This is a genomic window from Enterobacter sp. H2G27 (genome assembly GCF_054403075.1).
In genome coordinates, this window is sequence record NZ_JBSVSI010000001.1 from 4,470,492 (window position 1) to 4,528,162 (window position 57,671).

The following is a 57,671-nucleotide window of genomic DNA, read 5'->3' on the forward strand; positions in this document are numbered from 1 at the left end:
GTGACCAGGCGCGGATCACCTGTCCTGCGGTGTAGCCGGTGCGGGCCAGCGTTTGATCGACCTGCGAGGCGCCCATGTCGGCGAAGCGGAAAATACGGACCGGCTGCCAGCGTTTCAGGAACAGCGTCAGGCAGACCAGAGAAACCAGCGAAGAGATGATGTCCGGCAGCTCCGGGCCAAGGAAGTTCGAGCTGAGGTACTGGGCGATAGCGAACGAACCGCCCGCCACCATCACCGCAGGCCAGGTCTCCTTCACGCCGCGCCAGCCGTCCATAATCGCCATGATCCAGAACAGGACGATAATGGTCAGGAACGGCAGCTGGCGGCCAACCATCTGGCCGATCTCGAAGCTGTCCAGCCCGGTGACCTGGCCGGCCACCAGAATCGGAATACCCATCGCGCCAAACGCCACCGGCGCGGTGTTCACAATCAGGCACAGGCCCGCGGCATAGAGCGGGTTAAAGCCCAGACCCACCAGCAGCGCAGCGGTGATCGCCACCGGTGCGCCAAAGCCTGCCGCGCCTTCCAGAAACGCCCCGAAGGAGAAGCCAACAATCAGCATCTGCAGGCGCTGGTCAGGCGTGATGGAGAGAATCGACGAGCGGATAATGTCGAACTGCCCGGTTTTCACCGAGATTTTATAGACAAAGACCGCCGCGATGATGATCCACGCAATCGGCCACAGGCCGTAGAAGAAACCGTAGACGACGGAGGCCAGCGCGCGATCGACCGGCATTTTGTAGAAGAACAACGCCACCATCAGGGCGATGGCAACGGTATACGTCGCGGCGAGGTAGCCCTTCAGCTTTAGCTTAATCAGCGCAAAGAAGAAGAACAGAATCGGAAGCGATGCGATCAGGCTCGACAGCCAGATATTTCCAGCCGGGTCGTAGTTTTGTTGCCAGAGGCTCATGCAGGTCTCCTGGGGACCAGACAGCCTGCGCTGCGGGTGAGTCTCCGCTCAACTCTGCGTCACAGGTTGTGTAAAAGTGGTCCTGCCAATGTTGTGTTGTAGGGTTAATGACAATGAATGGTTAACCAGATGTTATGAGCTAGCAATGGTTTTGTGAGCGGAAATAATGGAATTGTGAACCGGGGAAGGATTGATTGCGCTATTGGTTGGACCAATTCACGCGAAGGGGAAAAGAGTAGGCCGGGTAAGCGCAGCGCCACCCGGCATGAAATCAGAACGCGGTCTTACAAAAGCCCGTCATCTCTTTCAGGCCCATTTCGCGGCCAAGCTCGGTCATCGGGTGTACCACCACCAGACCGCGGACGCTTTTCTTCAGCTTGCCCATGTCGGCCTGTTCTTTTTTGGTGATCGCGCGGCGGTGCGGCATGTTCATCAGCTTCTGCGCTTCTTTGCTCAGCTTCTGGCCTTTGACTTCGCGCAGGCGCTCGATTTCCGCTTCCAGCTTCGCGGTCTCTTTCTCAAGCTCGGCGTATTTCTCGGCGGAATCGACCAGCGACAGGCCAGCCATCTGGTGGCGGATGAGATCCAGGCGGTCGCTCAGGCGTTTAATTTCGTTCTTTTCGACTTCTTTCATAACAAATGACTCTGAAAACGGGGAATTTACAGGGAAGGATACACCAATGTGAGCAGGCTTACTTCTGAAACGCTTTTTTTAAGCTGATTCGGGAAATCAGCTCAGTCAGGGAGAGAACCATCGTGGAACGGACAACCTGTTGATAACGCAGCTTTTGCATCGCGTAAAGCTCAGGGTCGCTGTTATCAAAATGGGGAGCAGGGGGCAGCGCGGTAACGCAGTGCAGCTCGCCGAAGGGCCCCAGAATCTCATCGTCGGTAAAGTTATACTCGTTACCGTCATGATTGAGCTCTTCGCGCAGCGCCATTAGCAGCTCCGCATCTTCATACTCTTGTCGGTTGAGCACGCCAAGACCATAAATCAGCTTCAGACGCACGGATAAATCGCCCAGCGGTCCGTCTCCGTCCAGTAACGGTTCTACAGCATATTTTACCGCGTAGTCGTCTTTGCGAAACACCTGAAGCACCAGGATATTCACCGCCTCGGTTAACAGCTCGACGGCGGCAATCAGGAAACTTCGTACGGTTTTGCCAGCATTCAGACGCTCAAGCACACGATTTTCAAAGGCCTGGGTTTGTTCCATTATTGCCTGCATATCTGACAATCTGTAATCAGGGCGCAGGATTACCTGCGCCGCATTCTGCATCATTTGGTTGCGTTGTATGCGTTAACCGCCTCCGCAACCACGTCGCTGTTGGCGTCCAGACCGGAAATCTGCGCCAGCGCAGCCTGCGCGCCTTTATCATCAATCAGCTGAGCCAGCTCAATCGCCTGTGGGTCCTGCTCGCTGCGGTAGTGCATCGCTGCAGCAATCCCTTTCACCAGGTTGGCATGCGGCAGGCCGTATTCCAGCGTGCCCAGCAGCGGCTTAATCAGGCGATCGCCCGCGCTCAGCTTGCGCAGCGGCTGGCGGCCCACGCGCTCAACGTCATCTTTCAGATACGGGTTTTCAAAGCGACCGAGGATTTTCTGGATGTATGCTGCGTGTTTCTCAGCATCAAAACCGTAGCGTTTGATCAGCACCGCGCCGCTCTCTTCCATTGCCCCTTTTACCACCGCGCGGATCTTCTCATCGAGGATCGCGTCACGAATGGTCTGATGACCGGCCAATTTTCCGAGGTACGCGGTTATAGCATGCCCGGTGTTCAGCGTGAAGAGCTTGCGTTCGACAAATGCCATCAGGTTATCGGTTAATTCCATTCCCGGAATGGTCGGCAGCGCGCCTTTAAACTGGGTTTTATCGACGATCCACTCGCTGAAGGTTTCTACGGTCACTTCCAGCGGGTCGTTGGTCGCGGATTCGGAAGGCGGAACGATGCGATCCACGGCGGAATCCACAAAACCCACGTGCGCTTCAACCCAGGCTTTGTCTTCGTCTGCCACCGCGTTAAGAACGTGGCCTTTCAGCTGCGTAGTGCCGCGCACCATGTTTTCACAGGCGATGATGTTCAGCGGGGTGTCGATACCCTGCGCTTTACGTTTTGCCAGGCCTTTCGCGACAGCGGGTGCGATGCGCTCAAGCACAACCGGACCCACGGCGGTGGTGACCAGATCGACGCTGGCGATCAGGTCAATAACGTCTTCACCGATGCTGCTGACCGCGTTGACGCCAGATACTGTCTCAACCTGCTCGTTTTCGCCCACCACATGGACCTGATAGCTATGACGGGCATTCAGGGCATCCAGGACAACCTGATTCACATCGGCGAATGTCAGGGTAATGCCCGCGTCTGCCAGTAGTTTACCGATAAAACCACGACCGATATTACCTGCGCCAAAATGTAATGCTTTCATAGTGTTAACCTTCATCAATGTTTTTACCCGAGAGGGCTGGGGTGAGGAACGTTTTCCCCTCACCCTAGCCCTCTCCCCGGGGGGAGAGGGAAGAGAACTTATTTGTTCAGCAGAGCCAGCACTTCTTCCACGCTGGTGGTATTGGCCAGACGCTCAATGACGGACTCATCGTCCAGCGCGTTGGTCAGGCTGGTAATCACCTGAATGTGCTCGTTGTTGCGAGCGGCGATACCAATTACCAGACGGGCGATGTCGTCTTCTTCTTCACCGAAGCGCACGCCCTGCGGATACTGACAGAATACGACGCCGGTTTTCAGGACGCGATCTTTCGCTTCAACCGTTCCGTGCGGCACCGCGATGGATTCGCCCAGGTAGGTTGGCGTCAGTTTTTCGCGTTCCAGCATCGCGTCGACATATTCAGGCTGAACGTAGCCGCCTTTCACCAGCTGCTCACCGGCAAAGCGAATCGCTTCTTCTTTGGTGGCCGCGGTACGACCGAGGAAAATATTCTCCGCACCCAGCTTAAACAGGTGTGCATTGCTCTCATCAAAGCTGTCCTGCAGGCTGGAGCGCACTTTCACTTCGTTGTCTTCGTGACGCTGCGCGGCCACCAGACGTTCGGTCAGGCTGGTGTACAGGCCGCTGTCGAGGAAGTTGGTCAGCGAAATGTGCTGTGCCTGTGGTACCTGACGCATGGCGCGTTCGGTCAGATCGCGGTGCGTGATGACCAGGTCAACATCCGGCGGCAGGCTGTTAATGGCGCTGTTGGTCACGGAGATGTTGGTCAGGCCCGCATCCTGCACTTTCTTACGCAGCACGCCTGCACCCATCGCGCTGGAACCCATACCAGCGTCGCAGGCAACGATGATTTTACGCACGTGGCTCAGGTCGTTAGAGACATCACCGGCTGCCAGTGGCGTCGCGCCTTTGGATTCGGCTTTCATATCGTGCATACGACGGGTTGCGGCTTCGATGTCATCATCTTCTTTCACTTTGCTGGTTTTCAGCAGGATAGAAGAGACCACGAAGGAGACGGCCATTGCCGCAAAGATAGCTGCGAGGTTCGCGAAATAAGCGCCTTTTGGCGTCATCGCCAGTACCGCCAGGATAGAACCCGGAGAAGCTGGAGAAACCAGACCGCCGCCCAGCACGCTCAGGGTGAACACGCCGGTCATACCGCCGAGGATAACGGCCAGGATCAGACGTGGGTTCATCAGCACGTACGGGAAGTAAATTTCGTGGATACCGCCCAGGAAGTGGATGATCGCCGCACCGCCAGCAGACTGTTTTGCGCTACCGCGGCCGAAGAAGATGTACGCCAGCAGAACGCCCATACCCGGACCCGGATTGGCTTCAATCAGGAAGAAGATAGACTTGCCGAGATCGTGAGACTGCTGAATACCCAGCGGCGAGAAGATACCGTGGTTGATGGCGTTGTTAAGGAACAGGATTTTCGCCGGTTCAACGAAGATAGACGCCAGCGGCAGCATTTCGTGCGCCACCATGAAGTTAACGCCTGCCGCAAGAATTTTAGACAGCACTTCAACCGCAGGGCCAATGCCGAGGAACGCCAGAATGGCGAGGATCATCCCGATGATGCCCGCAGAGAAGTTGTTCACCAGCATTTCGAAGCCGGATTTGATCTTACCATCAACCCAGACGTCGAATTTCTTAATCGCCCAGCCGCCCAGAGGGCCGGCAATCATCGCACCGAGGAACATCGGCATATCCGCACCGACGATAACACCCATGGTTGTGATGGCACCCACTACGCCACCACGGTCACCGCCCACCAGACGACCCCCGGTGAAACCGATGAGCAGCGGCAGGAGATAGGTAATCATTGGGCCAACAAGTTTCGCCAGCGTTTCGTTAGGCAACCACCCTGTCGGAATGAACAATGCGGTGATGATACCCCACGCGATAAACGCGCCGATATTTGGCATCACCATGTTGCTGAGGAAACGACCAAAGCTTTGAACTTTGATCTTGAAATCGGATGACATAAAACACCCCTTCTTCTGTTTACGCTAAGGCTTATGGCCCGAGGTTTATTGTTAATGAGGCGGCAGAGGTAGCCGGGCCCTGATCTGATGCTGTGAAATCTGGCACTGAATCGTTCAACTGTCCAGACAGCGAAAATTTATGTGATTCATGTCACGTAAATGTAGGGGGTGAGGATATCTGTGAGGTGATCTGAATCACAAAAACGATGGGCAAAAAAAATACGATGGCGAGAAAAAAAGCAAAATACACCCTTTTGTGTGACTGTTGTCACGTTTTGTTCTGGCGTGTTTGTTTCTGGATTGTGACTGATTTCACAAAATATTTTTATGCAGATTTCTCCGGCTGTGATCGACGGCAAACTCTGCTTCGCGTTTCAGCGCCAGGATGATATGGCACGACACGATAAGCCAAAAAACCACTTTTGATGTGTGGTATGGCGAAAAGTTAAAAGGTGGATTACGCTCATATTGTAAGGTTAAGTCTATTATTATTCAGGATATATTTTGACACGCTTATAAACTTGCATGGAGATATTATAAAAACCCATACTCCCCGGCTCGGAAATAATAAGCACAACCCCGTGTTTATAAAAAATTAATTAGGTTGCGTACCGTTTTATTAATTTAATGAGTTGACGTTGTTTAAGTGAGGAGAATATGTTTCTCAACTATTTTGCGCTGGGCGTATTGATTTTTGTATTTCTGGTTCTCTTTTATGGAATCATCGCCATCCATGATATTCCTTATAATATGGCTAAAAAGCGTAACCATCCGCATGCCGATGCCATTCATACGGCTGGCTGGATTAGCCTGTTTACGCTTCATGCCATCTGGCCATTCCTGTGGATTTGGGCCACGCTGTACCGCGAGGATCGCGGCTGGGGCATGCAAAACCACATCACAAAGCCTGATGAGGTCCCGGGCATGGATGCGCTCGCCAAACGCGTGGCGGAACTCGAACAAAAGCTGGCCGCGGTAAAGCCCGCTGCTGATAAGAACACGCTGGAGCGCTAATCATGGATCTGTTGATTATTTTGACCTACGTGGCATTTGCTTGGGCCATCTTTAAAATATTCCGAATTCCGGTCAACCAGTGGACGCTTGCCACCGCAACATTAGGCGGCGTATTTATTGTTGCCGGACTTATTCTGCTAATGAACTATAACCACCCGTATACGTTTACGGCGCAAAAAGCGGTTATTTCTATTCCAATCACGCCGCAGGTGACCGGTGTGGTCAGCGAAGTGACCGATAAAAATAACCAGCTAATTAAAAAAGGCGAAGTGTTATTTAAACTGGATCCAGGCCGCTATCAGGCGCGGGTCGACAGGCTTCAGGCCGACCTGGTGACCGCGACGCACAATATCGATAATCTGAAGGCGCAGCTGGCGGAAGCCGTTGCCAATACTACGCGCGTCTCCGCTGAACGCGATCGCCTCTATAAAGATTATCAGCGCTACCTGAAAGGCAGCCAGGCGAAGGTGAATCCGTTCTCTGAAAGCGATATCGACAACGCGCGGCAGAACTATCTGGCGCAGGATGCGCTGGTGAAAGGCTCCGTGGCTGAACAGGTGCAGATCCAAAGCCAGTTAGACAGCATGGTGAACGGCGAGCAGTCGCAGATTGCGTCGTTACGCGCCCAGCTTGCCGAAGCCAAATACAACCTGGATCAGACCGTGGTGCGTGCGCCGAGCGATGGTTACATCACCCAGGTGCTGATACGTCCGGGGACCTATGCCGCCGCGCTGCCTCTGCGTCCGGTGATGGTCTTTATCCCTGAACAGAAGCGTCAGATTGTGGCCCAGTTCCGCCAGAACTCGCTGCTGCGTCTGAAGCCGGGCGATGAAGCGGAAGTAGTGTTTAACGCGCTGCCGGGCCAGGTGTTCTCCGGGAAGCTCACCAGTATTCTGCCGGTGGTGCCGGGGGGAACCTATCAGGCGCAGGGCGCGCTGCAGTCGCTGACGGTGGTGCCGGGAACGGACGGTGTTCAGGCACTTATTGAGCTGGAACCCAACGCCGAAGTCGATGCCCTGCCGGACGGTATCTATGCCCAGGTGGCGGTCTATTCGGACCACTTCGCCCACGTCTCGGTCATGCGTAAAGTACTGCTGCGTATGACCAGCTGGATGCACTACCTCTACCTCGATCACTAATCCTTCCAGGGCAGGAATGCGACATGCAGACCTGCCCTTTTTTCATCGCTTGATCCATACTGACTTTTTTCCGGCATCAAGGATCAGGCAATGAAACTCATCGGCAGCTATACCAGTCCCTTCGTGCGAAAAATCTCGATTCTCCTGCTGGAGAAGGGGATTGAATTTGAATTCGTGAATGAACAGCCCTACAACGCGGAAAACGGCGTCGCGCAGTACAACCCGCTGGGAAAAGTGCCAGCGCTGGTCACGGACGAGGGCGAATACTGGTTTGATTCCCCGATTATTGCGGAGTATATCGAGCTGCTGGGCGTTGCCCCGGCAATGCTGCCGGCTGACCCAAAAGCGGCGCTGGCGGTGAAGCAAATTGAAGCCCTGGCCGACGGCATTATGGATGCGGCGTTAACCTCCGTGCGTGAACAGGCCAGGCCCGTTGCCCAGCAGTCGGAAACGGAACTGTTACGCCAGCGGGAAAAAATCAGCCGCAGCCTGGACAGGTGCGAACAGCTTATCCGGGAGGGCAAGATCCATATCGACAGCCTGAACCTGGCAACTATCGCCATCGCCTGCGCCATCGGCTATCTCAACTTCCGCCGGGTTTCCCCTGGCTGGTGCGTCGACCGTCCGCTGCTGGTGAAGCTTGCAGACACGCTTTTTAGCCGCGAGAGCTTTGCCCGTACCGAACCGCCAAAGGCTTGACGCGGGTTATAACACTTCGGCGTCGGAGGCGGTACAATCCCTCTACATGTTAACTCCCTCTCCCGTCGGGAGGGGGGAAGATATTTACTCGCCAGGCGCTTTCATGACTACTCATCGTTCGCTGTACAGCCAGATCCCCGCTACCGACCGTCTCCTTCGCGAGCCCCGCATTTATGCTGTTGTTGAGCGCTTCGGCCATACCGCGACGGTGGAAATGTTACGCCTGCTTCAGGACGAAGCCCGCTGCGCGATTCAGGCAGAAAACGCCTTGCCCGACTGGTGCAGTGCGTGGGAGCAGGAAGTTGAACAGCGGCTGGATGAGAAGGCGCAAAGCGCGTTACGCCCGGTGATTAACCTGACCGGTACCGTACTGCATACCAACCTCGGGCGAGCCCAGCAGGCGGAAGAGGCCGTTGCCGCCGTCGTGCAGGCCATGCAAGCGCCTGTAACGCTGGAGTACGATCTGGACGGCGCCGGACGCGGGCATCGCGACCACGCGCTGGCGGAGCTGCTGTGCCAGCTGACCGGCGCGGAAGATGCCTGCATTGTGAATAACAACGCCGCAGCGGTGCTGCTGATGCTGGCGTCCACCGCCAGCGGCAAAGAGGTAGTGGTGTCCCGCGGCGAGCTGGTGGAGATTGGCGGGGCATTTCGTATTCCGGACGTGATGCGCCAGGCGGGCTGTACGCTGCATGAAGTGGGCACCACCAACCGTACCCATGCGAAAGACTATCGCGCGGCAGTGAATGAAAATACTGCCCTGCTGATGAAGGTCCGCACCAGCAATTATCATATTGAAGGCTTCACCAAAACGGTTGAAGAGGCGGAGCTGGCGGCGATTGGGCGCGAACTGAACATACCGGTGATTGCCGATCTCGGCAGCGGCTCGCTGGTGGATCTGAGCCTGTACGGGCTGCCAAAAGAGCCGATGCCGCAGGAGATGATTGCGGCGGGCGTTAGCCTGGTCAGCTTTTCCGGCGACAAACTGCTGGGCGGGCCGCAGGCCGGGATTATCGTCGGCAAGCGCGAGCTGATTGCGCAGCTGCAGCAGCATCCGCTCAAGCGCGCCCTGCGCGCCGATAAAATGACGCTTGCCGCCCTGGACGCTACGCTGCGGCTCTATCTCCACCCGGAGAAACTGGCCGACCGCCTGCCCACGCTGCGACTGTTAAGCCGCGATGCCGCCTCGATTCGCGCCCAGGCTGAACTTCTGCTGCCGCGCGTCGCCGCGCACTACCCCGATTTTGACGTTCGCATTGAGCCCTGCCAGTCGCAGATTGGCAGCGGTTCGCTGCCGGTGGACAGGCTGCCGAGTGAAGCGCTGACGTTCACGCCGCGTGACGGGCGCGGCGGCCATCTGGAAGCCCTGTCGTCGCGCTGGCGCGGTCTCTCGACGCCGGTTATCGGGCGGATTTACGATGGCCGAATGTGGCTGGATTTGCGCTGCCTTGAAGATGAAGAGCGATTTCTGGAGATGTTGTTGAAATGATTATTGCCACCGCCGGTCACGTTGACCACGGAAAAACCACGTTACTGCAGGCCATTACCGGCGTAAACGCCGACCGCCTGCCGGAAGAGAAAAAGCGCGGCATGACCATCGATCTGGGCTATGCCTACTGGCCCCAGCCTGATGGCCGCGTGCTGGGCTTTATTGATGTGCCGGGGCATGAAAAGTTTCTGTCCAACATGCTGGCGGGCGTGGGCGGCATCGATCATGCCCTGCTGGTGGTGGCCTGCGATGACGGCGTGATGGCGCAAACCCGCGAGCACCTGGCGATCCTCCAGCTGACCGGTAACCCGCAGCTGACCGTGGCGCTGACCAAAGCCGATCGCGTGGATGACGCACGCGTCAGCGAGGTGCGCGAAACGGTACAGGCGACCTTGCGGGAGTATGGTTTTGCCGACGCGTCGCTATTTGTCACCGTGGCGACGGAAGGGCGCGGTATCGACGAACTTCGCCACCACTTACAGCAGCTTTCATCACGCGACCACGCCAGCCATCATCGTTTCCGCCTGGCCATTGATCGGGCGTTTACCGTAAAAGGTGCGGGGCTTGTGGTGACTGGTACGGCGCTGAGCGGCGAAGTGAACGTCGGTGATACGCTCTGGCTGACGGGCGTGAACAAACCGATGCGCGTGCGCGGGCTGCACGCACAAAACCAGCCCGCAGACCTCGCCCACGCCGGGCAGCGGATCGCGCTGAACATTGCCGGGGATGCGGAAAAAGAGCAGCTTAATCGCGGCGACTGGCTGCTGGCCGATGCCCCACCTGAACCGTCTGAACGCGTCATCGTCTCCCTGCAGGCAAACGTGCCCCTGACCCAATGGCAGCCGCTGCATATTCACCACGCGGCCAGCCATATCACCGGGCGCGTGTCGCTGCTGGAAAACGATCTCGCCGAGCTGGTATTCGATTCACCGCTCTGGCTGGCAGACAACGATCGTCTGGTTCTGCGTGACATTTCTGCAAGGGAAACGCTGGCCGGGGCGCGCGTGGTGGCGCTTAACCCACCCCGACGCGGCAAGCGTAAACCTGAATATCTGCAGTGGCTGGCCGCGCTGGCGCAGGCCAGAGAGGATAACGCCGCGCTGCGGGTACACCTCGATCGCGGTGCGGTGAGCCTGCGTGATTTTGCATGGGCACGCCAGCTGAGCGGGGAAGGCTTACGGCAGCTGACCCAGGAGCCGGGCTTCATTCAGGCTGGCGACAGCCTGCTCAATGCCCCGGTTGCTGCGCAATGGCAGCGTAAGATACTGAACACGCTTGCGACTTACCACGAACAGCATCAGGACGAGCCTGGCCCGGGCCGTGAGCGTCTGCGGCGCATGGCGCTGCCGATGGAAGACGATGCGCTGGTGCTGCTGCTGATTGAAAACATGCGCGAAAGCGGGGCGATCAAAAGCCACCACGGCTGGCTGCATCTGCCGGATCACAAGGCCGGTTTCACCGCAGAGCAGGAGGCGATATGGCAAAAAGCGGCCCCGCTGTTCGGCGATGAGCCGTGGTGGGTGCGCGATCTGGCTCGCGAAACCAACACAGACGAGCAGCTAATGCGTCAGGTATTGCGCCATGCGGCGCAGCAGGGGCTAATAGTCGCGATCGTAAAAGATCGTTATTACCGTAACGATCGTATTGTGGCGTTTGCCAGCCTGATCCGCGAGCTGGATCAGGCGCGCGGCTCGACCTGCGCAGCGGATTTCCGCGATCGGCTGAACGTGGGGCGCAAGCTGGCGATCCAGATCCTGGAGTATTTCAACCGCATCGGCTTTACCCGCCGTCGCGGTAACGATCATCTGTTGCGCGATTCGTTATTATTTCCTGAAACTCCGTGACCTCCGTCGTAAACACCGTTACCGGTTGGCGAGAAAATCGCCAGCCGGAACTACCCTTGTTGTACACCAACAGCAAGGAGACGGACATGACAAACAATCCTCCCTCATCGCGTATCCAGCCCGGCGAGTATGGTTTTCCCCTCAAGCTGAAGCCTCGTTATGACAACTTTATTGGCGGCGACTGGGTAGCTCCCGTCGACGGCGAATACTATTCCAACCTGACTCCCGTTACCGGCCAGCCGCTGTGCGAAATTGCCAGCTCCGGCAAGCGTGATATAGACCTGGCGCTGGATGCGGCGCACAAAGCGAAAGAAAAATGGGCTCACACCTCCGTGCAGGACCGGGCGGCGATCCTGTTCAAAATCGCCGACCGGATGGAGCAGAATCTGGAGCTGCTGGCGACGGCGGAAACCTGGGATAACGGCAAGCCGATACGGGAAACGATGGCGGCAGACGTGCCGCTGGCCATTGACCACTTCCGCTATTTTGCTTCCTGCATTCGCGCTCAGGAGGGAGGAATAAGCGAGGTAGACAGCGATACCGTGGCGTATCACTTCCACGAACCGCTGGGCGTCGTCGGGCAAATCATTCCGTGGAACTTCCCGCTGCTGATGGCGAGCTGGAAAATGGCGCCCGCGCTGGCGGCGGGAAACTGCATTGTGCTCAAACCGGCGCGTCTGACTCCGCTCTCAGTGCTGCTGCTGATGGAAATCGTTGGCGATCTTCTGCCGCCGGGCGTGATTAACGTGGTCAACGGTGCGGGCGGTGAGATAGGGGAATATCTGGCCACCTCAAAACGGATCGCCAAAGTGGCGTTTACCGGGTCGACGGAGGTGGGCCAGCAGATCATGCAGTACGCCACGCAGAACATTATCCCGGTGACCCTCGAGCTGGGCGGGAAATCCCCGAACATCTTCTTCGCAGACGTAATGGAGGAAGAGGATGCCTTCTTCGATAAAGTACTGGAAGGGTTTGCGCTGTTTGCGTTTAACCAGGGCGAAGTCTGCACTTGCCCAAGCCGCGCGCTGGTGCAGGAGTCCATCTATGAGCGCTTTATGGAGCGGGCCATTCGCCGCGTCGAGTCTATCCGCAGCGGTAACCCGCTCGATAACGCCACGCAGATGGGGGCGCAGGTCTCGCATGGACAGCTGGAAACTATCCTCAACTACATCGACATCGGCAAGAAAGAGGGGGCGGATATTCTCACCGGCGGGCGTCGTAAGGTACTCGGTGGGGATCTGCAGGACGGGTATTATCTGGAGCCGACGATCCTGTTCGGTCAAAACAACATGCGCGTCTTCCAGGAAGAAATTTTCGGACCGGTACTGGCCGTGACCACCTTCAAAACGATGGAGGAGGCGCTGGAGATTGCCAACGACACGCCGTATGGTCTGGGAGCAGGCGTCTGGAGCCGCAACGGTAATCTGGCCTATAAAATGGGAAGAGGCATTCAGGCCGGGCGCGTCTGGACCAACTGCTACCACGCCTATCCGGCGCACGCGGCATTTGGCGGTTATAAGCAATCGGGCATCGGGCGTGAAACCCACAAGATGATGCTGGAGCATTATCAGCAGACGAAATGTTTGCTGGTCAGCTACTCCGATAAGCCGCTGGGGCTGTTTTAATCACCCAGCTCAGGCCGTCCATGCACGGCCTGAGCAATTTGCTGGCGCAGGCAGTTCAGAACGCCATCCAGTACGTATTGCACGCGCCAGGGCTGGTATTCGCGTTTGCGGAAGATGGCCGTCAGATCGAGCCACCACTCTTCCTGATGCGGGAAGCAGGGGACCAGCATCCCTTGCGTTAATTCTTTTTTCAGACTTTCTTTTGGTGCAAAAACAATCCCAAGATTATTTCTTGCCAGCTCCAGAGCCGTCTGCGTATTGTCGCAAATATAATTACCGGTCACCCGGTAGTCATGCACGTCATCACTGCCATGCACTCGGAAACGCCAGATGTTGGCATCATCAACCAGCATAGAGTCAATGAGAATACAGGAGTGATTAATTAAATCTTCCGGCCCCGTTAAGGGGTGTTTATTTAAATACTCCACGGTTGCGAAGGCCGTAACGGAATATTGTGTCAGAACGCTGGCAACCAGACTTTCGTCTTTAGGCTGCGCATAAGTAATTAAAATGTCGCAGTCATCCGGAAAGGAAACGCCTTCTGAAAATTCATTCCGGTCCAGATTGTAGGTTTTCAAAGAGATGCGAATGTCACCGATGTCTTCTATCTGATGGATCACGTGTCGCGCGAGGTAGGTCACGATGCCGGTTGGGGCATAGATCGTCACTTTTCCGCGCTTTTCGTGCTTATAATCCGCAATGAAATTCACAAGCTGGCTGTTCTTATCCAGTGTTGCATTAACGTAAGGGAGCAACGCTTCACCAAACTGGGTCAGGGCAAGCTGGCGCGTGGTGCGCTCAAAAACCTTGAGTCCAACCCGCGTTTCAAAATCAGACAGATATTTACTGACGTTGGCCTGCGCCATGCCCAGCAGGGCGGCGGCATCACCAATGCTGTGGGTGGCTGCAATGACGGAGATAATTTTTAATTCGCGTGGTTTTAGCTGTAATGTACTCATCATGCACACCCATCTATATGATTTTATATATAATATTATATAAACCGCAGCGTTGCATTGGCAATTTTGTAACCATTATTATGCGCCTCGCTTGTTTGGCATTTAAATGGATTACATAGAATGACTATTAAATACAATTTACTCATCGCGGCCACGTTATTTGCATCAACGTCTGCCATGGCTGGTGATTTTTCACTTGGAGCGGGGGCTGTATTTAATGAGTCTCCTTACAAAGGCTATAACGAAAATACTACCGCAGTACCGTTAATTAGCTACGAAGGCGATCGCTTTTATGTTCGCCAGACCACGGGTGGATGGATCCTGTGGAAAGACGCAAAAAATGAACTCAGCCTGACCGCAACGTGGATGCCGCTGCATTTCGATCCTGATGACAACGACGATCATCAGATGAAGCAGCTTGATGAGCGTAAAGCATCTGCGTTCCTCGGTGGGGCGTACTACCGTCACGAAAGCTGGGGGTCGCTGAAAGTGGCCGTTTCTGGCGATGCGATGGATGAAAGCGGCGGCGTGGTGGGCGAGGTATCGTACTTCCGTCCGATCAAAATGGAGCGCCTGACCCTGACACCTTCTGTTGGTGTTTTCTACAGCGACGAAAGCTATAACGACTATTACTACGGCGTATCCGGCAGCGAGTCTCGCCGCTCCGGACTGGATAAATACACCGCTGGCGACAGTTGGACGCCATACGTTGGCCTGGCGGCTAAATATCAGTTAACCCAGAATCTGTACCTCAACGCCAGCGCGGTTTACACCGTGTTGCCTGACGACGTGAAGAACAGCCCGATGATCGACCGCGATGACAGCTTCGCGCTGATGACCGGCCTGACCTGGCGTTTCTGATGCGGTAAAGCCGGGGGGCAGGTTCGCCTTACCCGGCCTACGATCTTGCCTGTCGCGCAGTTCCTGCTGCATATCCGGGATCTGAATCGGCCAGCATATGCCTCTCTACTGCTCCGCAATGGGCAAGATCTACATGGCGTTGAGATCCAACCTTTGACGCGGAACACCATCACTGAACTGAGCGCCATGTATGATGAGCTGGTGTTTGATATCCACGGCCGCGTTCCGTATGCGATTTCAAAAGAGCTGGGTTTTAACGTGCGAGAGGCGTAACAGATGAACCGATTTATCATGGCTGATGCGGAAAAATGCATCGGGTGCCGCACCTGTGAAGCGGCCTGTGCGGTCGCGCATCAGGATGACTTCACCGCAGAGGCTTTTACCTCTCGCCTGCGGGTGGTGAAGGGGGACGCCTACACTACGGCTGTGGGTTGCCATCAGTGCGAGGACGCCCCTTGTGCCAATATCTGCCCAACCCATGCCATCAGACGTACGGCAGTCGCCTGGCTTGTTGAGCAGACGCGCTGTATTGGCTGCAAGAGCTGTATGGTTGCCTGTCCGTTTGGGGCGATGCAGGTGCGTCTGGATGGGGGTAAGGCACAAGCGCTGAAATGTGATTTGTGCCTGCATCGCGAAGGCGGACCGGCCTGCGTGGAGGCCTGTCCAACCCACGCGCTGCGCTGTGTTGATCCTGCCAGTCTTCGGGCTGAAAAGCTTACTGCATTTTATTGAAATTCCAGGTAAACGTCAGGCTGTAGCGCCAGTCTCTGTTGCGACTGTCTGTCGGAACATCCCCGACGGGTCTTGCCGCCTCAAGCGTGATGCTATAGTGGCGCGTATCGCCTACCATCACGCCGGTAGCTACTGACCCGAGCCGTTGGTGGGGCAAACCGGGCGTGTTAAACCAGGTTTGCGCGATATCGGCCAGGATATAGGGCTGGATGGTGGCAAGCCAGGTGCTCTCTTTTCGCATCTGGATATAGCGCAGTTCTACCTGCCCGCCGTAGCCGTAGTCACCGCTTGCTTCACTGTCCTGATATCCTCGGCCAAAGCGCTGGGCACCGAAGCTAACGCGTTCGGGCTCGGGCAACGTGTTATTTGACCAGTCTCCCTCCCAGGAGGTTGATAGCCGCCATTTATCGGCAAACAGCCAGGCTGCGTCCAGATAGCTTTTCGTGAGCGTAAAATTAATATCGGGCCTGGGGGCCGAGACGATATCGGCACCCATCGCATCAATACCCTGACGAACGTTGAGTCGGCCGCTGATGCTGGCGGTTGTGAATTGATGTGCACCGTTGATGCCGACTTCCAGGGCGGGATAACGCGCGTGCTGATTGACGGAGTCAAGGCTATAGGTTTTGCCCTGCAGTCTGGCCTGCAGAGCATAATCATCCTGGCGGTCGGTGTAATCAAAACCGCTGGTCAGATTAATTTGTGATTTTTGCGTCAGCAGCAGGGGATAGCCAAACGTCACGCCGCCGTTGTATTGCGTTGTTTTTTGCTTCGAATCGACGCTGATATTATTCGGCAAAGAGAGCAGGGGAGAAAAATCTCGCGGCTCTTCATGGTAATAGCTGCCTTTGAGCTGCATCGTCAGCCCTTCATCGTTTAAAAACTGCTGCCAGTTGAGCCCGACATAGTTTTTTCGCGTGTGGCTATCTAACGGCACAAGCGTGGCAACGCCAAGCTGATCGCCATAGCTTGTCATGTTGCTGAGCGTGCCGTTCAGCATCATTAAATCTTGCCCTTTACGGGTATCGATCGTCGAGGCGATATTCCAGCTCCGCTCCTGGTTGCCGGTTATTTGCATCGCCGCCGCGCCATAGATATTGGTTGGCAGCTGCGCGTTAGCCGTAACCGGAACGTTCGGGGTGCGCGTCATCAGCTGGCTGTAGCGGTCGAACGTATCCTGTGAAAGCGGTTTTTCCGCCATGATTTTTTCGGACAGACGTTTAAGACGTTCAGCGATGTGGGGGTTATTACTGGTGATGTCGCTATGAGCGACATAGCCTTCAACCAGAACAATTTTAATATTGCCCTGCTGGAAATTATTATCGGGCAGCCAGGCATAGGAGAGCGGAAAACCGTCAGCCTTGTAGCGCGCCGTAATATCGTTTACCAGCCCCGTGAGCGTTTTTAGCGGCACGGTTTTTCCGGCGTAAGGCCTGAAGGGCTGAAGTAATTCCTTCAAGGGATAACGCGTGCCGCCAATAAACTGAATGTGATTAATGGTAATGGGCGTTTCAGGCGTCAGCGTTGACTTCGGTTTTTCTATTTTGACGGTCGGCTGTTGAACGGCTTCAGTCTGTTCGGGGGCAACGTTACGAGAAACTTGCGCCGGGTTATCGGGGTTAATAATAGAGGGCAGAGTATCGGCGCGGGCCATGCTCAGCACAACCAGCCCCGTCAGCGAAAAAAGGAAGTGGTGTTTCATCGCGCAATCCCTGTTCGTCATCCCCGGTTGGGGTAAGTGTCGCTGAATAAAGCGCCCCTGAACCAGGGGCGCAGACAGGCAATAAAAGGATTACTGTTTTGACGTCAGTAGACTCGTGGTTAACGTGTTGAGCCCATTAATCGGGTTTGTCGTAGATGTATTTTGGGTTGTGCCTGCATTGGCCGTTACACCCGCAGTCAGCGTATTGAGGGTGGTATTGACCGTTGTGCTCAGGCTATTGTTTGTGGCTGTCACATTGGCATCGGCCGTCAGAGATCCTGTGCCGCTGCCTCCGGTGGTTGATGTGGGTTTCACTAGCGTACCGCTATCCGTGACCGTCTGGCCGACATTTTGAACGACCTGACCGACACCGCTAAGCCCGCTATTGCTGCTGCTAATGTTGGTCCCTACGCCGCTGACGGTACCACCCACCTGGGTTAGCAGACCGTTGACCGGTGTGCCGAGACCCGTTGTGGTGCCTACGGTTTGCGTCACGCCTTGTACTCCGCCCAGCGTCTTGTTAGCCAGGGTCGTGGTATCGGTTGTTACCTGAGTGACTGCAGGGCTGCTTACCGTGTTGGTGAGACCCGTGCCGGTGTTACTGACCAGTTGCCCGGTACTGTTTACCACGCTACCCGTCAGGCCCGTTACGCCGCTGACCGATGTTCCGGAAGTGGAACTCGCCAGACCCGTACCTACCGTTGAAACGGTATTGCCGAGGGAGGTGACCGACGTGGTCACGCCTTTAACCGTTGTACCCACACCGTTCGGGTTGTTTGGATCGCCAACGCCAGTCGTGACGCCTGTCCCCACGGTGGACACGGCACTGCCAACACCGCTGACGGTGGTTGAAACGGTTGATGTGACGGGATTATTTGTTGGAAGCTGGCTTCCGAGGCCATCCACAGTGGATCCGACGCTGGTCACGGTTTTACCTGCATCACCCAGTATCGTATTTACGCCTGAGGTAGTTGTTCCTCCACTGCCCCCTGATCCTGATCCTGAGCCTGAGCCAGAACCAGAACCCGTTCCGCCACCAGCGCCTGTCCCGGTACCCGAACCCGTTCCGTTGCTGCTCGAACCGCCATTACTCGCGGTTGTGCCACTTCCATCATCTGAGCCGCTGCTGCTTCCCGTTGCAGGGTTATTTTTGGCCGTTGAGTGAGATCCGCCACCACTTCCACTACAGGCAGAAAGAGAGAACGCGAGCAGTACCGCAACAGCAATAGCGCTGATGCGACTAACATTATTAGGTAGCATATGAATACTCCACGCAAAAGAACGCCGAGCGGCGTATTAGTGAGTATATGCAGTATTTTTAAATATGCATGAAAGTGGCTGAGGAAGATATTTTTCTTCGGTGTAGGTGGTTATTCAAAATAACAATAAGTTAGGCTATTTAATCGATGCTTAATTATTGAGTGAGTAGTTAGTGGGCGTAAATTAAAGGAATATTCCTAAGAAAACTCAATGGGGATGATAAATGAAACGCTACAGGATATATCCTTATTGTAAGATTCAGATCACGGAAAAATAAGGCTCTTCATTTGAAGAGCCTTATTTTTTAACAATTGCCTTCGAGCCAGGCTTTATCGATTTCTTCGGCGAGAATTTTAACCCCCGCTTCGATTTTTTCCGGGTCGGGGACGTAGTTCATGCGCATGCACTGATGGGTATGCGGCCATGGCTTATCCAGTCCCGGGAAGAAATAATCGCCCGGAACCATCAGCACCCCGCGCTTTTTAAGGCGCTGGTAGAGCAGTTCGGTAGTGATAGGCAAATCCTTAAACCACAGCCACAGGAAAATCGCTCCTTCAGGCTTGTGGATCAGGCAGCGTTCTTCCGGCAAATAGCGGCGAATTGTCGCGATTGTTTCCTGAACGCGCTGATAATAGAAAGGCTTAATCACGTCATTCGACAGACGCAGCAGGTCCTTGCGTTTGATCATCTCGCACATCATCGCCGGGCCAATGCCGCCCGGTGAAAGGCTGATAATACCGTTCATATTGGTAATGGCGGTGATGATTTTCTCATTGGCGATGATGATGCCGCAGCGGCTGCCCGGCAGGCCCAGCTTAGAGAGGCTCATGCACAGGACAATGTTCGGGTTCCACAGCGGACGTGCTTCGCTGAAGATAATGCCCGGGAACGGAACGCCGTAGGCGTTATCGATTACCAGCGGAATGCCGTGCTGATTTGCCAGTGCATCCAGCTTCATCAGTTCGTCATCGGTGATCACATTGCCCGTTGGGTTAGTCGGGCGCGATACGCAGATCATGCCCGTCTCTTCACCAATATGCAGGTGTTCAAAATCGACGTGATATTTGAACTGGCCTTCCGGCAGCAGTTCGATGTTCGGGCGCGCGGAGACGAACAGATCCTCTTCCAGGCCGGAATCGGCATAGCCGATATACTCCGGCGCCAGCGGGAACAGCACTTTTTTGGTGGTGCCGTCGGCGCGACGCCCTGCGAACAGGTTAAACAAGTAGAAAAATGCGCTCTGGCTGCCGTTTGTCAGTGCAATATTCTGTGGTTCGATATCCCAGCCCAGCTCGTCACGCAGCATTTCGGCGAGGAGTGCCAGCAGTTCGGTTTTACCCTGCGGGCCGTCGTAATTGCAAAGCGCATCGGTTGCTTTGCCGCTTTCCAGCATCTGAGCGAGCAGCGTCTGGAAATAGGTCGTCATCTCCGGAATTTGAGCCGGGTTTCCGCCACCGAGCATGATTGCGCCCGGTGTGCGCAGCCCGTCGTTGAGGTCCTCCATCAGGCGAGTAATGCCTGAATGGCGGGTAAATTTGTCGCCGAAAAGTGAAAACGTCATAGCAGGTGATCTGTCGAGCTTATTTTGAAAGTGGGTAACCATAACGCTAGCACCGTGTTGGTGCAAATCGGGTGGTGTGGTCGGATTTGTTGTTTTATAGGGCGGGAGTGGGTTTGTGTAGTGAATAATTCTGGAGCTCCTCCCCTCTCCCCATGGGGAGAGGGTTAGGGTGAGGGGTATGATCTACTGATTCCCCGCCCAGACGACCATCACCTTATCGCCATCATGTTCACGTACGAAGCCATACCCCTCTTTCAGCGACAGCGTGGTTTGTTTGCCTTCACCAATCGCCGGGTGGCGGGCGCGGAACTGACCCAGCGTTTGCCAGTGGGCGACGGTTAAGGCCTGCTTGCCCGTAACGTCCTGCCAGTTCATATCCGAACGGGTGCCCTGCAGCGGGTCGGAGCCTGTTGGCCCGAATGGACGCTCAGACTCATCCCCGTAATAGATTTGCACGCTGCCCGGCGCCAGCAGGAGCAGCTCCGCCGCGCGCTGGCCCCCTTCGCGGAACAGACGCGTATCGTGTGATGAGAGATAGCTCAGCACGTTGAAGTTTTGCAGCTTCTCCGCCATCTGCTGCCAGGTGAGATCCATATCGGCCAGACAATCCACCGCTTTTGCCGCCTGTTCCTGATAATCAAAGTTGATCATCGCATCGAAGCCGTGGCGGTAATAATCGCTCTGCATGACGCCGTGGCCCCAGGATTCCCCGGTCATCCAGAACGGTGCGTTGTCGAGCTTTTTATCCGGGTGAGCGCCTTTCCAGGCAGCCAGCGCCTGGCTTGCCTGGTCTTTCAGCTGTTTCCAGGCCGCAAGCTCAACGTGTTTCGCCGTATCCACCCGGAAACCGTCGATGCCGTAGTCACGTACCCACTGGCTGAGCCAGTGGGTCAGGTAGTCGCGCGGGGTATAGCCCGGAATCGCTTTCGCGTGGGTATCGGGCTTGTGTTGATAGAAATTGGGCAACCCGGAAGGGACGGTGGATTCCGTTTTCAGATCGGGTAAAAACGCCAGCGACATTGTTAAATCATCAAAACCGGGGTTGTCGTAATCGCCAATGTCGGTGCGGATCCACTTTTTACCCCACCATTTTTCCCATGCGGCTTTATCGCCGAAGTTGATGTAGTCGTTAAAGCTGTGCCAGCTTTGTCCCGCGCCCGGCTTCCAGTCCGTCCAGCGTTCTCCCAGCGTCTTTTTAAGTTCATCACCCTGCAGGTACAGGGCTCCAAACTGATACTCCTGCATGTCTGCAAGCGTGGCATAGCCAGCGTGGTTCATAACGATATCGAACAGAATGCGGATCCCGCGCTTGTGCGCTTCGTCGACAAGATGGCGTAAATCATCTTCGGTGCCCATGTTGGCGTCGAGTTTTGTCCAGTCCTGGGTGTAGTAGCCGTGATAGGCGTAGTGAGGAAAATCTCCTTTGGTGCCACCGCCGACCCAGCCGTGGATCTGCTCAAGCGGGGAGCTTATCCAGAGCGCGTTCACTCCCAGCTGCTGTAAATAATCGAGCTTGCCGGCGAGCCCCTTGAGGTCGCCACCGTGGAAAGTGCCAATCTCCTGCATGCCGTCTTTATGGCGACCGTAGCTGTTGTCGTTACCCGGGTCACCATTAGCATAGCGGTCGGTCAGCACAAAATAGACGGTGGCATTTTGCCAGCTAAACGGCGCAGGCCTGTCGGTTTCGGCGCGCTCAAGCAGCAGCAGGCCGTTACTGTTGACGGCTGGCTGCAGAGTGATGTTTCCATTCTGCACCGTCGTCGTCTGTTTACTGTAGTAGTCGCGCACGACGGAGCCTTCCGGGAAGGTATGGCTGACGTCCAGCGTCAGCGGCTTACCGTCCCACTTCGGACACTGACGGATGACGTTTGCAACCGGCTGTTCTGCGGCGCTCTGAATCGTCAGCAGCAGGGTGGGCGTGCCGGAGCGGGTATCAATCCGCATCTGGTATTCACCGTCGCGGAAAAGGCGCCACTGCGGCGGCGTGCCGTCACAGGGCTTGAGCGACAGCATCTCATTGAGTTTTATCGCACCTGTAGGCTGCCAGCACGTCTTGTCAAAACTCAGCGTAAGAGGACGCGTACCCTTCGCAAGCTTTGCCTGGCTGGTGAAGACCCCGGTGCCTTCGGCGCTAAATGCGCTAAACCCTGGCGATGACCAGTCGGCATGCGCCAGTGCGGGTAACATCAGAAAGGCTAATGCGGTACGTTTCATTCCTTTTTCCTGTCGCGGCATTTTTGACCAGTGTGCCATCAGGCGAGGGGCAAAAACTCATCCCCTGTCGGTTTCTGTCAGGAGGATGCGTGAGGATGAGTGATCTCGCGCAAAATTAGGTAGTTATCTGCGATAGCGCACACAGTTTTTGTGGAATGATGTTTTTATGAGCAAGTTTCAGGTGACATAGTTTCGGAATTGGACTATTTCTATACGTGCTCTTGAAGTCTATTTTTGATATGATTTGAGATTCCGCTCTCAAATTTGTGAAAAAAATAAGGTGTTAGGATGATTACATCCGACCAGGAGACCTAATGATATCGACTCCCATTCGACGATATGGGGCTGCGATACTCATGTTACTCACCACGGCATTTTCGGGTGAGGTGCTTGCGAAGACGCACACGGATACAACGAGTAAGAAAGCCCACGTAATAAAGACGACAAGTAGTAAGGTTAGCAGTAAACAAGAGTATTCTCGCAATAGTGCAAAGAGTAGTTCACTTCCTGATTTGCGAAAATACCCTTCCGGAACACCAAGGAAAAAAGCGTTTCTCCGGACGGTAATGCCTTACATCACGAGTCAAAATGCCGCGATTACTGCGGATCGTAACTGGCTGATTTCCAAACAGTACGATAGCCGCTGGTCGCCATCCGAGCGCGCGCGTCTGAAGGATATCACGAAGCGCTACAAGCTGAGCTGGAACGGTAACACGCGTCGTGTGCCGTGGAACGCTCTCCTTGAGCGTGTGGATATCATCCCAGGCAGTATGGTTGCGACCATGGCTGCAGCCGAAAGCGGCTGGGGGACTTCTAAGCTTGCGCGTAGCAACAACAACCTTTTCGGCATGAAATGCGTGAAAGGCCGTTGTACTAATGCGCCGGGCAAAGTGAAAGGCTATTCGCAGTTTGAATCCGTGAAAGATTCCGTTAGCGCCTATGTGGTGAATCTGAACACGCACCCGGCCTACTCATCGTTCCGTAAATCACGCGCTCAGCTGCGTAAAGCGGACCAGGAAGTGACGGCCAGTACGATGATCCACAAGCTGAAAGGGTATTCGACGAAGGGACAGAGCTATAACAACTATCTGTTTGCTATGTACCAGGATAACCAGCGCTTAATCGCCGCCCATATGTAATCTCAAAAAAACGCCTTCCACCGGAAGGCGTTTTCTTTTCTAGATCAGCACCTCGCTGTGGCGATCCCGATACTCTTTCGGCGTGGTGTCATACTCTTTGCGAAACACCGAATAAAAATATTGCAGCGACGGGTAACCGCACATCTGCGAGATTTCGTTGATCGACAGCGATGTGGAGATGAGCAGGCTGCGTGCTTTCTCCAGCTTTTCAGCATGGATGACGGCATGAATAGTTTCGCCCACCTCTTCTTTAAAACGCTTCTCCAGATTCGAACGCGAAATACCCACCGAATCCAGCACCTGATCGACCTTAATCCCTTTGCAGGCGTGGTTGCGAATATAGTGCATGGCCTGAATGACGGCCGGGTCGCTTAAGGAGCGATAATCGGTTGAACGACGTTCTACGACGCGAACAGGAGGCACCAGCAGGCGCTGAAGCGGCAGAGATTCTTTATCGAGCAGGCGATGCAGCAGCTTCGCCGCCTGATAGCCCATCTGACGAGTGCCCTGGGCAACGGAGGAAAGCGCCACGCGGGACAGATAGCGGGTCAGTTCTTCATTATCAATGCCAATCACGCACAGCTTTTCGGGCACCGGAATATGTAAGTGTTCGCAGACCTGCAGCACGTGGCGCGCACGCGCGTCCGTTACGGCAATGATACCGGTTTGCGGCGGCAGCGTTTGCAGCCAGTCAGCGAGGCGGTTTTGCGCGTGCTGCCAGTTTTCCGGCGCGGTTTCCAGCCCCTGATAGACCACGCCGCGATACTTCTCCTGCGCGACCAGCTGGCAAAACGCGTGTTCACGCTCAACGGCCCAGCGCTTGCCGCTGGTGGCGGGTAGGCCGTAAAACGCAAAGCGGTGGACGCCTTTCTCTTTTAAATGGAGAAACGCGGCCTCGACAAGGGCATGGTTATCGGTGGCAATATAGTGAACTGGAGGATAGTGTTCGGGCGAATGGTAGGAGCCGCCGACGCCCACAATCGGAACGTCGACGTCGGTCAGCAACTGTTCGATGACGGGGTCGTCATAGTCGGCGATAACGCCATCGCCCAGCCAGTCTTTGATGTTCTCCAGACGGGTGCGGAAATCTTCTTCAATAAAAATATCCCATTCGGATTGCGACGCCTGCAAATATTCACCCACACCTTCCACCACCTGACGGTCGTAGGCTTTGTTGGCATTGAATAACAACGTAATGCGGTGACGCTTTTCAAACATGGCTCACTTCCTAATTAAGTCACAATACCGTTATCAGGCCCGTCGCTTGGTGGCCGAATCCATCCAGACTGCCAGTAAAAGAATTGCCCCCTTGACGATATACTGCCAAAACGTCGGGACGTCCATCATACTCATCCCGTTATCCAGCGACGCCATAATAAATGCCCCCATGACCGCGCCCGCCACGCTACCGATACCCCCTGCGAGGCTGGTACCGCCAATGACGCAGGCGGCGATAGCATCCAGCTCGGCGATGTTACCGGCGGAGGGAGAGCCGGCGCCCAGTCTTGAGCTGAGGATCAGCCCGGCGATAGCGACCATCAAGCCGTTAATGGCGAAGACCGCGAGTTTGGTGCGTTCGACGTTAATACCCGAAAGCCGAGCAGCCTCAAGGTTGCCGCCAATGGCATAAATACGGCGGCCAAACGCGGTGCGCGTCGCCATAAACATACCGCCCAACAGTAAAAGTGCCAGCAGCAGGACGGGTGTCGGGACACCGCGGTAGTCGTTTAAAAGCCAGATGGCGCCCAGCACAATGACCGCCGTGAGCGCCTGACGCCCCACCACCGACGTTGACGCCGGAGAAGCGAGCCCCAACGCCTGACGGCGCATGCGTCCACGCCACTGCCATGCGACAAACGCCAGCAATCCCACCACGCCGATGGAAAAGCCCACGCTATCTGAGAGGTAACTCTGGCCAATCTGCGACATGGCTGCACTGGTCGGGGAGACGGTGGTGCCGTTAGTGATGCCGATTAAGATCCCGCGGAAGGCCAGCATCCCCGCCAGGGTGACAATGAACGACGGCACTTTACGATAGGCTACCCACCAGCCGTTCCAGGCCCCCAGAACCAGACCCAGCACCAGCGTGACCGCTACGGTCAGCGGCAGAGGCCAGCCGAGCCATACGTCAAAAATCGCCGCCACGCCGCCGAGAAGTCCCATCATCGACCCGACCGACAGATCGATCTCCGCGGAGATAATCACGAACACCATGCCCACGGCCAGGATGCCGGTGATGGCGGTCTGGCGGAGCAGGTTGGAGACGTTTCGCGCGCTTAAGTACGAGCCATCGGTCATCCAGGTAAAGAACAGCATGATGACGATAATGGCCGCGATCATCACGAAGACCTGCAGGTTCAGCGCTTTTAGCCCTGCGAACGCACCGGGCGTTGGAACGGCGACTTTGATCTCAGACGGATTGCTTTTCGACATGACGTTCGCTCCTTAAAGCGGCTTCCATCACCTGCTCCTGCGTCAGGTTCTGGTTAATCAGGTTGGCTTTCAGTTTCCCCTCATGCATGACCAGCACGCGGTCGCTCAGGCCGAGCACTTCGGGTAACTCAGACGAAATGACAATGACGGCAATCCCTTGCTGTACAAGCTGATTAATCAGTTTGTAGATTTCATATTTGGCACCGATATCAATCCCGCGCGTCGGTTCATCAAGGATTAATATGCGTGGATTAAGCAGCAGGCAGCGCGCCAGAATGGCTTTTTGCTGGTTGCCGCCGCTCAGGCGACCAATCGCCAGTTCCGGAGAGGAGGTTTTGACCTTCAGACGGGCGAGTGACTGGAGGATGCACTGTTGCTCTGCGGCATCGTCCAGGCTGCTCAGCGCGCCGGAGAAGCGATCGAGCGCCGCCAGCGTAATGTTTTTCCCCACCGCCATGACCGGCACGATGCCGTCTTTTTTGCGATCTTCCGGCACCATGGCAATGCCGCGGGCGATCGCCTGCTGGCAGTTGTCGATTTTCACCGGCTGGCCGTCGATATAAATCGTGCCCTCCCAGCGCCCCGGCCACACGCCAAAAAGACACTGTACGGCCTCCGTGCGCCCGGCGCCGACTAACCCGGCAATACCGAGAATTTCGCCGCTGTGCAGAGAAAACGAGACGTTATTGACGCGCCTGATATGGCGGTTAACGGGGTGCCACGCGGTCAGGTTTTCCACGCGCAGCACTTCATCACCTTTGGTGTGAGGCTCATTCGGGTAGAGCGCCGTCAGCTCGCGCCCTACCATCATGGTGATGATGTCATCTTCGCTCATCCCGGCGGCTTCACGCGTGCCGATGTGCTGCCCGTCGCGGATCACGCAGATGGTATCCGAAATGGCTTTAACCTCGTTCAGCTTGTGTGAAATGTAGATGCAGGCGATGCCGTGGTTTTGCAGATCGCGGATGATATTGAGCAGAACCGCGGTTTCCTGTTCGGTGAGCGAGGCTGTAGGCTCATCGAGGATCAGCAGCCTGACCTGTTTATTGAGCGCTTTCGCTATTTCGACCAGCTGCTGTTGCCCAAGGCCCAGGTCGCCCACGCGGGTATCCGGTGAAATGCTGAGGCTCACCTGCGCCAGCAGCTTTTCACAGCGGAGCGTCATGGTGTCGTAATCCAGCACGCCGTGGCGGGAAATTTCGGCCCCGAGGAAAATGTTCTCCAGCACGGTGAGATGCTTCACCAGCGCCAGTTCCTGATGGATGATGGCGATGCCTTTACGTTCGGTATCACGAATGTGAGTCGCCTGGATAACTTCACCGGCAAAGACGATTTCGCCTTCGTAGCTGCCGTGCGGGTAGATCCCGCACAGCACTTTCATCAGCGTCGACTTGCCCGAGCCGTTCTCGCCACACAGCGAAACCACTTCGCCGGGGTTCAACCGGAGGCTGACGTTATCGACGGCTTTCACCGTGCCGAAGCGCTTGGTGATGCTTTTCATTTCAAGTAAATAAGGCATAACTGCTCCACATAACCCGAGGGAAGAACAGTACAACGTGATGCGCCCCCGCAAAGCAGGGGACGCGCCGGATTACAGTTCGCTCTTCTTGTGGAAGCCGTCTTTAATGACGGTGGCGTCAATGTTCTCTTTATTGACTTCAATAGGGGTGAGCAGGCGAGCCGGAACGTCTTTCAGTCCGTTATTTAGCGTTGCGTCTGCTTTAGGCTGCTTGCCATTGCCCAGTTCCACGGCGATTTCCGCCGCCGTATTGGCAAGCTCGGTAATCGGTTTGTAGACCGTCATGGTTTGGGTGCCTGCGATGATGCGTTTTACGCCAGCCAGATCGGCATCCTGTCCTGAAATGGCGACTTTACCGGCCAGCCCCTGTGCACTCAGGGCCTGGATAGCACCGCCTGCGGTGGCATCGTTGGAAGCCACAACCGCATCAATTTTGTTGTTGTTGGCCGTCAGCGCGTTTTCCATAATCTTCAGCGCGTTTTCTGGCAGCCAGCCGTCGGCCCACTGATCGCCGACCACCTTAATTTCCCCGTTGTCGATGTACGGCTTAAGGACTTTCATTTGCCCTTCGCGGAACAGCTTGGCGTTGTTATCCACCGGAGAGCCGCCCATCAGGAAATAATTGCCCTGAGGCACTTTGTCGATCAGGCTTTGCGCCTGTAATTCCCCGACTTTTTCATTGTCGAACGAAATATAATAATCAATGTCCGCATTATTAATCATGCGGTCATAGGCCAGGACTTTAATGCCTTCCTGTTTGGCTTCTTTCACCACGTTACTTAATACCTGGCCGTTATAGGGGATAATGACCAGCACATCGACGCCACGGTTGATCATATTCTCAATCTGCGACATTTGTGTTTCTTCGTTGCCGTTAGCCGACTGAACAAACACGCTGGCGCCGAGGGATTCTGCTTTTTTAACAAAAATATCGCGATCTTTTTGCCAGCGCTCCAGGCGCAGGTCGTCAATCGCCATGCCAATTTTGACCTCTTTGGCATGTCCTGCAAAGCTTGCAAGGAGGAGCGTAGTGCAGAGCGTTAGAGTCAGGTTCTTTATCTTCATAATTATTTGGCCTTTTTGTAGGGGTATATGTTGCTGAGATAAAAGAAACATTCACTGCTGGGACGCAGCAAATTTTTAACGCGGAAAGGCGGGCTGGCAATTACAGATTTTTATCTTCGCATTATGATATTTGGTTTATTTCTGAATTTATGACCACGATCGGATTTTAAAATACGTAACGTCTTAATTACATTTGATTCTGGAATATGCGCCGAAAATAGTTTGTCTGCGCATTATTTTGCGAGCCAGCGCACAGTTGTGCATTCTCTCAATAGCAGTGTGAAATAACGTAATTGAGCAACCCAAAATGTCTATTCACTATTACTCCTGTATCAACGACTCGCCGCATACCCTGATTATGGAGCTCAATATGCAAGCTTATTTCGACCAACTCGATCGTGTTCGTTACGAAGGCCCGAAAACGACCAATCCTTTAGCATTTCGTCACTACAACCCGGATGAGCTGGTGCTGGGTAAGCGCATGGAAGATCATCTGCGCTTTGCCGCCTGTTACTGGCATACCTTCTGCTGGAATGGCGCCGATATGTTCGGCGTGGGCTCCTTTGATCGCCCATGGCAGCAGCCGGGTGAGGCCATCGAACTGGCAAAGCGCAAAGCCGACGTTGCGTTTGAGTTCTTCCACAAACTGAACGTGCCGTACTACTGCTTCCATGACGTCGACGTGTCGCCGGAAGGCGCATCGCTGAAAGAGTATCTGAACAACTTTGCACAGATGGTGGATGTACTGGCAGCAAAACAGCAGCAAAGCGGCGTAAAGCTGCTCTGGGGCACGGCAAACTGCTTCACTAACCCACGCTACGGCGCGGGTGCGGCAACCAACCCGGACCCGGAAGTGTTTAGCTGGGCGGCCACGCAGGTTGTGACGGCAATGAACGCCACGCATCAGCTGGGTGGCGAGAACTATGTCCTGTGGGGTGGCCGTGAAGGCTATGAAACCCTGCTCAACACCGATCTGCGTCAGGAGCGCGAGCAGATTGGCCGCTTTATGCAGATGGTTGTCGACCACAAGCACAAAATTGGCTTCCGCGGCACGCTGTTGATCGAGCCGAAGCCGCAGGAACCAACGAAGCATCAGTATGACTACGACGTGGCGACGGTGTATGGCTTCCTGAAGCAGTTCGGTCTGGAAAAAGAGATCAAAGTGAACATTGAGGCCAACCACGCCACGCTGGCGGGCCACTCTTTCCACCACGAGATCGCGTCTGCGATTGCGCTGGGCATCTTCGGCTCGGTCGATGCGAACCGCGGCGACCCGCAGTTGGGCTGGGACACCGATCAGTTCCCGAACAGCGTGGAAGAGAATGCGCTGGTGATGTACGAGATCGTCAAAGCGGGCGGTTTCACCACCGGTGGCCTGAACTTTGACGCCAAAGTGCGTCGCCAGAGCACCGACAAATACGATCTGTTCTACGGCCACATTGGCGCGATGGACACCATGGCGCTGGCGCTGAAAGTGGCGGCACGTATGATTGAAGACGGCGAGCTGGATAAACGCGTGGCGAAGCGCTACAGCGGCTGGAACAGTGAGCTGGGCCAGCAAATTTTGAAAGGGCAGTTATCGCTTGCGGACATCGCGAAGTACGCTGAACAACATCAGCTGGCGCCGCAGCACCAGAGCGGGCACCAGGAACTGCTGGAAAATCTGGTTAATCACTACCTGTTCGATAAATAACAGCATCCAGGCCCGGTACGCGGAAGCGCCACCGGGCATTTCTGTCAAAGGAGTCACCGCAATGTATATCGGGATTGATCTGGGCACATCGGGTGTGAAAGCCATCCTGTTAAGCGAGCAGGGCGAGGTGTTAGCAACGCAGACAGAAAAGCTGCATGTTTCACGTCCGCATCCGCTGTGGTCGGAACAGGACCCGGAGCAGTGGTGGCAGGCAACGGATCGTGCATTCAAAGCTTTAGGTGAGCAGCATAGCCTGCGCGACGTTAAAGCGCTGGGGATTGCCGGGCAAATGCACGGTGCAACCTTGCTGGATAGCGAGCATCGCGTGTTGCGACCCGCCATTCTCTGGAACGATGGCCGCTGTGCGGAAGAGTGCGCGCTTCTTGAGGCGCATGTACCCACGTCTCGTGAAATTACCGGCAACCTGATGATGCCCGGCTTTACTGCGCCCAAACTGCTGTGGGTGCAGCGACACGAGCCTGAGATTTTCCGTCAGGTGGCGAAAGTTCTGCTGCCGAAAGACTATCTGCGCTTTCGTATGACGGGCGATTTTGCTTCCGACATGTCCGATGCCGCAGGCACGATGTGGCTCGACGTGGCGAAACGCGACTGGAGCGAGGCGATGCTGGATGCTTGCCATCTAACCCGGGAACACATGCCCGGGCTGTTCGAAGGTAGCGAGGTAACAGGCACGTTGCTGCCGGACGTTGCGGAACGCTGGAATATGCCTGCCGTACCGGTGGTTGCCGGGGGCGGTGACAATGCCGCGGGTGCCGTGGGCGTCGGCATGGTTGAGGCGGGTCAGGCGATGCTGTCGCTGGGAACGTCTGGCGTCTATTTTGCCGTCAGTGACGGCTATCGCAGCAATCCCGAAAGCGCGGTGCACAGTTTCTGTCATGCACTTCCTGGGAAATGGCATTTGATGTCGGTGATGCTGAGCGCTGCGTCCTGCCTGGACTGGGCGGCGAAGTTGACCGGGATGGCCGATGTTCCTGCGTTGATTGCCGCAGCACAGCAGGCGGATGAAAATGCCGGTACCGTCTGGTTTTTACCGTATCTTTCTGGCGAACGTACGCCGCACAACAACCCGGAAGCGAAAGGGGTGTTTTTTGGCTTAACCCATCAGCATGGTCCGGCAGAACTGGCGCGTGCAGTTCTGGAAGGGGTGGGCTATGCGCTGGCCGACGGGATGGACGTGGTGCACGACTGCGGCCTGAAACCGACGAGCGTCACTCTGATTGGCGGAGGTGCGCGAAGCCCTTACTGGCGACAAATGCTTTCGGATATCAGCGGGTTGCAGCTGGATTTCCGCACGGGAGGGGATGTTGGCCCCGCGCTCGGCGCCGCGCGTCTGGCGCAGATTGCTGTGAACCCGGAAAAACCGCTTTCACAACTGCTGCCGCAGCTTACCCTTGAGCAGGCGCATTTCCCGAACGCGGTAAACCATGCGCGGTACGCGGAAAGGCGCGCGGTATTCCGTAAAATCTACCAGCAGCTGCTGCCGCTGATGTCGTAAATACGCTTGTCCGGGAGAGGCACGAGGATGTCCTTTTTTGGTCTGTGCGTGCCTTCCTTTCCTTGCCAGTATGGTGTCACACCCACCGGCGAGGAGATTCATCATGTCACGTATTGCACTCATCAATATTGATACTCAGCAGTCCTTCCATCACCGCAATTACTGGCAGGAAAGCGAGATCCCTGCCTTTCAGCAGGCGATGCTGGGGCTGATTGATGGCTGCCAGGCACGTAATATCCCGGTCGTTGATATTTTTCACGTGGATGAAGACGGTTCTTTCACCCTGGAAAGCGGCTATGTCAAACCGATGGCCTTTTTGCGTCATCAGCCGGATGTGGTTTTTCAGAAACACGTCCATAATGCCTTCACGGATACCGGGCTTGACCGCTGGCTGCGCGAGCGTGATATCAACCAGCTGATTATCTGCGGCATTCGCACTGAACAATGCTGTGAAACCACCGCCCGGGTGGCATCCGATCTGGGTTATGCTGTGACCTTTGTAAGCGAGGCGACGCTGACGTTTCCCATGACGTACAAAGGGATAACCCTTAGCGCAGCGGAAATTCGCCACCGTACCGAAACGGTACTGTCCGGGCGTTTTGCCGAAATTAAAACGGTAGCGGAGACGCTGGAGTCACTGTAATGAGCATCGACGTCTGGTTCGTCATGTTGCCCGGGGTGCTGTCATTAGATATGACGGGCCCGGCAGAGACCTTTGTGCTGGCTGGCGACGCGTTTCGTCTGCATTACATTGGCCCGCAACCTGACGTTCCGACATCGATAGGTCTGACGATGAGCGGCATTCAGCCGCTGCCGGAACGTCTTCCAGAGGGGAGCCTGCTGGTATTGCCCGGCGTGAGTGACTCCCGCGCTCAGTTTTCGACGCCGCAGGCGTTACGGATACAGCACTGGCTGATGCGCCTGCAGCCGGCCATTCAGCGCCGGGATATCACGGTGATGTGCGTCTGTTCTGGCGCGCTGCTGGCGGCGAAATCGGGCCTGCTGAACAACCGGCAGTGTACAACCCACCATGACGTTATCAGCCGTTTACGCACCGCAGCCCCCTCGGCGACGATTAAAGAAAACCGCATCTTTGTGCAGGACGAGAACATCTGGACCAGCGCGGGGATCACGTCGGGCATCGATCTGGCGCTGCATATGATTAACCGCCTGTGCGGTCCCGAAAAGGCGCTGAGTGTGGCGCGCGAGATGGTGGTCTGGTTCCGCCGTTCCGGTGACGATCCCCAGCTATCCCCGTGGCTGCGCTACCGCAATCATCTTCATCCGGCGATCCATCGGGCGCAGGATGCGCTCACGGCCGAGCCGCAAAAAGCGTGGAGCTTGCCTGACATCGCCGCGCTGGCGCACGTCAGCCCGCGCCATCTCACCCGGCTTTTCCAGACTCATTTAGGCATTAGCGTTCGCGATTATCTGGAACAGCTGCGTCTGGCGGTGGCGGAGCAGTGGCTATTGCACGGGCGCGGCGTGGAGCAGGCTTCCCTGGCGGCAGGGTTTTCCTCCCCGCGCCAGTACCATCGCGCCCGGCAGCGCAGCGTTAGCTGACGAAGCGGCGAACGTCTATTTTTTGCAGCAGCATCGACAGCAGCAGGCTGATCGCCAGGGTCGCGGCAAAAATCCAGATGATATCCAGCACCGGCCAGGTTTTAAGCTCGACGCCTCGTGTCCGAAGCGCGTGGATCACCAGCGCGTGAAAACCGTAAATCCCGAGAGAGTGTCGTGAAATGACGCTCAGTACGGGAAGGGGACGCGCATTCAGGGTGTTTTTGGCGAGCGTGAGCAGCGATACGGCACAGATAAAGACCATCGGCCCGCAGTAGAGATACCAGGTATCGGCAAAATTACCACGCCACTGCAGCTCGTACAGCGTCCCACGTGAAATCACCGCCACGCCAGCGATAAACAGCGCCCCGCAGAGCCAGTTCAGCCCGCGTTTTTGCGTGTCCATCATCCCGATGGCGCGCCCCAGCATGCTGTAAAGCACGTAGTAAAAGGTATCGCCATTGATATAAAGATTCACCGGCAACCACTCAAATCCGTCGATTTTCTGCGAAACCGTATTCGGGTTGGCGATGATGCCAATCACCACCATCAGGGCCAGGAGCATTTTCCCGCTGACGTTTTTCACCTGAATGAGCGGGGAGACCAGATAGATAACGATAATGGCGAAGAAGAACCACAGGTGGTAGAACACCGGTTTTTGCAGCACGTATTTCAGCGATAGTCCGGCGTTTATTGAGGTAAACAGGGTGATATAGAGCAGGGCAACGGAGCTGTAAAACCCCAGGCAGGCCGCGATGCGGATGAAGTGCCTTGGCTGCGCGCTGCGCTCGCCAAAAAAGAGAAAGCCGGAAATCATAAAGAACAGCGGCACGCTGACGCGTGACGCAGAGTTGAGAATATTGGCGATATCCCAGTTAACGGGGCTGATGCTGTGGGCATTCGTGACGTACCAGGTCGTTGTGTGGATCATGACCACCATCAGACACGCTATTCCTCGCAGGTTATCAATCCAGTTAATTTTTGACGGCATCAGTTCCTCGTATTCCCTGTAAATTGAGTGTGACTCCCATTGTCCAAAAGTCTTCGTTTGGAAAATTCTGAGTTTTATGCGCAGGCTTGCCGGGAGACCGCGAGATTCGCAGAATGGCAGTCCTTAATCTATAAAAGTGTTGATACTAAAAATAACAGCCGCTGACCAGGACGGTAATAAAAATGATGATGAAGCGTGTGGCGTCACTCTTTCTGCTGTTGATCCTGGCGGGATGCAGTGCGCCGCAAGAAGCACCCGTGCAAAAAGCGCAGCAGGGTAAAATGAGCCCGGAACGTTCGCTGAATATGGAAGCGCTCTGTAAAGATCGGGCCGCTCGGCGCTATAACTCGGACGTTCAAAAAATTGATGTCACCGGGTTCGAGCGTTTTCAGGGAAGCTACGAGCTACGGGGCCATACGTCGCGCAAAGAGGGCTTTGTCTGCTCGTTTGATGCGGACGGTCAGTTTTTACACCTCTCCATGCGCTAGCCTGCTCGTATAATCAGCAGCCAGACGCCGTCAGCGTTCTGGCCGGAAGGCTTATTTCCCAATTTTCCCTAAACAACCCCGTTTCGTACTGTATATCTTGCAGCCAGCGGGTATACTGGTCCCTTCCATTTAAAACCACACGTATCCAGCACGAAATACTATGCAAAAGTTTGATACCAAGACCTTCCAGGGCCTGATCCTGACCTTACAGGATTACTGGGCTCGTCAGGGCTGTACCATTGTTCAACCTTTGGACATGGAAGTCGGCGCCGGCACTTCACACCCGATGACCAGTCTGCGTGCGTTGGGGCCAGAGCCAATGGCGACCGCGTATGTGCAGCCTTCCCGTCGTCCGACCGATGGTCGTTACGGTGAGAACCCGAACCGTCTGCAGCATTACTATCAGTTCCAGGTGGTGATTAAGCCATCACCCGACAACATTCAGGAACTGTACCTCGGGTCGCTGAAAGAGCTGGGTATGGATCCAACCATCCACGACATCCGTTTCGTGGAAGATAACTGGGAGAACCCAACGCTGGGTGCCTGGGGTCTGGGTTGGGAAGTGTGGCTTAACGGTATGGAAGTGACCCAGTTCACTTACTTCCAGCAGGTGGGTGGTCTGGAATGTAAGCCGATCACCGGTGAAATCACCTACGGTCTGGAACGTCTGGCGATGTACATTCAGGGCGTAGACAGCGTTTACGACCTGGTCTGGAGCGACGGCCCGCTGGGTAAAACCACCTACGGCGACGTGTTCCATCAGAACGAAGTGGAGCAATCCACCTATAACTTCGAATACGCAGACGTGGACTTCCTGTTCACCTGCTTCGAGCAGTACGAGAAAGAGGCGCAGCAGCTGCTGGCGCTGGAGACTCCACTGCCGCTGCCTGCTTACGAGCGTATTCTGAAGGCCGCCCACAGTTTCAACCTGCTGGATGCCCGCAAAGCCATCTCCGTGACTGAACGTCAGCGCTACATTCTGCGTATTCGTACCCTGACCAAAGCCGTTGCAGAAGCTTACTATGCGTCCCGTGAAGCTCTTGGCTTCCCGATGTGCAACCGAAACAAATAAGAGGCGGCCATGTCTGAGAAAACTTTCCTGGTGGAAATCGGCACCGAAGAGCTGCCACCAAAAGCCCTGCGCAGCCTGGCTGAATCTTTTGCTGCGAACGTGACCGCCGAGCTGGATAACGCTGGCCTGGCGCACGGTAAAATTGAGTGGTTTGCTGCACCGCGCCGTCTGGCGCTGAAAGTGGCAAATCTGGCGGCGTCCCAGCCAGATCGCGAAGTCGAAAAACGTGGCCCGGCGATTGCCCAGGCGTTTGACGCTGAAGGCAAGCCGAGCAAAGCGGCGGAAGGCTGGGCGCGCGGCTGCGGCATCACCGTCGATCAGGCCGAGCGTCTGACCACGGATAAAGGCGAGTGGCTGCTGTACCGTGCGCACGTGAAGGGCGAAAGCGCGGAAGCGCTGCTGCCGGACATGATTGCCACGTCTCTGGCGAAGCTGCCTATTCCTAAGCTGATGCGCTGGGGCGCGTCTGATGTGCACTTTGTGCGTCCGGTTCACACCGTGACCCTGCTGCTGGGCGACACCGTTATTCCGGCTACCATTCTGGGCGTGGCGTCCGATCGCGTGATCCGCGGCCACCGCTTTATGGGCGAGCCAGAGTTCACCATCGACAATGCCGACCAGTACCCGCAGATCCTGCTGGAGCGCGGCAAGGTCATTGCTGACTACGAACAGCGTAAAGCCAAAATCAAAGCGGACGCGGAAGACGCGGCGCGCAAGATTGGCGGTAAAGCCGATCTGAGCGACAGCCTGCTGGAAGAAGTGACCTCGCTGGTGGAATGGCCGGTTGTGCTGACCGCGAAGTTTGAAGAGAAATTCCTGGCCGTTCCGGCTGAAGCGCTGGTTTACACCATGAAGGGTGACCAGAAGTACTTCCCGGTCTATGCCAACGACGGCAAACTGCTGCCAAACTTCATCTTCGTGGCAAACATCGAATCGAAAGATCCGATCCAGATTATCTCTGGTAACGAGAAGGTCGTGCGTCCACGTCTGGCCGATGCCGAGTTCTTCTTCAATACCGACCGTAAAAAGCGTCTGGAAGATCATCTTCCACGCCTGCAGACCGTGTTGTTCCAGCAGCAACTGGGTACGCTGCGCGACAAGACCGACCGTATCGCGGAGCTGTCCGGCTGGATTGCCCGTGAAATCGGTGCCGACGTCAACCACGCAACCCGTGCTGGCCTGCTGTCTAAATGCGACCTGATGACCAACATGGTGTTCGAATTTACCGACACCCAGGGCGTGATGGGTATGCATTACGCGCGTCACGATGGCGAAGCGGAAGACGTGGCCGTGGCCCTGAACGAGCAGTATCAGCCGCGCTTTGCGGGTGACGAACTGCCGTCCAACCCGGTTGCCTGTGCCGTGGCGATCGCCGATAAGATGGACACCCTGGCGGGTATCTTCGGTATCGGTCAGCATCCAAAAGGCGACAAAGATCCGTTTGCGCTGCGTCGTGCCGCGCTGGGCGTGCTGCGTATCATCGTTGAGAAGAACCTGAACCTGGATCTGCAGACCCTGACCGAAGAAGCGGTGCGTCTGTACGGCGACAAGCTGACCAACGCGAACGTGGTGGATGACGTTATCGACTTTATGCTCGGTCGTTTCCGCGCCTGGTATCAGGATGAAGGTTACACCGTCGACACCATTCAGGCGGTGCTGGCGCGTCGTCCGACCCGTCCGGCTGATTTCGATGCGCGTATGAAGGCGGTTTCCCACTTCCGTACGCTGGAAGCGGCATCTGCTCTGGCGGCGGCCAACAAGCGTGTATCCAACATTCTGGCGAAATCCGACGAGACGCTGAACGAGCGTGTGAACGCCGCGACGCTGAAGGAGCCGGAAGAGATCGCCCTGGCGATGCAGGTTGTGGTGCTGCGCGACAAGCTCGAGCCGGTCTTCGCGGAAGGTCGTTACCAGGAAGCGCTGGTGGAGCTGGCCGAGCTGCGTGACGTCATTGACGCCTTCTTCGAGAAAGTGATGGTGAACGTAGAAGATAAAGAGCTGCGTATTAACCGTCTCTCTATGCTCGAAAAACTGCGTGAGCTGTTCCTGCGCGTAGCGGATATTTCGCTGCTGCAGTAATGTGCCCGTTGATACAAATGCTAAAAACCCGCTTCGGCGGGTTTTTTTATGATGTGTTGCTGAAAATTTAACCTTGAAACCGTCAACACATTACCGCTATCCTTATCCACGTTAACTTTCTCGCGCTGGAGTGCCCCCCAAAAATGAACAAACACGACTGATGAATTTCGATCCTTGCTAAACGCCACCGCGTCGGCAGGGGATGTTTTGATTTCATTCAGGAGTGCTTATGGCTCATTTTGCGCAGTCCCCTTCTTTTATTTTGCATCAGGTCACCTGTCAGTTTCCGACGGGCGATACCCTTTTTGGCCCGCTGAATCTCACGCTGGAACCCTCTCTGTGCGCGCTGGTTGGCCGCAACGGCAGCGGAAAAACGCGTCTGCTGCGTCTGCTGGCGGCGCTGGACGAACCGGCTACCGGTCATATTGAACGCTTTGGCTCGCATGTCTTTGTGGCGCAGCAGCACGTCATTTCTTCGCAGACGACGCTGGCTGAACTTCTCGGATATGACGCGATTTTTACTGCGCGTAAGCGCATCGACAGCGGTGATTACCAGCCTGACGATCTGGCGTTGCTCGACGGCTACTGGGATGTAGCCGAGCGACTGAGCGAGGCGTTTATCAATGCGAAGCTCCCGGCGTTTGATCCGGATAAGCCTGCCCTGGAACTCAGCGGCGGCGAGCGCATCCGCGCCCTGCTGTGCGGCGCGTTTACGGCTGAAGCGGATTTCATGCTGCTGGACGAACCGACTAACCATCTGGATCGACAAGGTCGGGCGTGGTTCTACGACCAGTTGAGTCGCTATCAGGGCGGCGTGCTGGTGGCCTCTCATGACCGCGAACTTCTGGAGCAGGTGCCGCGTATTCTTGAGCTGAGCGCCTCGGGTCTGCGCAGCTACGGCGGAAATTATGCGGATTATCAAGCCCAGCGCGATGCCGAACAGCAGGCTGCCCGCGCGGCGCTCGAACATGCGGCAACCGAGCGCAAACGCACCCGCGCGCGCATGCAAAAAGAGCATGATGACAGCCAGCGGCGGTCGGCAAAGACGTTACGCACCGTCGATACCCTGAATATCGCATCGTTTGAGCGTGTCAAATACAAAGGCGCGGCAAAGGAGCGGATCGGCTCATGGAAAAAACAGCACAGCGAGCAAAATGAAGCCCTAAACGCCGCGGTAAACAAGGCGCGTGAACGCGTTGAAGAAGATAACCCGGTCATGTTCACCCTGCCGGGAAGTCAGGTCCCGGAAGGGAAACAGGTACTGGTTCTGGAGGATCTGGTGTTGCCGCATGTGCCTGTCCCACCCATCACATGGCGTATGGACGGACCGATGCGCGTGGCGTTAAAGGGACCGAACGGCTGTGGGAAATCGACGTTGTTAAAAACCATCCTCGGCGAGGTTACTCCCCGTTCGGGTGCCTGTAAGGTATCCGTCAGCTGTGCTTATCTCGACCAGCATCTGTCGCAACTCGATCTCACGCAGTCGGTCATGACGCATCTCAATTTGAGTCATACCCCTCTGGAAGAGGGGGTATTGCGAACCCGTTTAGCACTGCTTCAACTGGGGGCCGACAAAGTGAAGCTCCCATTGGCGGAGCTCAGCGGCGGCGAGCGTCTTAAGGCTGCCCTGGCCTGCGTGCTGTGGCGTGCGGAGGCCACGCAGCTTCTTCTGCTGGATGAACCGACCAACCATCTGGATCTGGCTTCAGTCCAGGCCATTGAAGCGGCGCTGGCCGGTTTCCCTGGGGCTCTGCTGGTGGTATCACACGATGAGCTTTTTTTAAGAGGCCTGGCGTTAACGCATGAGCTGGTATGGGAAGAGGCGGGTTGGCGTTGTGATAGCCTGTAAAACACAAGCCCCCGCAAAGGCGGGGGCATTCAATCTTCACTACGCTATCTGTTTGCTGAGTGCAGGGTTGGCCTGAATCAGGCGCATCAGCCGTAACTCGGTTGGGGTGGGTTTCTCACGTTTTGACTCCCACTCCTGCACCATAGCCACGCTGACACCCATCGCTCTGGCGAATTCTTCGGTTTTCAGTCCTGTCCCTTTGCGCAATTGCTCGTATTCTGTAAAGGGATTGGATTTTTGTTGCAGGGTAATCATCTGCGGTACATCTTTAAAAATGATCTGTTCCAGACTGCTCAGCAGTTCAAACTCAGGATCTTTATATTCCATTGAGGACTCCTCTTAAATCTCACATCGTGATCAAGAACATCAGAGAGCCAGTTAAGAATAGTCCCTAATACCAACCCAGGATCGTCACGGGTGTGATTAATTGTGCGGTAACGATCGCTGTATCCGATTCAGCAATATGGATAGTTATGCTAATTCTCTGATTAGTCATAGGTCGGCTTCGCCAGGTATTTTTTTGTAAATGATAAGAAATAAATCGGCAATAGCCGTTTTGCATGAAAAGAGTATCTTGCAAGGCTGACCTGGACTATCCTTGTCAGCGTCGGGCACGCGTGTGCCGGTGTGCGCTTTTTTGGGTGAAAGGAGTAATAAAATGGCGACAGGAAAGTCCTGCTCTCGCTGGTTTGCGCCTATTGCGGCGTTGTTGATGGTTGTTAGCCTGAGTGGGTGTTTTGATAAAGAAGGCGATCAGCGCAAAGCGTTTATCGATTTTCTGCAGAATACAGTGATGCGCAGCGGCGAGCGGTTGCCGACGCTGACTGCGGATCAGAAAAAACAGTTTGGTCCCTTCGTGTCCGATTACGCCATTCTTTATGGTTATTCACAGCAGGTGAGCCAGGCGATGGATTCCGGTATCCGCCCGGTAGTGGATAGCGTGAACGCCATCCGCGTTCCACAGGATTATGTGACGCAGCGTGAGCCGCTGCGCCAGTCCAACGGTGCGCTTGGCGTGCTGAGTCAGCAGTTGCAAAATGCGAAAATGCAGGCTGACGCGTCACGTTCTGCGCTGAAGCAGGGTGACGATCTTAAACCGGTCTTCGACAAAGTGTATGAGAAAGTGGTGACCAAGCCTTCTGAAGCGCTGCAACCGCTGATTCCGGCTGCGCAAATCTTCACGCAGCAACTGGTTCAGGTAGGTGACTTTATCGCCCAGCAGGATACGCAGGTGAGCTTTGTTGCCAACGGTATTCAGTTCCCGACCTCGCAACAGGCAAGCCAGTATAATACGCTGATTGGGCCGCTGGCCTCCCAGCATCAGGCCTTTAGCCAGGCCTGGAGTGCGGCAGTCACTGCCACAGAATAAACCGAAAAACCCCCGCTTCTGGCGGGGTTTTTTTATGCCTGTCGAAAATAACGCTTGTCATTCCTCTACCACATCGGTATAACTATTCCCGTCGGTTTGTTACACAGACCTAAAGCAGTTTAGTAAAGCAGTCCAGATTGTTATCCATAGATACCCTTCGTAGTGACCCTTCCTTCATCGCTTAAAAATCTGTAACGCAATCCATCAAGCCGGAAGGCACAATATATTTGTTAATAAGGTAATTTCTATGTCTGCTAAAATGACTGGTCTGGTAAAATGGTTCAACGCTGATAAAGGTTTCGGCTTCATCACTCCTGACGATGGCTCTAAAGACGTGTTCGTACACTTCTCTGCTATCCAGAACGATGGCTACAAATCTCTGGACGAAGGTCAGAAAGTGTCCTTCACCATCGAAAGCGGCGCTAAAGGCCCAGCAGCTGGTAACGTTGTAAGCCTGTAAGCTTCCAACCCAGTAGCAAAAAATTTAAAAACCCGCCTTCTGGCGGGTTTTTTCGTTTCTACCGTTGCACCTGCGGGTTCACGCAGTTTATCTCCACCTTTCCGCTAAGGGCGGCAATTAGATTATCGACCGCCGTTGCCGCCATATTGTAGCGCGTCTCATGGGTGGCTGAACCGATGTGGGGCAGGGCAACCACGTTAGGCAGCGAAAGCAGCGGCGAATCCACCGGCAGCGGCTCCTGCTCAAACACGTCCAGACCTGCTGCATGGATCTGACCGTTTTTAAGGGCCTCAATCAGCGCCTTCTCATCCACCACCGGCCCACGACCCGCGTTGATGAAAATGGCTGACGTCTTCATTTTTTCAAACGCCTCTTTGCCAATCAGATGACGAGTTTCGTTCGTGAGCGGCAGAACCAGGCAGACAAAATCGGCTTCCTGCAGCAGGGTATCCAGCTCGCAGTAACGGGCGTTGAAGCGTTCTTCGGCTTCACCGTGATGGCGACGCGCGTTATACAGAATCGGCATGTTAAAACCAAAATGCGCGCGCTGCGCCAGCGCCAGCCCGATACGCCCCATACCGACAATGCCCAGCGTCTTGCCGTGAACGTCCACGCCGAACCAGTCCGGACCAATGCTTTTTGTCCATTCGCCCGCTTTGACGCGCTCAGCTACTTCCACCACGCGACGGGCCGTGGTGAGCATCAGCGCCATCAGCGTATCGGCCACGGTTTCCGTCAGGGCATGTGGGGTATGCATCAGCAGGATCTTGCGGGCGTTAAGGGCATCCACGTCGAAGTTGTCGTAACCCACGGAAACGGTTGAGGTAGCACGAAGCTTCGGCATTTTTTCCAGCAGGGCGACATCCACTTTCTCGCTTGAACCCAGCAGGCCTTCGGCGCTGGCGAACGCATCGGCGTGCTGTGCCACGGTTTCCGGGCTCAGGTTCTTCACCTGCGTGACGGTGAAGTGTTCTTCAAGGCGTTTCTGCAGATCTTCCGGCAGTGCTTTATACAAAATGACGGACGGCTTCATGCTAATCTCCGTTGATTTTTAAGGATTCAGGCGTGGCGAGCGCCGACAGGGTGTTGTTGATTATTAGCAGGCTTAACAATCAGAGTAAGCCACACGGAGGCGAAAAGCGCCACCCCCATAAATATGTACGATGCGGACGGGCTGCCGGTGGCACCGTTCAGGTAGCCGACGAACCAGGAGCCGCAGAACGAGCCCAGCGCACCCATGCTGTTAATTAACGCCATTGCGCCACCCGCAACGTTACGCGGGAGCATCTCCGGGATGATGGCAAAGAACGGTCCGTAAGGGGCGTACATGGCCGCGCCGGCAATCACCAGCAGGGTGTAAGAGGCCCAGAAATGGTTTGCGCCCACGGCCCAGGAGCCAATAAAGGCGAAGGCAGCAATCAGCAGCAGCGGCCAGACAAACAATTTACGGTTCTGCAGCTTGTCCGATGCCCAGGAGACGACGATCATGGCGATGGTTGCCGCCAGATATGGTACGGATGACAGCCAGCCAACTTCGACCATGCCGAGGTTCTCGCCGCCGCTGCGAATAATGGACGGCAGCCACAGCACAAAGCCGTACACGCCAATGCTCCAGGTAAAATACTGCGCGCAGAGCAGGATCACGTTACGCGAGCGGAAGGCTTCGCCGTAGTTACGTACCGCCTTCAGGCCCTGCTGTTCTTTGTCCAGCTGCGCCTGCAGCGCCGCTTTCTCATCTTCAGAAAGCCATTTCGCCTGGGCTGGTTTATCTTTCACCAGCACCCACCAGCAGAAGGCCCAGATAATCGCCGGCACCCCTTCAATGATAAACATTTCGCGCCAGCCGAAGGACTGGATCAGGTAGCCGGACACCACTGACATCCACAGTACCGTTACCGGGTTACCGAGGATAAGGAAGGTATTCGCGCGCGAGCGTTCAGATTTGGTAAACCAGTTGCTGATGTAGATCAGCATCGCCGGCATAACCGCCGCCTCAACGACGCCGAGGATAAAGCGAATGGCGGCCAGGGCAGGAATATTGTTCACCATGCCGGTCAGTGACGCGCAGGCGCCCCACAGGATCAGACAGATGAAGATCAGCTTACGCACGCTGCGGCGTTCCGCATAAATCGCGCCGGGGATCTGGAAGAAGAAGTAGCCCAGGAAGAAAAGGGCACCCAGCAGGGAGGAGATACCTTTGGTGATGCCAAGGTCCTCTGTGATCCCTGCCGCAGACGCGAAGCTGAAGTTGGCACGGTCAAGGTACGCCAGGCTGTACGTGATAAACACGATTGGCATGATGTACCACCAGCGTTTTACTGCATTGGTCGAACTGTTCATAGGCTTGCCTCTGTTGTTGAGGTTGTTACCGCCGTTGTCTGTAGGGTACACGGTGGCTTAATTATTTGGTGCGGCTTGCTGCCCTCACCCTGGCCCTCTCCCACAGGGAGAGGGAATTTAAACGCCGAGCTGTGCTCGCGTTGGTAATCCTTCGCTGTCGCCCTGCACCTGAATGGCCAGCGAGCCAATCTTGTTGCCTCGAGCGACGGCCTGCGGCAGCGTTTTGCCTTCCAGCAGGGCGCTAATCACGCCCACAGCAAAGCCGTCGCCCGCGCCGACGGTGTCGACTACGTTCTCGACCTTCACTGCCGCGACCGCGCCCTGTTCGCCGTCGGCCGTTTTAAACCATGCGCCATCAGCACCGGTTTTCAGCACCACCGCTTTTACCCCTTTATTCAGATAGAAATCGGCAATGCCTTCCGGCGTGCTTTTGCCGGTCAGGATCATCCCTTCTTTCAGGCCTGGCAGAACCCAGTCCGCCCTGAACGCCAGACGGTTCAGTTTCTCCACCATTTCCGCTTCGCTTTTCCACAGCACCGGGCGCAGGTTGGGGTCGAACGATATGGTTTTCCCCTGGGCTTTCAGGGTGGCTGCCGCATGATCCAGCAGCTCATACGAGCTGGCAGACAGCGCGGCCGCCACGCCGCTCAGGTGCAGATGGCGCGCGAAGGCAAAGTAATCTGCGTGGTAATCCGCGACAGACAGGTGGCTTGCGGCCGATCCTTTACGGAAATACTCCACGATGGGATCGGTTCCATTTTCGACCTTAGATTTAAGCTGAAAGCCGGTAGGGAAGCGTCCATCAAGGGTGACGCCTGCGGCATCAATCCCCTCTTTTTTCAGCGAATCGAGAACGAAATGGCCAAAGCTGTCATCCCCCACGCGGCTAACCCAGCCCACGTTCAGGCCAAGACGCGCCAGGCCGGTTGCGACGTTGAGTTCAGCGCCTGCGACGCGTTTGATAAAGTGCTCTACCGCGCTCAGCTCGCCCGTTTCGGTGGCGACAAACATCGCCATGGCCTCGCCGATCGTGATGACATCCAGCGTCTTGTGCATGGTTTACTCCTCGCGCAGCAGGTTGACGTAATGGCGGGTAACGGCGGTTAAATCCGCCCCTTCCAGCGGGAACTCGATACCGCGCGGGGCATCGGCAGGCAACTGGCCGAGCAGATCCAGCCAGCGCGCATCGGCGCGATCCGGCGCCACGGCGCGGAAGTTATCTTTGTGCGGCACGGCGGCCTTCACGTGGATATAGCTCACCGCAGGGGCCAGATGACGCGCGGCCTCTTCGGGGGAATCACCGACCCATAACCAGTTGCCCATGTCGAAGGTTAGCGTGACGGGTAAAGCCATTTCCCGACAGGCGACCTGGAAGCGCTGCATGGGGGCGAGCTGCCCGCAGTCGGTCTGATCGTTCTCCACGACCAGCGCCATACCGCTTGCATTAAGCAGGCTACGCAAGTCGTCAAGAGGCTGCGCGTCGCGGAAATGGCCCAGGGAAACCTTCAGCCACAGGGCGTTCAGGGTGTTGGCTTCAGAAAGATAGCGGGGCAGGTCCGGGTTGAGGTTGCCGTCGGGCATAAACAGGGCGGCGGGTGCGGAGTAGCACGCCAGCAGGCCCAGCAGCTCAATGGATTCACCCAGCGCAGGCAGTGCCAGCAGCTCTTCGCTGTTGAACAGTTCCCGGCGGATCTCCACGCCGTCTGCCCCTGCGCCTGCAATAACGGGAAGCATCGCCCGCTGACCGCCTGCCTGTCGCACCTGTTCCGCACCGTACGCGGCGGTGACCACCATAATTTTCCTGCCCATCTTCGGACTCCATCGCAACATATCAATACTATTACGCTAGATGGAACCGGTTCCAAAGAAAAGGTCAGGATGTTGAATTTATGATCGCTATCACTAGGGAAATTTAACGCGCGGTGGAGCCACGAACGATCAGCTCGCCGGAGAAGACCTGCTCGCGAACGGCATCGCTGGTGCCTTCAATACGACGAACCACTTGTTCAACAGCAGCATAGCCAATTTGCCAGGTGGGCTGCTTGAGGGTGGTAATGCCTACGCCAGCCAGTTCCGCCCACTCCAGTTCATCAAACCCCAGCAGACCGATGTCGCTGCCCCAGTGAAGGCCAATGCGCTTGAGCGAGCGGGCGACCTGAAGCGTCAGCGCCCCGTTGGCCGAAATAACGGCTTTGCGCATCCCGCGATGGCGCGTGTGGAACTGACGCAGGGTGTTGTCGAGCTGCCCGGCTTCGTGAAGCGGCGTTTCGGCATTTTCGGCGATCACGCCTGGATATCGCTCCAGCGTGGCGCGAAATGCACTCAGGCGCTCGCGACGGGTATTGACCATCCCCAGCGGTTCACTCAGAAACAGAATAGCCTCGAAGCCCTGTTCAATGAGATGTTCGGTAGCGGTCGTGGCGGCCTGGGTGTTATCCAGCCCGACGACATCGCAGGCAAATTCAGGAATTTTACGGTCGATGAGGACCATAGGCAGAGAGGACTGCTGCAGGCGGTTTAACCCCTCTTCACGCATGCCTACCGCGTTGACCACAATCCCTTCCACCTGATAGCTGCGCAGCAGGTCGAGATAGTGCAGCTCCTGGTCGACTTCATTGTTGGTATTACAGACCAGCGGCGTAAAGCCCTTCTCGCGACAGGCGGCTTCGATACCGCTGAGCACGTTAACGGAGTAGGGATTAGTGATATCGGCGATGATAAGTCCGATAAGACGGGTGCGACCGCGTTTTAACCCGCGCGCCATGAGGCTGGGACGGTAGTCGAGATCGGCAATGGCCTGTTCAATTCGCGCCAGCAACGCATCGGACAGCAGGTGTTTTTCACCGTTAAGGTAGCGCGAAATACTGGTTTTACCGGTTTTGGCGGCTTTCGCCACGTCGCTGATGGTGGCCCGGGCTGGTTTGCTCATCGCTGATTTCCCTGAATTTAGTGAGAATACCTTAGCGGGAAAATCAACGATGGCAAGTGGTTCATGCCGGGGTGTGCGGCTTGATGCCCTCACCCCGACCCTCTCCCACTGGGAGAGGAGGAAATGCAATTACTGAATCGGGCTCAACGTAATCTCAACGCGGCGGTTCTGCGCTTTGCCTTCCGCCGTGCTGTTGCTGGCGATAGGGTTGGCAGGGCCCATGCCGCTGGTGCGGATGCGGTTTGCTTCAACGCCCTGAGTGATGAGCGAGCTGGCCACGGCGTCGGCGCGCTGCTGGGACAGACGCATGTTCAGATCCTGGCTGCCGGTGCTATCGGTATAGCCCATCACGTTCACGGCAGTCTTGTTGTACTCTTTCAGCACCATTGCCACGCCGGTGAGCGTGTTCGCACCTGCTGGTTTCAGCGTTGCGCTGCTGCTGTCGAAGGTCACGTTGTTCGGCATGTTCAGGATGATGTTATCGCCGCTGCGCGTCACGCTCACGCCGGTTCCCTTCATTTTGTCGCGCAGCTTCGCTTCCTGCACGTCCATGTAATAACCAACGCCGCCGCCCAGCGCCGCGCCCGCCGCTGCGCCAATCAGAGCGCCTTTGCCGCGGTCTTTCTTCGAGGAGGAGAGCGCCCCAACGCCTGCGCCGACCAGCGAGCCGATACCCGCGCCAATGCCGGATTTACCCGCTTCGCGTTCACCGGTGTAAGGGTTGGTTGTGCAGCCAGAAACAGCCAGGGCACCGCTCACCAGAGCGGCAATAACGAGTACGCGTTTTTTCATCTTCTTTCCTTAATCCTTTTTATTCTTTGCCACGGCGAGCGTGGCAGTTGATTATGACGTCCAGATACGAAGAAAATTCCGGGTATAACTCTGAAATTTGTGACAAACCATAAACTGCCTCAGCAAAGAAGGCCGTAAAACCTGCACGCAACCAGGAGCGCACGCTTGAGCACCTCAACGAAAACCATTCTGACCGCCGCCCACTGGGGTCCGATGCTGGTCGAAACCGATGGCGAAAATGTTCTGTCGTCCCGCGGGGCACTGCCAACCCAACATCCCAACTCGTTACAGACCGTCGTTCGCGATCAGGTGCACAGCAAAACGCGCGTGCGCTGGCCGATGGTGCGTAAAGGTTTTCTGGCCTCGCCGGACAAGCCGCAGGGTATTCGCGGTCAGGATGAGTTTGTTCGCGTGAGCTGGGATGACGCGCTGGCGCTGATCCACGCCCAGCACAAGCGTATCCGCAACAGCTACGGTCCGTCGTCCATTTTCGCCGGGTCCTACGGCTGGCGTTCAAACGGCGTGCTGCACAAAGCCTCGACGCTGCTGCAGCGCTACATGAGCCTGGCGGGAGGCTATACCGGTCATCTGGGGGATTACTCCACCGGCGCGGCGCAGGCGATCATGCCGTACGTCGTGGGCGGGAACGAAGTGTACCAGCAGCAGACCAGCTGGCCGCTGGTGCTGGAGCATACCGATGTGGTCGTGCTGTGGAGCGCTAACCCCCTTAACACGCTGAAAATTGCATGGAATGCCAGCGACGAGCAGGGCATTGGGTATTTCGACGCGCTGCGCAAAAGCGGCAAGCGCATCATCTGCATTGACCCGATGCGTTCTGAAACCATGGATTTCTTTGGCGACAGCGCCGAGTGGGTTGCCCCGCATATGGGCACCGACGTGGCAATGATGCTGGGTATCGCCCATACCCTGGTGGAGAACGGCTGGCACGATGTCGAATTCCTGACGCGCTGTACCACCGGTTTCGATAAATTCGCCGACTACCTGACGGGTCAATCCGATGGGATTGCGAAAACGGCAGAGTGGGCGGCAAATATTTGTGGCGTTCCTGCGGAGAAAATCCGCGAACTGGCGGCGTTGTTCCATAAAAATACCACGATGTTAATGTCCGGCTGGGGAATGCAGCGCCAGCAGTTTGGCGAGCAAAAACACTGGATGCTGGTGACCCTTGCCGCGATGCTTGGGCAGATCGGCACGCCGGGCGGTGGTTTTGGTCTCTCCTATCACTTTGCTAACGGCGGCAACCCCACGCGTAAAGCGGCGGTGCTGGCGTCTCTGCAGGGCTCGGTGCAGGGCGGCGTGGATGCCGTGGATAAAATCCCGGTGGCGCGTATTGTTGAAGCCCTTGAAAACCCCGGTGGTTTTTATCAGCACAACGGTCTGGACCGCCATTTCCCGGACATTAAATTTGTCTGGTGGGCTGGCGGGTCGAACTTCACGCACCATCAGGATACCAACCGCCTGATCCGCGCCTGGCAAAAGCCGGAGCTGGTGGTGATTTCCGAGTGCTTCTGGACCGGTTCGGCTAAGCATGCAGATATCGTGCTGCCGGCGACCACCTCGTTTGAGCGTAACGATCTCACCATGACCGGTGACTACAGCAACCAGCATATGGTTCCGATGAAGCGCGTAGTGGCCCCGCGAGATGAAGCACGTGATGATTTTGAGGTGTTTGCTGAACTGAGCGAACTGTGGGAAACGGGCGGCCGCGAGCGTTTTACCGAAGGGAAAAGCGATCTGCAATGGCTGGAGACCTTCTACCAGATTGCCGGACAGCGCGGCGCAGCGCAGGGCGTGACGCTTCCGCCATTCGCTGAGTTTTGGGAGGCGAACCAGATTGTCGAGATGCCGGAGAGCGAGCAGAACGCGAAGTTTGTCCGTTTTGCCGATTTCCGTCGCGACCCCGAGAACCACCCGCTGAAAACAGAGAGCGGAAAGATCGTGATTTACAGCGAGCGCATCGCCAGCTTTGGCTATGCCGACTGCCCGCCGCACCCTACCTGGCTCGAGCCGGATGAGTGGCACGGCAACGCCCAGCCGGAACAGCTACAGGTGTTGTCTGCGCATCCCGCGCACCGTCTGCACAGCCAGCTTAACTATACGTCCCTGCGCGAGCGGTATGCGGTCGCCGGGCGAGAGCCCATCACGCTGAATACCCATGATGCGAAAGCGCGCGGGATTGCCGACGGTGACGTGGTGCGCGTCTGGAACTCGCGCGGGCAGGTGCTGGCAGGGGCGGTGGTGAGCGACGGAATTAAACCGGGCGTGATCTGTATTCATCAGGGCGCATGGCCCGACCTTGAGCCCGCCGAGGGCGGTATCTGTAAAAACGGGGCGGTTAACGTGCTGACCAAAGATCTCCCCAGCTCGAAGCTGGGGAATGGTTGCGCAGGGAACACGGCGCTGGCCTGGGTCGAGAAATATGAGGGGCCCGAGCTTACCTTAACGGCGTTCGATCCGCCTGCCAGCTCATGATCCATGTCGGGTGCTGAGTATCATCCTGCCAGGCGCTGTCTTCAATGCGAAAGCCATGAGCATGATAGAAATTCACCGCCCGGACATTTTTCTGGTACACCTCCAGAGTTAAGTGCGGGAAGCGCTGTTGAACATGATTCAGCAGCGCGCGCCCGATGCCTTTCCCGATGCATGACGGCGCCACAAACAGGGCGCCGACAAACTGAGACTGCATCACGCTGATAAATCCGTAAGGTTCGCCATCCTGTTCCCAAACCCAGGTTTCCGCCGACGGCAGGTAAACGTCCCGCACCATGGCCTCGTTCTCTTTCCAGTAACCCGGCTCGATAAACGGATGCGCTTCCGTGGTGCTTTCAAGCCACAGGCTCAAAAGCGGCGCGGTATTCTCATTTTGCCATTTGCGGATCATGATGGCCTCCCGGATGACAGAAGCAGCCGGTAACGTGGTCATTGACCAGGCCACAGGCCTGCATAAAGGCGTAGCAGATGGTGGAGCCGACAAACTTAAAGCCGCGTTTTTTCAGTGCCTTCGAGAGCGCATCCGAGGCCGGGGTGGAGGCCGGGATTTCCGCGAGCGTGGCGGCCTGAGTGAGTTGCGGTTTGTTGTTCACAAACGTCCAGACAAAATCTGAAAATGATTCGCCATTTTGCTCCATCGCCAGGTAAGCGCGTGCGTTGCCGATGATGGCCTGGATCTTACCGCGATGGCGGATGATGCCGGCGTCCTGCACCAGCCGCTCCACGTCCTCATCGGTCATCGCAGCGACGGCGACGGGATCGAACTGATGGAAAGCGTTGCGGTAATTTTCACGTTTTTTCAGTACCGTAATCCATGATAACCCCGCCTGCTGGCCCTCCAGGCAGATCATCTCGAAGAGCTTTTTGCCATCCCTTTCCGGCACGCCCCATTCCCGATCGTGATAGTCGATATAAAGCTGATCCTGGCTTACCCAACCGCAACGTTCCATCCGTCATCTCCCTTATTGATACTGATTTCGCAAAAATTTCGTTCTGACTGGCTTGACGTGTTTACTATAAAGACAATAGTTAATACAGGGCCATATGCTCTCTAAGCTCTTCCTGAATAACGACAAATATCGCCGAATTCGGCTCTCTCTGGGGTCGCGTTGATGATGATAAAAAAAATCAGTGGTCGCCATGCTGCTTCTGGCCTGGTGGGAATTTCAGCCTGCCTGTTCTTTTGTAATACAGCGTCTGCCTGGCAACAGGAATATATCGTTTCAGACGCCCAGAATAATACGGCGGAACGCTATACATGGGACGCGGATCACCAACCGCGTTATGAGGATATTCTGGCTGAGCGTATTCAGTCTTCGCAGAACGCGCCGGGACTTGCCCTGAATATACCGTCTGGCAGAACGACGGAGGGGGCAATGAGCGTGGGCTGGAATTTTCCCGTTTCAGCACGCATCACCACCGGCCCGGTGGTGGCATGGCGGTACGACGGCACGACTCCCATGATGATCAACGAGTTTGGTGATAGCGCGTCGACGCAAGCAATCACCGACCCGCTCTGGCATGCCAGCGTCAGCACGCTGGGGTGGCGCGTGAATACCCAGTATGGCGATCTCCGTCCGTGGGCGCAGATTAGCTATAACCAGCAGTTTGGTGAAAACCAGTGGAAATCGCAGTTTGGCATGCCGCAAACGCCAGCCCCTGCCCAAAACGGTAGCTGGATGGATGTCACCGTGGGAACGGATATTCCCTTTAACACGCGCATGGCGGCCTACGCGTCGCTGGCTCAGGGGGAGCACACCACCACCGGTGAGGAGTTTTTATACACACTCGGCGTCAGCGCAAATTTCTAGAGTTGTTACTTTTTTAAACGTTACGATAACATCTCGAATACAATAACCACGGGCTTTACAGCGATAGCAGATACTAACATGCTATCGCTTTATTCCCGTGCCAGGTCATTCATTCCCGATTCCAGGCATTTCATTCCGTTCCGCCTGCATTTCATGCCGTTTTACCCCATGCGTTTTAAGGTTTTGTTTATCGTTGTCCTCAGCGAACTTCCTTAATTTCTCTTGCAGGACAACTGCCATGAACACATCAACCTATAACCGCACGCGCTGGCTCACGCTCTTTGGCACCATCGTCACTCAGTTTGCATTGGGGTCGGTCTATACCTGGAGCCTGTTCAACAGCGCGCTTTCCGACAAACTCGGCGCGCCGGTCAGCCAGGTCGCGTTCTCCTTTGGTTTGCTGAGCCTGGGTCTGGCGATTTCGTCTTCCGTCGCGGGTAAGCTGCAGGAGCGTTTTGGCGTGAAGCGCGTGACCATGGCGTCCGGCATCCTGCTGGGTCTGGGCTTTTTCCTGACGGCGTATTCCAGCAATCTGATGATGTTGTGGCTGAGCGCCGGCGTGCTGGTGGGGCTGGCCGATGGCGCAGGTTACCTGCTGACCCTGTCGAACTGCGTGAAGTGGTTCCCGGAGCGTAAAGGTTTAATCTCCGCGTTTGCCATCGGCTCTTATGGCCTGGGAAGCCTCGGGTTCAAATTTATCGACTCCCATCTGCTGGCGTCCGTCGGCCTCGAAAAAACCTTTATGATCTGGGGCGCAATCGTGCTGGTGATGATTCTGTTCGGCGCCACGCTGATGAAAGATGCGCCGCAGCAGGAGGTTAAATCCGTGAACGGCGTGGTGGAGAACGACTTCACCCTCGCGCAGTCCATGCGTAAGCCACAGTACTGGATGCTGGCGGTAATGTTCCTGACTGCCTGCATGAGCGGTCTGTATGTTATCGGCGTGGCGAAGGATATCGCGCAGGGCATGGTGAAGCTGGATGCGGCCACGGCGGCGAATGCGGTGACGGTCATCTCCATTGCCAACCTCTCCGGTCGTCTGGTGCTCGGTATTCTGTCTGACAAAATTGCCCGCATCCGCGTGATTACGATTGGGCAGGTGGTCTCGCTGGTCGGTATGGCGGCGCTGCTGTTCGCTCCGCTGAATGAAGCCACCTTCTTTGCGGCGATTGCCTGCGTGGCCTTTAACTTCGGCGGCACCATTACCGTCTTCCCGTCACTGGTGAGCGAGTTCTTTGGCCTGAACAATCTGGCGAAAAACTATGGGGTTATCTATCTGGGCTTCGGGATCGGCAGTATCTGCGGCTCGCTAATTGCCTCCCTGTTCGGCGGGTTCTACGTGACCTTCTGCGTAATATTTGCCCTGCTGATTATCTCGCTGGCGCTCTCAACCACGATTCGCCAGCCGCAGCGCGAAGTATTCAAAGAAGCGCATGCGTAAGCGGTATGAAAGAGGCCTCTGTGGCCTCTTTTGTCTTTATGCGAGACGCTTCCCGTCTCGATATTTTGTAAAAATTTACACCGATCACACTCTCTGCTGCCACTTTTCTCTCCCGCTGTGGTCTACTTACCGCGCTTGTAGACGTTTCTCATAACGCTTCCTTACGCATTTACTTACTCTGTCCGCTTTCTCTTTGAGATTCGACGGGTCTTTATACCCCTTCCCCCAGGGTTGTTTGCATGAAATACATTAGGTCTCTTACCCAGCAAAGATTGTGTCTGATGCTGGCTGTCTATATCGGATTATTTCTGAATGGCGCGGTACTGTTCAGAAGAGTGGAAGGTTATTTCGAAAACCTTACCGTAAGTAATTGTATTTTTGCCGCAATTGAAGTGTTCGGCTCCGTCCTCGCTACCTTCTTCCTCTTACGCCTGCTGTCCCTGTTTGGCCGACGTACCTGGCAAATTTTGGCCTCGCTGGTGGTGATTATTTCTGCCGCCGCAAGCTATTACATGACCTTTATGAACGTGGTCATTGGGTACGGTATTGTTGCCTCGGTGATGACCACGGATATCGATCTCTCGAAAGAGGTGGTAGGGAAAGGCTTTATCGTCTGGACGGTTTTAACCTGTCTGATCCCGCTGTTCTTTATCTGGAACAATACGTGCCGCTATACGCTGTTACGCCAGCTGCGCACGCGTGGACAGCGGATCCGCAATATCGTCGTCGTCCTGCTGGCCGGTCTGCTGGTATGGGCGCCTATCCGCCTGATGGAAACGCAGCAAAAACGCGTTGAAAAAGCGACGGGCGTGGATATGCCAAGCTATGGCGGCGTGGTGGCAAACTCCTATTTGCCGTCTAACTGGCTGTCAGCGTTAGGTCTGTATGCCTGGGCGCAGGCGGATGAATCCGGTGATGTTAAGTCGCTGATCAATCCACTGAAAAAATTCACCTACCAGCCGCCAGCCGACGGGCTTGATGATACGTACGTCGTTTTTGTCATTGGCGAAACGACGCGCTGGGATCATATGGGCATTCTCGGCTATAACCGGGATACCACGCCAAAGCTGGCGCAGGAGAAGAACCTGGTGGCTTACCGGGGTTACTCCTGCGATACCGCGACCAAGCTTTCGCTGCGCTGTATGTTTGTTCGCGAAGGCGGTGCAAGCGATAACCCGCAGCGCACGCTGAAAGAGCAAAACGTCTTTGCCGTGCTAAAGCAGCTTGGATTTAGCTCAGACCTGTTCGCCATGCAAAGTGAGATGTGGTTCTACACCAATACCCTGGCAGATAACATCGCGTACCGTGAGCAGATTGGCGCCGAACCGCGTAACCGCGGTAAAAACGTCGACGACATGCTGCTGCTGGAAGAGATGTCGCAATCCCTCAAGAATCATCCGCAGGGCAAGCATCTTGTCATTCTGCATACCAAAGGATCGCATTACAGCTATTACCAGCGCTACACGCGTGATTTCGCGAAGTGGCAGCCTGAGTGCGTGGGCATTAATAAAGACTGCAGCAAGCAGGAGCTGATCAATGCCTATGATAACTCGGTGCTGTATGTGGATACCTTCCTGAGCCGTGTGATCGACCAGCTGCGCGATAAGAAAGCGATTGTGATTTATGCGGCAGACCACGGTGAATCCATCAACGAGAAAGAGCATCTGCACGGTACGCCGCGCAAGCTGGCACCGCCTGAACAGTTCCGCGTGCCGATGATCATGTGGATGTCGGATAAGTACCTGGAAAACCCGGAGAAGGCGAAGATGTTTGCTCAGCTGAAGAAAGAGGCGGAGATGAAGGTGCCGCGTCGTCACGTTGAGCTGTACGACACCATTATGGGTTGTCTCGGCTATACCTCACCGAACGGTGGGATTAACGAAAACAACAACTGGTGTAAACTCCCTGCTAACAGCGTAAAAGCCGCGCAGTAGCTGCTCTGGCGAGAATATCGCCAGTCGAATGGCTTTTTGAAAATAAGGGATTGACGGGGGCGCACCTCAGCAGTAAGATGCGCTCCGCATTCGGCGAGTAGCGCAGCTTGGTAGCGCAACTGGTTTGGGACCAGTGGGTCGGAGGTTCGAATCCTCTCTCGCCGACCACATTCTGAAAAGGGCTAACCGCAAGGTTAGCCCTTTTTGCATTATGACCTTATCCCGTCAGAGTATCCAAAACGCCCCTTAGGTCCGCTTCTTCCTGCCTGTTAAGGCTTTTGTGACATAATCCATTGTATTTTTTTATATATAGATTGATCTTTTTTCGCGTTGCTTATGGATAACCTCAGCATTTTTCGCTGTGCGTTTTAGCGTTCATGGAATTTAGTGCTCAGATAATCACCATTCTGCAAGAAAATTTACCCATTCTGAATAAAAGTTAATCACTGATTGTTGCGAAATATGAAGAGACTTGTGCTGCAGGATAGCGAGTAGCATAAATTTCCCTGCTGAAAACTGGCATACATAGTTTTTTTAATCTTTGTTTGCGGTTTCTCACACTCAGCGTAAATCCCCGTCACCTGTATTGACGTTTTCACATTCTGTTGACAGATTGTAGGGCATGAGGGGCATTTCAGGGACGATCTGCGCTGCAACTCAAACGCTCTTCTGAAAGGATTCTCCATCCCTTTAACGCCTTCGGGCACCTCCGACCGGACCGGGTAAAAAATAAATAAAGGTCTGGCGGCGTAACACAACAAAGCAAAACATCACATTGGAGCAGAATAATGAGTATTTCCTTGAAGAAGTCAGGGATGCTGAAGCTTGGTCTGAGCCTGGTGGCTATGACCGTGGCAGCAAGCGTACAGGCAAAAACCCTGGTTTACTGTTCTGAAGGCTCGCCGGAAGGCTTTAACCCACAGCTCTTTACCTCTGGTACGACTTACGACGCAAGCTCTGTACCGATCTATAACCGTCTGGTTGAATTCAAAACCGGTACCACGGAAGTGATTCCGGGGCTGGCAGAGAAGTGGGACGTCAGCGAAGACGGCAAAACCTATACCTTCCACCTGCGCAAAGGCGTGAAGTGGCAGGACAGCAAAGAATTCAAACCAACGCGCGACTTTAACGCCGACGACGTTGTGTTCTCCTTCGATCGTCAGAAAAACGCGCAGAACCCGTACCACAAAGTGTCTGGCGGCAGCTATGAATACTTCGAAGGGATGGGCCTGCCGGATCTGATTTCTGAAGTGAAAAAAGTGGACGACAATACCGTTCAGTTCGTGCTGACGCGTCCGGAAGCGCCATTCCTGGCTGACCTTGCTATGGACTTTGCTTCAATTCTGTCCAAAGAGTATGCGGACAACATGCTGAAAGCCGGTACGCCGGAAAAAGTCGACCTGAACCCAATCGGTACCGGTCCATTCCAGCTGCTGCAGTACCAGAAAGACTCCCGCATTCTGTACAAAGCGTTCGAAGGCTATTGGGGCACCAAGCCGCAGATCGACCGTCTGGTCTTCTCCATTACGCCTGATGCATCAGTGCGTTATGCAAAACTGCAGAAAAACGAATGCCAGGTTATGCCATACCCGAACCCGGCTGACATTGCCCGCATGAAGCAGGACAAGAACATCAACCTGCTGGAGCAGGCTGGCCTGAACGTGGGCTATCTCTCCTTCAACACCGAGAAGAAACCGTTTGATGACGTGAAAGTGCGTCAGGCGCTGACCTACGCGGTGAACAAAGAAGCGATCATCAAGGCGGTTTACCAGGGCGCTGGCGTTGCAGCCAAAAACCTGATCCCACCAACCATGTGGGGCTATAACGACGACGTTAAAGACTACAGCTACGATCCTGAGAAAGCGAAAGCGCTGCTGAAAGAAGCGGGCCAGGATAAAGGCTTCACCGTCGAGCTGTGGGCGATGCCGGTACAGCGTCCGTACAACCCGAACGCACGCCGTATGGCAGAAATGGTTCAGGCTGACTGGGCTAAGATTGGCGTTCAGGCCAAGATTGTGACCTACGAGTGGGGCGAGTACCTGAAGCGCGCCAAAGCGGGTGAGCACCAGGCGGTAATGATGGGCTGGACCGGTGATAACGGGGATCCGGACAACTTCTTCGCTACCCTGTTCAGCTGCGCGGCGGCGAAAGACGGTTCTAACTACTCTCGCTGGTGCTACAAGCCGTTTGAAGACCTGATCCAGCCGGCGCGTGCGACGGACGATCACAACAAA

At 55.6% G+C, this 57,671-nt stretch carries 49 protein-coding genes, 1 tRNA gene and 1 pseudogene (2 of these 51 cut by a window edge); 26 read left to right on the plus strand and 25 right to left on the minus strand.

Annotation, left to right across the window (positions count from 1 at the left end):
- The 5 genes from lldP to ACW9E7_RS21250 form a co-directional block, all read right to left on the minus strand.
- Positions 1–913, minus strand: the 5' portion of a protein-coding gene (gene lldP / locus ACW9E7_RS21230) for an L-lactate permease (RefSeq protein ID WP_023309919.1). Its footprint begins 743 nt before the window's first position; only the first 913 of its 1,656 coding nucleotides appear in the window; the start codon lies at positions 911–913; the stop codon falls past the left edge of the window.
- Between the two features lie 271 nt (positions 914–1,184).
- Positions 1,185–1,547 (minus strand): YibL family ribosome-associated protein, encoded by a 363-nt coding sequence (locus ACW9E7_RS21235; protein WP_008502724.1) that lies wholly within the window; start codon positions 1,545–1,547, stop codon positions 1,185–1,187.
- A 58-nt stretch (positions 1,548–1,605) separates the two neighbouring features.
- Positions 1,606–2,196, minus strand: coding sequence for a mannitol operon repressor MtlR (mtlR, locus tag ACW9E7_RS21240; protein WP_458728332.1), 591 nt, complete (start codon positions 2,194–2,196; stop codon positions 1,606–1,608).
- The gene (gene mtlD / locus ACW9E7_RS21245; RefSeq protein WP_127729151.1) at positions 2,193–3,341 is read right to left on the minus strand and encodes a mannitol-1-phosphate 5-dehydrogenase; all 1,149 of its coding nucleotides are present in this window, start codon (positions 3,339–3,341) and stop codon (positions 2,193–2,195) included. Before mtlD ends, mtlR begins: the two co-directional genes overlap by 4 nt.
- Positions 3,342–3,439: 98 nt before the next feature.
- Positions 3,440–5,347: a PTS mannitol transporter subunit IICBA gene (locus ACW9E7_RS21250; RefSeq protein WP_045907896.1), complete on the minus strand. Its 1,908-nt coding sequence runs from the start codon at positions 5,345–5,347 to the stop codon at positions 3,440–3,442.
- A 657-nt stretch (positions 5,348–6,004) separates the two neighbouring features.
- Between ACW9E7_RS21250 and ACW9E7_RS21255 the strand changes: the two genes are divergently transcribed.
- The 6 genes from ACW9E7_RS21255 to aldB all read left to right on the plus strand — a co-directional run bounded on the left by ACW9E7_RS21255 (position 6,005) and on the right by aldB (position 13,157).
- Positions 6,005–6,361, plus strand: coding sequence for a DUF3302 domain-containing protein (locus ACW9E7_RS21255; RefSeq protein WP_024906600.1), 357 nt, complete (start codon positions 6,005–6,007; stop codon positions 6,359–6,361).
- 2 nt (positions 6,362–6,363) lie between these two features.
- Entirely contained in the window at positions 6,364–7,500 is a 1,137-nt protein-coding gene (locus ACW9E7_RS21260) for an HlyD family secretion protein (protein ID WP_115876687.1), read from the plus strand.
- Positions 7,501–7,590: 90 nt separating this feature from the next.
- Positions 7,591–8,199: a glutathione S-transferase gene (locus ACW9E7_RS21265; RefSeq protein WP_458728333.1), complete on the plus strand. Its 609-nt coding sequence runs from the start codon at positions 7,591–7,593 to the stop codon at positions 8,197–8,199.
- A gap of 103 nt (positions 8,200–8,302) precedes the next feature.
- Positions 8,303–9,688: an L-seryl-tRNA(Sec) selenium transferase gene (gene selA, locus ACW9E7_RS21270; RefSeq protein ID WP_458728334.1), complete on the plus strand. Its 1,386-nt coding sequence runs from the start codon at positions 8,303–8,305 to the stop codon at positions 9,686–9,688.
- A complete protein-coding gene (gene selB / locus ACW9E7_RS21275) occupies positions 9,685–11,532 on the plus strand; it encodes a selenocysteine-specific translation elongation factor (RefSeq protein ID WP_458728335.1) in 1,848 nt (615 codons plus the stop codon). The genes selA and selB overlap by 4 nt, the downstream gene beginning before the upstream one ends.
- Positions 11,533–11,618: 86 nt before the next feature.
- Positions 11,619–13,157 (plus strand): aldehyde dehydrogenase AldB, encoded by a 1,539-nt coding sequence (gene aldB, locus ACW9E7_RS21280; protein WP_127729157.1) that lies wholly within the window; start codon positions 11,619–11,621, stop codon positions 13,155–13,157.
- On the opposite strand, the gene ACW9E7_RS21285 is transcribed toward aldB, so the two are convergent.
- Positions 13,154–14,119 (minus strand): LysR family transcriptional regulator, encoded by a 966-nt coding sequence (locus tag ACW9E7_RS21285; RefSeq protein WP_111964325.1) that lies wholly within the window; start codon positions 14,117–14,119, stop codon positions 13,154–13,156. The two genes, aldB and ACW9E7_RS21285, sit on opposite strands and share 4 nt — an antisense overlap.
- Before the next feature lie 117 nt (positions 14,120–14,236).
- Between ACW9E7_RS21285 and ACW9E7_RS21290 the strand changes: the two genes are divergently transcribed.
- The 3 genes and pseudogenes from ACW9E7_RS21290 to ACW9E7_RS21300 all read left to right on the plus strand — a co-directional run bounded on the left by ACW9E7_RS21290 (position 14,237) and on the right by ACW9E7_RS21300 (position 15,709).
- Positions 14,237–14,977 carry a MipA/OmpV family protein gene (locus ACW9E7_RS21290; RefSeq protein ID WP_133293532.1) on the plus strand — a complete coding sequence of 247 codons (741 nt, stop codon included), beginning with the start codon at positions 14,237–14,239 and terminating at the stop codon, positions 14,975–14,977.
- A gap of 85 nt (positions 14,978–15,062) precedes the next feature.
- Positions 15,063–15,250, plus strand: a pseudogene (locus tag ACW9E7_RS21295) (IclR family transcriptional regulator domain-containing protein); the annotation flags it as partial.
- 3 nt (positions 15,251–15,253) lie between these two features.
- Entirely contained in the window at positions 15,254–15,709 is a 456-nt protein-coding gene (locus ACW9E7_RS21300; RefSeq protein ID WP_458728336.1) for a 4Fe-4S dicluster domain-containing protein, read from the plus strand.
- Here the strand turns inward: ACW9E7_RS21300 and ACW9E7_RS21305 are convergent.
- The 5 genes from ACW9E7_RS21305 to ACW9E7_RS21325 form a co-directional block, all read right to left on the minus strand.
- A complete protein-coding gene (locus ACW9E7_RS21305; protein ID WP_458728337.1) occupies positions 15,693–17,411 on the minus strand; it encodes a ShlB/FhaC/HecB family hemolysin secretion/activation protein in 1,719 nt (572 codons plus the stop codon). The two genes, ACW9E7_RS21300 and ACW9E7_RS21305, sit on opposite strands and share 17 nt — an antisense overlap.
- Before the next feature lie 90 nt (positions 17,412–17,501).
- Positions 17,502–18,317: a collagen-like triple helix repeat-containing protein gene (locus ACW9E7_RS21310; RefSeq protein ID WP_143345696.1), complete on the minus strand. Its 816-nt coding sequence runs from the start codon at positions 18,315–18,317 to the stop codon at positions 17,502–17,504.
- Between the two features lie 50 nt (positions 18,318–18,367).
- Positions 18,368–18,658 (minus strand): hypothetical protein, encoded by a 291-nt coding sequence (locus ACW9E7_RS21315; RefSeq protein WP_458728338.1) that lies wholly within the window; start codon positions 18,656–18,658, stop codon positions 18,368–18,370.
- A 317-nt stretch (positions 18,659–18,975) separates the two neighbouring features.
- The gene (gene avtA, locus ACW9E7_RS21320; protein WP_302238272.1) at positions 18,976–20,232 is read right to left on the minus strand and encodes a valine--pyruvate transaminase; all 1,257 of its coding nucleotides are present in this window, start codon (positions 20,230–20,232) and stop codon (positions 18,976–18,978) included.
- 183 nt (positions 20,233–20,415) lie between these two features.
- Positions 20,416–22,446, minus strand: coding sequence for an alpha-amylase (locus tag ACW9E7_RS21325; RefSeq protein ID WP_458728339.1), 2,031 nt, complete (start codon positions 22,444–22,446; stop codon positions 20,416–20,418).
- A gap of 314 nt (positions 22,447–22,760) precedes the next feature.
- On the opposite strand from ACW9E7_RS21325, the gene ACW9E7_RS21330 reads away from it, so the two are divergent.
- Positions 22,761–23,585, plus strand: a complete 825-nt coding sequence (locus ACW9E7_RS21330) for a protein bax (RefSeq protein ID WP_111964332.1) — start codon at positions 22,761–22,763, stop codon at positions 23,583–23,585.
- A 39-nt stretch (positions 23,586–23,624) separates the two neighbouring features.
- On the opposite strand, the gene xylR is transcribed toward ACW9E7_RS21330, so the two are convergent.
- From xylR to xylF, 4 genes are all read right to left on the minus strand, one after another.
- Positions 23,625–24,803, minus strand: a complete 1,179-nt coding sequence (gene xylR / locus ACW9E7_RS21335) for a D-xylose utilization transcriptional activator XylR (protein WP_021242460.1) — start codon at positions 24,801–24,803, stop codon at positions 23,625–23,627.
- 33 nt (positions 24,804–24,836) lie between these two features.
- A complete protein-coding gene (gene xylH, locus ACW9E7_RS21340) occupies positions 24,837–26,018 on the minus strand; it encodes a xylose ABC transporter permease XylH (RefSeq protein WP_133293538.1) in 1,182 nt (393 codons plus the stop codon).
- A complete protein-coding gene (locus ACW9E7_RS21345; RefSeq protein WP_115876672.1) occupies positions 25,996–27,537 on the minus strand; it encodes a xylose ABC transporter ATP-binding protein in 1,542 nt (513 codons plus the stop codon). Before ACW9E7_RS21345 ends, xylH begins: the two co-directional genes overlap by 23 nt.
- 72 nt (positions 27,538–27,609) lie before the next feature.
- The gene (gene xylF, locus ACW9E7_RS21350; protein ID WP_458728340.1) at positions 27,610–28,602 is read right to left on the minus strand and encodes a D-xylose ABC transporter substrate-binding protein; all 993 of its coding nucleotides are present in this window, start codon (positions 28,600–28,602) and stop codon (positions 27,610–27,612) included.
- A gap of 370 nt (positions 28,603–28,972) precedes the next feature.
- Between xylF and xylA the strand changes: the two genes are divergently transcribed.
- From xylA to ACW9E7_RS21370, 4 genes are all read left to right on the plus strand, one after another.
- Entirely contained in the window at positions 28,973–30,295 is a 1,323-nt protein-coding gene (gene xylA, locus ACW9E7_RS21355) for a xylose isomerase (RefSeq protein WP_458728412.1), read from the plus strand.
- Positions 30,296–30,356: 61 nt separating this feature from the next.
- Positions 30,357–31,811, plus strand: coding sequence for a xylulokinase (gene xylB / locus ACW9E7_RS21360; RefSeq protein ID WP_458728341.1), 1,455 nt, complete (start codon positions 30,357–30,359; stop codon positions 31,809–31,811).
- Positions 31,812–31,914: 103 nt separating this feature from the next.
- Positions 31,915–32,454, plus strand: coding sequence for an isochorismatase family protein (locus ACW9E7_RS21365; protein WP_458728342.1), 540 nt, complete (start codon positions 31,915–31,917; stop codon positions 32,452–32,454).
- A complete protein-coding gene (locus ACW9E7_RS21370; protein ID WP_302238288.1) occupies positions 32,454–33,374 on the plus strand; it encodes a GlxA family transcriptional regulator in 921 nt (306 codons plus the stop codon). Before ACW9E7_RS21365 ends, ACW9E7_RS21370 begins: the two co-directional genes overlap by 1 nt.
- Here ACW9E7_RS21370 and ACW9E7_RS21375 read toward each other — a convergent pair.
- Positions 33,367–34,362: an acyltransferase gene (locus tag ACW9E7_RS21375; protein ID WP_458728343.1), complete on the minus strand. Its 996-nt coding sequence runs from the start codon at positions 34,360–34,362 to the stop codon at positions 33,367–33,369. The two genes, ACW9E7_RS21370 and ACW9E7_RS21375, sit on opposite strands and share 8 nt — an antisense overlap.
- Positions 34,363–34,544: 182 nt before the next feature.
- Here ACW9E7_RS21375 and ACW9E7_RS21380 point away from each other — a divergent pair, with 182 nt between their 5' ends.
- The 4 genes from ACW9E7_RS21380 (at position 34,545) to ACW9E7_RS21395 (ending at position 39,850) form a co-directional block, all read left to right on the plus strand.
- Positions 34,545–34,850 (plus strand): YsaB family lipoprotein, encoded by a 306-nt coding sequence (locus ACW9E7_RS21380; RefSeq protein WP_024909071.1) that lies wholly within the window; start codon positions 34,545–34,547, stop codon positions 34,848–34,850.
- 160 nt (positions 34,851–35,010) lie between these two features.
- Positions 35,011–35,922 carry a glycine--tRNA ligase subunit alpha gene (gene glyQ, locus ACW9E7_RS21385; RefSeq protein WP_003860141.1) on the plus strand — a complete coding sequence of 304 codons (912 nt, stop codon included), beginning with the start codon at positions 35,011–35,013 and terminating at the stop codon, positions 35,920–35,922.
- 9 nt (positions 35,923–35,931) lie between these two features.
- A complete protein-coding gene (glyS, locus tag ACW9E7_RS21390; protein ID WP_045907867.1) occupies positions 35,932–38,001 on the plus strand; it encodes a glycine--tRNA ligase subunit beta in 2,070 nt (689 codons plus the stop codon).
- 229 nt (positions 38,002–38,230) lie between these two features.
- Positions 38,231–39,850, plus strand: coding sequence for an ATP-binding cassette domain-containing protein (locus tag ACW9E7_RS21395; protein ID WP_458728344.1), 1,620 nt, complete (start codon positions 38,231–38,233; stop codon positions 39,848–39,850).
- A 39-nt stretch (positions 39,851–39,889) separates the two neighbouring features.
- On the opposite strand, the gene ACW9E7_RS21400 is transcribed toward ACW9E7_RS21395, so the two are convergent.
- Positions 39,890–40,177, minus strand: coding sequence for an HTH-type transcriptional regulator (locus ACW9E7_RS21400; RefSeq protein WP_111964342.1), 288 nt, complete (start codon positions 40,175–40,177; stop codon positions 39,890–39,892).
- A 331-nt stretch (positions 40,178–40,508) separates the two neighbouring features.
- Here ACW9E7_RS21400 and ACW9E7_RS21405 point away from each other — a divergent pair, with 331 nt between their 5' ends.
- Entirely contained in the window at positions 40,509–41,219 is a 711-nt protein-coding gene (locus ACW9E7_RS21405) for a DUF3053 domain-containing protein (RefSeq protein ID WP_014882044.1), read from the plus strand.
- 247 nt (positions 41,220–41,466) lie between these two features.
- Positions 41,467–41,679 (plus strand): transcription antiterminator/RNA stability regulator CspE, encoded by a 213-nt coding sequence (cspE, locus tag ACW9E7_RS21410; RefSeq protein WP_003860775.1) that lies wholly within the window; start codon positions 41,467–41,469, stop codon positions 41,677–41,679.
- Positions 41,680–41,737: 58 nt separating this feature from the next.
- On the opposite strand, the gene ghrB is transcribed toward cspE, so the two are convergent.
- The 6 genes from ghrB to ACW9E7_RS21440 all read right to left on the minus strand — a co-directional run bounded on the left by ghrB (position 41,738) and on the right by ACW9E7_RS21440 (position 47,740).
- Positions 41,738–42,712, minus strand: a complete 975-nt coding sequence (ghrB, locus tag ACW9E7_RS21415) for a glyoxylate/hydroxypyruvate reductase GhrB (protein ID WP_115876665.1) — start codon at positions 42,710–42,712, stop codon at positions 41,738–41,740.
- Between the two features lie 26 nt (positions 42,713–42,738).
- Entirely contained in the window at positions 42,739–44,019 is a 1,281-nt protein-coding gene (locus ACW9E7_RS21420; RefSeq protein ID WP_111964344.1) for an MFS transporter, read from the minus strand.
- Between the two features lie 117 nt (positions 44,020–44,136).
- Positions 44,137–45,075, minus strand: coding sequence for a sugar kinase (locus ACW9E7_RS21425; protein ID WP_458728345.1), 939 nt, complete (start codon positions 45,073–45,075; stop codon positions 44,137–44,139).
- Between the two features lie 3 nt (positions 45,076–45,078).
- A complete protein-coding gene (locus ACW9E7_RS21430; RefSeq protein WP_252093558.1) occupies positions 45,079–45,828 on the minus strand; it encodes a sugar phosphate isomerase/epimerase family protein in 750 nt (249 codons plus the stop codon).
- A gap of 103 nt (positions 45,829–45,931) precedes the next feature.
- Positions 45,932–46,948 carry a LacI family DNA-binding transcriptional regulator gene (locus ACW9E7_RS21435; protein WP_008502761.1) on the minus strand — a complete coding sequence of 339 codons (1,017 nt, stop codon included), beginning with the start codon at positions 46,946–46,948 and terminating at the stop codon, positions 45,932–45,934.
- A gap of 129 nt (positions 46,949–47,077) precedes the next feature.
- Positions 47,078–47,740, minus strand: coding sequence for an OmpA family lipoprotein (locus ACW9E7_RS21440; RefSeq protein WP_024909080.1), 663 nt, complete (start codon positions 47,738–47,740; stop codon positions 47,078–47,080).
- A 213-nt stretch (positions 47,741–47,953) separates the two neighbouring features.
- On the opposite strand from ACW9E7_RS21440, the gene ACW9E7_RS21445 reads away from it, so the two are divergent.
- On the plus strand, positions 47,954–50,233 hold the full coding sequence (locus ACW9E7_RS21445; RefSeq protein WP_458728413.1) for a molybdopterin guanine dinucleotide-containing S/N-oxide reductase: 2,280 nt from the start codon (positions 47,954–47,956) through the stop codon (positions 50,231–50,233).
- Here ACW9E7_RS21445 and ACW9E7_RS21450 read toward each other — a convergent pair.
- Positions 50,196–50,642, minus strand: a complete 447-nt coding sequence (locus ACW9E7_RS21450) for an N-acetyltransferase (protein ID WP_458728346.1) — start codon at positions 50,640–50,642, stop codon at positions 50,196–50,198. The genes ACW9E7_RS21445 and ACW9E7_RS21450 overlap by 38 nt on opposite strands.
- Positions 50,620–51,201: a DNA-3-methyladenine glycosylase I gene (tag, locus tag ACW9E7_RS21455; RefSeq protein ID WP_111964349.1), complete on the minus strand. Its 582-nt coding sequence runs from the start codon at positions 51,199–51,201 to the stop codon at positions 50,620–50,622. Before tag ends, ACW9E7_RS21450 begins: the two co-directional genes overlap by 23 nt.
- 162 nt (positions 51,202–51,363) lie before the next feature.
- Here tag and ACW9E7_RS21460 point away from each other — a divergent pair, with 162 nt between their 5' ends.
- The 5 genes from ACW9E7_RS21460 to dppA all read left to right on the plus strand — a co-directional run.
- Positions 51,364–52,062 carry an autotransporter domain-containing protein gene (locus ACW9E7_RS21460; RefSeq protein ID WP_115876658.1) on the plus strand — a complete coding sequence of 233 codons (699 nt, stop codon included), beginning with the start codon at positions 51,364–51,366 and terminating at the stop codon, positions 52,060–52,062.
- Positions 52,063–52,300: 238 nt separating this feature from the next.
- Positions 52,301–53,503 carry an L-lactate MFS transporter gene (locus tag ACW9E7_RS21465; protein ID WP_458728347.1) on the plus strand — a complete coding sequence of 401 codons (1,203 nt, stop codon included), beginning with the start codon at positions 52,301–52,303 and terminating at the stop codon, positions 53,501–53,503.
- A gap of 239 nt (positions 53,504–53,742) precedes the next feature.
- Positions 53,743–55,437 (plus strand): kdo(2)-lipid A phosphoethanolamine 7''-transferase, encoded by a 1,695-nt coding sequence (eptB, locus tag ACW9E7_RS21470; protein ID WP_115876656.1) that lies wholly within the window; start codon positions 53,743–53,745, stop codon positions 55,435–55,437.
- 91 nt (positions 55,438–55,528) lie between these two features.
- Positions 55,529–55,605 (plus strand) — tRNA-Pro (locus ACW9E7_RS21475).
- A gap of 620 nt (positions 55,606–56,225) precedes the next feature.
- On the plus strand, positions 56,226–57,671 hold the 5' portion of the coding sequence (gene dppA / locus ACW9E7_RS21480; protein WP_111964353.1) for a dipeptide ABC transporter periplasmic-binding protein DppA. Its footprint extends 162 nt past the window's final position; the window shows 1,446 of its 1,608 coding nt (coding positions 1–1,446); the start codon lies at positions 56,226–56,228; its stop codon lies off the right edge, out of view.

What these genes read in the sequence shown, in the direction of transcription:
- ACW9E7_RS21290 (WP_133293532.1), top strand. Translation starts at nt 14,237, where the DNA reads ATGACTATTAAATACAATTTACTCATCGCGGCCACGTTATTTGCATCA.
- glyQ (WP_003860141.1), top strand. Translation starts at nt 35,011, where the DNA reads ATGCAAAAGTTTGATACCAAGACCTTCCAGGGCCTGATCCTGACCTTA.
- ACW9E7_RS21460 (WP_115876658.1), top strand. Translation starts at nt 51,364, where the DNA reads ATGATGATAAAAAAAATCAGTGGTCGCCATGCTGCTTCTGGCCTGGTG.
- xylF (WP_458728340.1), bottom strand. Translation starts at nt 28,602, where the DNA reads ATGAAGATAAAGAACCTGACTCTAACGCTCTGCACTACGCTCCTCCTT.
- eptB (WP_115876656.1), top strand. Translation starts at nt 53,743, where the DNA reads ATGAAATACATTAGGTCTCTTACCCAGCAAAGATTGTGTCTGATGCTG.
- mtlR (WP_458728332.1), bottom strand. Translation starts at nt 2,196, where the DNA reads ATGATGCAGAATGCGGCGCAGGTAATCCTGCGCCCTGATTACAGATTG.
- ACW9E7_RS21465 (WP_458728347.1), top strand. Translation starts at nt 52,301, where the DNA reads ATGAACACATCAACCTATAACCGCACGCGCTGGCTCACGCTCTTTGGC.
- aldB (WP_127729157.1), top strand. Translation starts at nt 11,619, where the DNA reads ATGACAAACAATCCTCCCTCATCGCGTATCCAGCCCGGCGAGTATGGT.
- selB (WP_458728335.1), top strand. Translation starts at nt 9,685, where the DNA reads ATGATTATTGCCACCGCCGGTCACGTTGACCACGGAAAAACCACGTTA.
- ACW9E7_RS21315 (WP_458728338.1), bottom strand. Translation starts at nt 18,658, where the DNA reads ATGTTAGTCGCATCAGCGCTATTGCTGTTGCGGTACTGCTCGCGTTCT.
- xylR (WP_021242460.1), bottom strand. Translation starts at nt 24,803, where the DNA reads ATGTTTGAAAAGCGTCACCGCATTACGTTGTTATTCAATGCCAACAAA.
- ACW9E7_RS21405 (WP_014882044.1), top strand. Translation starts at nt 40,509, where the DNA reads ATGGCGACAGGAAAGTCCTGCTCTCGCTGGTTTGCGCCTATTGCGGCG.
- ACW9E7_RS21235 (WP_008502724.1), bottom strand. Translation starts at nt 1,547, where the DNA reads ATGAAAGAAGTCGAAAAGAACGAAATTAAACGCCTGAGCGACCGCCTG.
- ACW9E7_RS21325 (WP_458728339.1), bottom strand. Translation starts at nt 22,446, where the DNA reads ATGAAACGTACCGCATTAGCCTTTCTGATGTTACCCGCACTGGCGCAT.
- xylB (WP_458728341.1), top strand. Translation starts at nt 30,357, where the DNA reads ATGTATATCGGGATTGATCTGGGCACATCGGGTGTGAAAGCCATCCTG.
- ACW9E7_RS21260 (WP_115876687.1), top strand. Translation starts at nt 6,364, where the DNA reads ATGGATCTGTTGATTATTTTGACCTACGTGGCATTTGCTTGGGCCATC.
- ACW9E7_RS21330 (WP_111964332.1), top strand. Translation starts at nt 22,761, where the DNA reads ATGATATCGACTCCCATTCGACGATATGGGGCTGCGATACTCATGTTA.
- ACW9E7_RS21420 (WP_111964344.1), bottom strand. Translation starts at nt 44,019, where the DNA reads ATGAACAGTTCGACCAATGCAGTAAAACGCTGGTGGTACATCATGCCA.
- ACW9E7_RS21435 (WP_008502761.1), bottom strand. Translation starts at nt 46,948, where the DNA reads ATGAGCAAACCAGCCCGGGCCACCATCAGCGACGTGGCGAAAGCCGCC.
- ACW9E7_RS21265 (WP_458728333.1), top strand. Translation starts at nt 7,591, where the DNA reads ATGAAACTCATCGGCAGCTATACCAGTCCCTTCGTGCGAAAAATCTCG.
- ACW9E7_RS21375 (WP_458728343.1), bottom strand. Translation starts at nt 34,362, where the DNA reads ATGCCGTCAAAAATTAACTGGATTGATAACCTGCGAGGAATAGCGTGT.
- glyS (WP_045907867.1), top strand. Translation starts at nt 35,932, where the DNA reads ATGTCTGAGAAAACTTTCCTGGTGGAAATCGGCACCGAAGAGCTGCCA.
- ACW9E7_RS21305 (WP_458728337.1), bottom strand. Translation starts at nt 17,411, where the DNA reads ATGAAACACCACTTCCTTTTTTCGCTGACGGGGCTGGTTGTGCTGAGC.
- xylH (WP_133293538.1), bottom strand. Translation starts at nt 26,018, where the DNA reads ATGTCGAAAAGCAATCCGTCTGAGATCAAAGTCGCCGTTCCAACGCCC.
- avtA (WP_302238272.1), bottom strand. Translation starts at nt 20,232, where the DNA reads ATGACGTTTTCACTTTTCGGCGACAAATTTACCCGCCATTCAGGCATT.
- cspE (WP_003860775.1), top strand. Translation starts at nt 41,467, where the DNA reads ATGTCTGCTAAAATGACTGGTCTGGTAAAATGGTTCAACGCTGATAAA.
- tag (WP_111964349.1), bottom strand. Translation starts at nt 51,201, where the DNA reads ATGGAACGTTGCGGTTGGGTAAGCCAGGATCAGCTTTATATCGACTAT.
- mtlD (WP_127729151.1), bottom strand. Translation starts at nt 3,341, where the DNA reads ATGAAAGCATTACATTTTGGCGCAGGTAATATCGGTCGTGGTTTTATC.
- ACW9E7_RS21430 (WP_252093558.1), bottom strand. Translation starts at nt 45,828, where the DNA reads ATGGGCAGGAAAATTATGGTGGTCACCGCCGCGTACGGTGCGGAACAG.
- ACW9E7_RS21250 (WP_045907896.1), bottom strand. Translation starts at nt 5,347, where the DNA reads ATGTCATCCGATTTCAAGATCAAAGTTCAAAGCTTTGGTCGTTTCCTC.
- ACW9E7_RS21380 (WP_024909071.1), top strand. Translation starts at nt 34,545, where the DNA reads ATGATGATGAAGCGTGTGGCGTCACTCTTTCTGCTGTTGATCCTGGCG.
- ACW9E7_RS21365 (WP_458728342.1), top strand. Translation starts at nt 31,915, where the DNA reads ATGTCACGTATTGCACTCATCAATATTGATACTCAGCAGTCCTTCCAT.
- ACW9E7_RS21445 (WP_458728413.1), top strand. Translation starts at nt 47,954, where the DNA reads ATGCTGGTCGAAACCGATGGCGAAAATGTTCTGTCGTCCCGCGGGGCA.
- ACW9E7_RS21370 (WP_302238288.1), top strand. Translation starts at nt 32,454, where the DNA reads ATGAGCATCGACGTCTGGTTCGTCATGTTGCCCGGGGTGCTGTCATTA.
- ghrB (WP_115876665.1), bottom strand. Translation starts at nt 42,712, where the DNA reads ATGAAGCCGTCCGTCATTTTGTATAAAGCACTGCCGGAAGATCTGCAG.
- selA (WP_458728334.1), top strand. Translation starts at nt 8,303, where the DNA reads ATGACTACTCATCGTTCGCTGTACAGCCAGATCCCCGCTACCGACCGT.
- ACW9E7_RS21400 (WP_111964342.1), bottom strand. Translation starts at nt 40,177, where the DNA reads ATGGAATATAAAGATCCTGAGTTTGAACTGCTGAGCAGTCTGGAACAG.
- ACW9E7_RS21395 (WP_458728344.1), top strand. Translation starts at nt 38,231, where the DNA reads ATGGCTCATTTTGCGCAGTCCCCTTCTTTTATTTTGCATCAGGTCACC.
- ACW9E7_RS21345 (WP_115876672.1), bottom strand. Translation starts at nt 27,537, where the DNA reads ATGCCTTATTTACTTGAAATGAAAAGCATCACCAAGCGCTTCGGCACG.
- ACW9E7_RS21300 (WP_458728336.1), top strand. Translation starts at nt 15,254, where the DNA reads ATGAACCGATTTATCATGGCTGATGCGGAAAAATGCATCGGGTGCCGC.
- ACW9E7_RS21440 (WP_024909080.1), bottom strand. Translation starts at nt 47,740, where the DNA reads ATGAAAAAACGCGTACTCGTTATTGCCGCTCTGGTGAGCGGTGCCCTG.
- xylA (WP_458728412.1), top strand. Translation starts at nt 28,973, where the DNA reads ATGCAAGCTTATTTCGACCAACTCGATCGTGTTCGTTACGAAGGCCCG.
- ACW9E7_RS21285 (WP_111964325.1), bottom strand. Translation starts at nt 14,119, where the DNA reads ATGATGAGTACATTACAGCTAAAACCACGCGAATTAAAAATTATCTCC.
- ACW9E7_RS21255 (WP_024906600.1), top strand. Translation starts at nt 6,005, where the DNA reads ATGTTTCTCAACTATTTTGCGCTGGGCGTATTGATTTTTGTATTTCTG.
- ACW9E7_RS21450 (WP_458728346.1), bottom strand. Translation starts at nt 50,642, where the DNA reads ATGATCCGCAAATGGCAAAATGAGAATACCGCGCCGCTTTTGAGCCTG.
- ACW9E7_RS21425 (WP_458728345.1), bottom strand. Translation starts at nt 45,075, where the DNA reads ATGCACAAGACGCTGGATGTCATCACGATCGGCGAGGCCATGGCGATG.